The following is a 46,959-nucleotide window of genomic DNA, read 5'->3' on the forward strand; positions in this document are numbered from 1 at the left end:
GCCCGTGACTGACCTGCTGCGGCGCCGCCGGGGCCGCTGCGGCCCCCCTCATCGCCACCAGGCCCAGCACCACTCCCAGTCCCCTGCCCACACTGGCTCGCCGCATCGTCACGCATCCCGGAAAAGTCGCCCCACGATACGCCTTTTTATTTTCGTGCAGCCTCTTCACGTCGCGCCTGCCGCCACAGCTGCAGCGCAGCCACGAACAACCACAGCACCACCGCGGCAATCACCAGCTTCTGCCCGGCACCGCGCGGTGGGCCCCGCCACAGCACGTGCAGCCACAGCAGCGCGAAACACAGCCAGGCCCACCACCACGCGGCGCTGGCCCAGCGCGCCCACTGCGGGTCGGCACGCAGGTACCAGCTCTGCAGCAGCATCGCCACGCTCACGCACAGGAACGCGGTGTTGGCCGCCAGGCCATGGACCAACGGGGCCAGCAGCGGCGCCTGCCCGGGCAGCCAGCTGTCGCCGATGGCCACGCCCATCAGCCCCAGTCCCGCCACGCAGAACAGCAGCGGCGCCGCCGCGCTGCGCCGCGGCGAGCGGCTGGCGGCGTGCAGCGACCAGGCCAGCAGCATGATCGCTACGGCCAGTACGCAGTAGGCGGTCCGCAGCGCAAGGCCCCACGGGCCATGCAGGTACAGGCTCAGCGTGGCCTGCACCCAGTCAAGGTCGTGGCGTGCCCATTGGGTCCACAAGGCGGTCAGCACGAACCCGGCCAGCGCCAGCAGCGCCAGGCCGGCCACATGGGCGTGGGCAGGAAGTTTCATCGCAGGCAGTGCTCAGGGCGCGGCGTCGGGGTGGCGCAGCCGCCAGGCCGCGAGGGCGGCGCGATAGCGCTGCAGCTCATCGCTGTACAGGTCCAGCACGCACAGCGGACAGCCGCTGCCGCAGCACTCGTTGGGGCCGGGTTCTTCCGGCGGTTGCGGGCGCGGATCTGGATCGGGCGTGGCGGATGGGAGGGGAACGGGCATGGCGTGAGCGACGGATTTCAACCGGTGCAGTGTAATCGACCGCTGTCAGTACCCGAGTCGCCGCCGCAGGTTGGCCCGCGCCGGCGCATCCAGGCGCTGGTGGAAGAACTCGCTGAGGAAGATGCGCGGGCTGCGCAGCAGGTGCTTGAGGAACCGCCGCCGGTTGAGCCGGAACAGGAAGCCGGGCACATGCCCGGCGTATTCCTCCGCGATGCCACGGTCGTAGGCATCGAACACGTCGGGCGGCGCGCCCAGGATGGCCATGTCGCAATCCAGGAACAAGGCCGCTTCGGGGTCAACGTCGGCGGTGCCCAGGGTGCCATGGCGCGCGGTCAGCAGGATCAGCTGTTCGATCCGGGCCACATCCACGCCGGCGCCCGGCAGCCAGCGCTCCACCTGCGCACGTGCCAGCGCGGCCGAGCGGGCTTCGTTGTCGTTTCGCCCGGCCTCGTAGATCGCATCGTGGTACAGCGCGGCGAGCTGCACTTCGCGCGGGTGCACCCAGCCAGGGCCGTCGGCCACCGCCTGGCAGTGCAGCAGCACCGCGCGCACGTGGGGGTAGCCGTGATAGGCCCGCGGGGGCGTGGCGTAGGCGGCTTCCAGGTCGGCCTGCATGGCCGCCGGCATTGAAAGCGGGGAGAAGGTCATGACGGCATCATTGGCCGGTCCCGCGGCGGATGGCAAGGGCGCTGGCTGGTGAAACAGGCCGACAAGCGGTGCGCCGGCTGCCAGGCGTCGGCCTAGACTGCAGCAACGAAGGCTTCGTCATGCCCGCGAGGTGACCGCGATGAACGGCTGGAAATCCCTTGCCCTGTTGGCCCTGTTGGCCGCCGCACCGACGCCGGTGCTGGCCGCGCCTGCGGATACCGCTGCCGCGCAGGCCCCGGCCGTCGACCCCATTCCCTCTCCCCAGCAGATCCTGGCCATTCCGCCGGATCTTCGCGCGTTGCTGCAGGAACGGGTGATCGCCCCGGTCAGTTCGCGCGAACAACGGCTGGTGCGCTTGGTGCACCTGATCTTCGACGAAGACGCGATGCACCTGGAGTACGACCCGTATGCCACCCACACCCTGGCCGAAACGTGGAAGACGCACCGCGCCAACTGCCTGTCCTTCACCCTGATGTTCGTCACCCTGGCGCGCGCGGCGGGCATCGATGCCCGGGTACAGGAGGTGGCGCAGGTGGTCACCTGGCACCAGGACCAGGGCGTGATCTACAACGTGGGCCACGTCAACGTGGGGCTCAACCTCAACGGTCGCACCGCCGTGGTCGATCTGGACCGCAACGTGCTGTATGACCGCTACGGGCCGCGCCCGATCACCGAGCAGCGCGCCCTGGCGCACTTCTACAACAACCGCGGCGCCGAACACATGGCCGAGGGAGACACCGCGCAGGCGCGCGCGTACCTGGACGCCGCGCTGGCGATGGCACCGGCCTTCCCTGCCGGCTGGAACAACCTGGGCGTGCTTGATACCCGCGAAGGCCGCCTGGACCAGGCCCGGAAAGATTACGAGCAGGCCCTGCAGCTGCAACCGCGGCATGCGGCGGCGCTGACCAATGCCAGCGCGTTGTATCGCAGGCTGGGCGATGCGCGCCGCGCTGACGTGCTGGCCAAGCGGCTGGAACAGGTGCAGAAAAGCGATCCCTTCGCGCAGTTCCGGTTCGGCAACGAAGCCGAACAGCGTCACGACTATGCGCAGGCCATCCAGTACTACCAGCAGGCGGTGCGCCTGTACAGCAGTGCGCACCAGTTCCATTTCGGGCTGGCACGCGCCTACTTCCTGGCCGGCAACACCCGCCGCGCCTCGCTTGAAATGCTGCGCGCCCGCGACCTGGCCGGCGAAGATGCCGACGTGCTGCGGGCGACCTACCAGGCCAAGCTGGACAGCCTGCAGAAATGGCGGGAACGCACGGCCAGCAATTGAATGGCGGCATGCCGCCGCTGATGCGTAACGACCAACGGTCGTTACCTACGCCTTTTTCAAAAAACAGGTCTTCAGGACCAGGCCCTTGATCTTGTCCGAGTTGCCTTCGATGTGCTCGGCATCGTCTTCGACCAGGCGGATGTTGCGGATCACGGTGCCCTGCTTGAGCGGGATCGACGAGCCCTTGACCTTCAGGTCCTTGATCACGGTGACGGTGTCGCCGCTGGCCAGCGTGTTGCCGTTGCTGTCACGCACGACCAGGCCCTGGCCACCTTCATCGCCGGCCGCCCACTCATGGCCGCAGTCGGCGCAGATCCACAGCGCGCCATCGGCATAGGTGTTTTCCAGGGTGCATTGCGGGCAGGCGGGTGCGGCGGACATGATGAAGCCTTCAGGTTCGGAACAACCCCCATTGTAACCGCCCGGCCCGGGCAGGCCTTGCACCGGCGGCCCGCTTGCCGCACAGTGCGCGCCCCCTGACCTCCGGCCCGGCCCCGCATGAAAATCGGCATCGACTTTGGCACCAGCAACTCCGCCGCCGCCGCCGTGGTGGACGGCCGGGTCGTGCCGATCCGGTTTGGCGAGGCCGAACAGTTCCGCACCACGGTGTACTTCCCCGAGGTGATGCGCGATCCGAACGACTTCGAACTGACCCCGGCGCTGGAGCACGAACTGGCCCGGTTGATCGACGCGGCCGCGCGCGACGCCCGCGCCGCCGGGCAGGAACGCGCGCCGGATGCGCTGCGCCGCGAGGCCCTGCGCGTGGTGCGCCGGCAGTGGATGGAAGAGCAGATGCGCGCGCCGCTGAGCTCGACCAAGCTGCTGCAGAACGCGGTGTACGGGGACGAGGCGCTGGAAGCCTACTTCGAGGAGAACGAAGGCAACCTGGTGCAGAGCCCGAAATCGATGCTGGGCTACAACCTGCACCCGCGCGCGCGCCAGACCATCACCGGTATCGCCACGCACATCCTGGAGCACATCCGGCTGACCGCGTCGCGCCAGCTCGACGCGCCGGTGCGCACCGCCACGCTGGGCCGCCCGGTGCAGTTCCGCAGCTCGATCGGCGCGGCCGGCAACGACCAGGCGCTGGACATCCTGCACACCGCCGCGATCGCCGCGGGTTTCGACAGCGTCGATTTCCTTGAGGAGCCGGCTGCCGCAGCCATGCACTACCACGCCGAGAGCGCGCAGGAACATGACGCGGTGGTGGTCGACATCGGCGGCGGCACCACCGATGTGGCGCATGCGCGGGTGGGCGGCGTACAGGCCCCGAAGATCCATCGCGCATGGGGTATCGCGCGCGGTGGTACCGATATCGACCTGGCCTTGAGCCTCGGCGCCTACATGCCGCTGTTCGGCCGCGGCCACAGCCGCGTGCCGGCGCACCACTACGTAGAGGCCGCGATGGTGCAGGACATGACCCGCCAGCGCGATTTCCGCCAGCACAACTACCGCGAGGCCGAGGCGCCGTGGGGCGCGCGCCTGCAGGCGCTGCAGGACACCGGCAACACCGCACGCCTGTACCGCGAGGTGGAGCGCTGCAAGATCGCCCTGAGCAGCGCGCCAGAGCACACCAGTGCGCTGGACTTCATCGAACGCGGCCTGGGGGTGGACGTCGACCCGTCCCGGCTGGAAGCGGCGGCCGGCAGCTACCTGGGCGAACTGACCGGGTTGCTGGAACAGGTCCGCGCCGATATCGGGCACGACCCGGCGGCGATCTTCCTGACCGGCGGCATGTCACGCGCGGGCTATCTGCAGGCGGCGGTGGCCGCAGCCTTCCCCGGCTCGACGCTGGTGCGCGGCAACCCCTCGTTCGGCGTGGTGCACGGCCTGGCGTGGGCCGCCGCAGGCTGAGCCTGAGGGCGCGAAGCCCCGTGGGACAAGGGTTTCCGGCCGTGAAACCCTCGCATTAACAAAACGTTACGCCGAAAGCGCTATCATCTTTCGGCTTCGATGCGCAATGCGCATGTCGTACCCAGCCTCGAAGAGGCCACCATCCTCGCCGATACCGCCGCCGTCCGGATCCGTCCGCGGCGCTGGGATCGTCTATCGCTGTGATCCGGCTCGTTCCCAGCATGCAGCACCCCCTGAGCCGCCAAGAGAGATTCGATTGGGCGAAATCGCCAAGGCCGACCCCATCGACTGCCGCCGCTGCGACGCAGTCTGTTGCCGGCTGTCGGTCACCGTCATGCCTGACGACGCGGTACCCGGCTACCTGCTGGATACCGACGAAGCGGGCCGCACCGTGATGGCGCGCAACGACGAAGGTTGGTGCGCCGCGATCGACCCCTATCACCTGCGCTGCACCATTTATTCGCAGCGTCCCGCGATCTGCCGCCAATTTGCGATGGGCGGCGATGACTGCCGCCTCGTGCGGCAGGACTACCGTCGACAACAGCACGATGCGTCGACGATTTTTTCCACGCTACACCCATGACAGGAGCATCCATGGCCCGTTCGCCAAAGACCTCCCCCAAGGCAGGCAACACCGTTCGCGTTGACCGCAAGCAGGGTTCCAACACCGCACTGAGCAGCGCCAGCATCGCTGCCGATCTGGCTGCGTTCCGCAAGAGCGGCGGCAAGATCGAAGTACTGGGCAACACCCTGGCGCTGAAAAAGGCCGGCTGACGCCGCTGCCGTCCGCACCGGCCCCCGGCCGGTGCGGGGGCCGCACTCAGCGGCCGCCCAGCGAGACCCGCACGTTGCCCGAATGGGCATTGATCGAAATATCGCCGTCACCGCCGCCCAGGCGCGTGTCCAGGCTGCGACCCGGGCCATAACGCGGCCGTTCCACCTGGCCGGCATCGGACTGGATGTCGCCACTGAAGGTCTTCACGGCCAGCTGCGCCGAGACCTTGGCCGGCAGGCGCAGGGCGATCGACCCGCTCACCGTCTGCAACGTCACCTTGCCACCCGGCGCCAGGCCGGACGCTGCCACAGTGAGGTTGCCGGAGACCGCTTCGGCGGCCAGGCGCTGCACCTGCGCCGTGTCCAGGCGGATGCTGCCCGATACCGTTTCCGCCGAGACCTCACCGCCCATGCCGCCGCCGGCCTGGATCGAACCGCTGACCGCACGCAGGGCCATGCGCTGGCTCTGTACCTGCGCGCGGATATCGCCGCTGACGGTACTCAGGCTGGCTTCGGCCGTGCGCCCGGCGGCCGAGACATCGCCACTTACCGCATTGGCCTGCAGGCGGCGCAGGTCGACCTCGGCCACGTCGATGTCGGCACTTACCGTGCCCAGCTGCACTTCCACCGAGCGCGGCACCCGCAGCTCCAGCGTGGCGCCGCCATTGTTGCCGTTGCGCGGGTAGATCACTTCCCAGCGCACCCGGTTGGTGCTCTTGTCCTGCTGCAGGCGCAGGCCATCGGCCATGCTGCCGGTCAACGCCACTTCATTGCGATCCCAGCCCCGCACGGTGACCTTGCCGGCGATGTTGCTCACTTCCACGCGCCCGCCCGCGGCCAGCGGATGGCGCTCATCGACGCGGGTGGCGGCCTGCGCGGCCAGGGGCAGCAGCACGGCCAAGGCTGCGGTGAAACGCAGGGTGTTTCGCATGGGACTCTCCTTCAGGATGGCAGGCCAGCGGCGTTGACGGCCTGCTGGGTAAGTTCAAGGCGCAGCGCGTAGGTGCGCTGCAGCTGGGTAAGCAGGTAACCCGAGCGCGGGTTTTCGGCGATGGCCGCGCGGATGTACACGGCACTGGTATCCAGTTCGTGCAGCGCCGGCTGCCAGTCCGCGCCGATCGGGGCCGCTGGCAGCGTGGCCATCGCCTGCTGGTACTCGGCGGCGATCACGTCGGCCTGCCGTTGCAGGGGCGACGGGCGCGGCGTGGGCGGCGTGGAGGTGGGTGCCACCATCAGCACCGCCAGCGCGGCGGCCAGGCCCAGGCCGACGCGCAGCGACCAACGGCGCGCACGCGGTGCCGGCGCAGCGGCTGGCAGCGCAGCCACGCGCGGCGGAAGCTGCGCAGCGATGCGCTGCCAGGCATCCGCCGGCGGCAGTCGTTCGGCGGGCAGCGCGCGCAGGCGCGACTGCAGATCGGAATCGAGGTCGTGGTTGTCGTTCATGCCGGTTCTCCCAGACGCGCGCGCAACAGGCCGCGCGCGCGGTGCAACTGTGCCTTGGAACTGCCCACCGCCATCTGCAGCTGGTCGGCAATCTCCTGGTGTTTCCATCCTTCGATATCGTGCAGTACCAGCACCGCCCGGGCGCGCGGCGGCAGGGTCTCCAGCGCGCGCTCCAGGTCCAGGCTGGTCCCCGCGCAGCGATCCACTGCCGGCACTGCCGCCAGCAGGTCCCAGCCTTCTTCGCCGCTGTCGCCCGCGTCGCGGGCGGCATTGGCGCGAAGCTCCATCAGCGCCGCATTTACCCCCAGCCGGTGCAGCCAGGTACCCAGGCTGCTGTCGAAGCGGAACCCCGGCAGTGCGCGCCAGGCCTGCAGGAACGCCTCCTGGAGCGCATCCTCGGCACGCGCGGCATGACCGCCGCACAGCCGCCACAACACCGCATACAGGCGCGGCGCGTGCCGATGGTAGATGCGCTCGTAGGCGGCGGTGTCGCCGGCCACCGCCGCCCGCACCCACGCGCACTCGTCGGTGGAATCGGCGTCGTTGGCAGCGCGGAGGGCGGGCATGGTCGTATCGAGCATATCCCTTGGATGCGGGGTCGATCGAAAAGGTTTAAACCTTTCCGGCACCCGCGGCATCCAATCTCCTGTCACCACGCCGGGCGTGGTCCCAGGAGTTGCCCATGTCCCCCAGTTGCCTTGCCCTTCTGCTGTCGCTGGCCAGCGCGTGCACCCTGCCGGGAAGCCCGGTGACGCTGCGGGTGGCACTGCCGCCGCAACCGGACCTGTGCGTGCAGTACCAGGACCATGCACCGCTCTGCGTTTCAAGGCTGGTCGGTGTGCTCTCGCAGCCGCGCAGGGCCCGGCGCTACCGCGCGGGGTAAACTGACGCACCCACGTCGAACCCCGGTTTCCATGAAAGAACACCTGCCCACCTGGACCCATGAGTGGCTGCAGTACGGGGCGCCTGCCCTGAAGATCCTGCTGACCCTGCTGGTGGCGTGGCTGCTGCGGCTGATCGCGCGCCGGCTGCTGCGCCGCGTGGGCGAGCACTACACGCTGCCACCGGAGATGGTGATGGGCGCGCGCCGGGTGTTCACGTTCGTGGTGTATTTCACCGTGCTGCTGGTGGTGCTGCAGATCATCGGCGTGCAGGCCAGCGTGCTGTGGACCGCGTTCACCGGCTTTGCCGCAGTGGGCGCGGTGGCCTTCTTTGCCGCGTGGAGCGTGCTCTCCAACATCTTCTGCACCCTGCTGATCTTCACCACCCGCCCGTTCCGGCTGCACGACTACATCGAGGTGCTGGAGAACGGCGAGAAGCCCGGACTGAAGGGCCGCGTCATCGACGTCAACCTGATCTACACCACCCTGCAGGAAAACAGCGGCGGCCACGAAGGCACGGTGCTGCAGATTCCCAACAACATGTTCTTCCAGCGCACGGTGCGCCGCTGGCGTGATCCGTCGCAGGCGCCGGGCGGCATCCAGGGCGACGGTTGATCCGGCGTCAGCGCAGCTGGCTGTCCTTGCTGCCCCGCCGGTTGTACATGCCTGCATCCTGCTGCGCGGCATCCTCGGCCTCCTGGCAGCGCACGCACAGGCGCACGCCGGGCACGGCTCGGCGCCGCGCTTCGGGGATGGGCGCTTCGCATTCCTCGCAATGGGTCAGCCCGGGACCGTGGCGCAGCTGCGCGCGGGCGCGCTGGATCGCGTCATCCACGGTCGCGTCGATCTGGTCCTGGACGGCGCCGTCGCCTGCCCACCCTGTGGCCATGCCGCATCTCCCATACCGTTGCCGGAGCGCCAGCATAGATCCGGCCGGGCGACGTCGGTTTACGGCCGGCTGAACATGCCCCGCTTCCAGTGAATCGTTCAGCCCGGCATCACCAGATCAGGTCGTCGGGCACCTGGAACTGCGCGTAGTAGGCATCGTCCTCGGCATTGCCGGTGCTGGGCTCGGCGGACGCGGCGCGATCCTTGCCGTTGTCGAGCACGATCACGGCCGGATCGCGTTCGCGGATCTTGTCGGCGGCCGCACGCGGCACCAGCTCGAAGCCCTCACCCAGCCGCACGATCACCAGGCTGCCCGTGGCCAGCTGGCGGCGCAGCATCTCGTTGACCAGCAGCGTGCGGATCAGGGTGCCGTCGTTGAAGCGGTACTCGCTTTCGCCTTCGCGCTTGACCCGGTTGCTTTCGATGATCTGGCGCACCTGGGCCTGCAGCTCCTGCAGGCGGTTCTTTTCCTTGCGCTCGGCTTCCAGCGCGCGGTCGCGCTCGGCTTTTTCCGCCCGCAGGCGCTCGGCCTCGCGCTGGCTGTCGGTGGGCGCCACCGGGGCCTTGCCGTGGCGGGCCTTCACCTGCTCGCGTGCGGCCTGGGACACCTGGGATTTCTTGACCAGCCCGGCCTTGAGCAGCTGTTCCTGCAGGGGATTTGCCTTCGCCATTGCCTTTGCATCTGTTGGTGCGGGATTCCAGCCGTCATCATAGCGGCATGACCGCCCTGAAGTACCTTGCCGGCTACCCCGACGCCCTGCAGCAGCAGGTGCGCGAGCTGATCGCGGCCGATCGGCTGGGCCCCTGGCTGGAGCGCCGCTATGCCGAGCTGCACACGGTGCGCAACGACCGTCAGCTGTATGACTACACCCAGGCCCTGAAGGAGCGCTACCTGCGCCAGTCGGTGCCGTTGTCCAAGGTGATCTACGACAGCCGCCTGCAGGTGCTCAAGCATGCACTGGGCACCCATACCACCGTCTCGCGGGTGCAGGGCAGCCGGCTCAAGGCCAGCCGCGAGATCCGCATCGCCAGCGTGTTCCGCGAGGCACCTGCCCCGTTCCTGAAGATGATCGTGGTGCACGAACTGGCGCACCTGAAGGAATCGGACCACAACAAGGCGTTCTACCAGCTGTGCACCCACATGGAAGCGGACTACCACCAGTTGGAGTTCGACCTGCGCCTGTACCTGACCCACCTGGAGCGCGCCAGCGGCTGACGCTCAGCCGATACCGGCCCAGCGCAGCGCGGCGGCGGCCGCCGCACCCAGCACCACCACCGCCAGGAACGGCAGGCGCAGCAGCAACGCCACGGCCGCCACGGCCAGCGCGGCCAGGCGGGCATCCAGCGCCACCGACGCACCGGCAGCCACCGCATTCATGGCGGTCAGCGACGCCAGCAGGCCGATCGTGAGCGTGCCGGCCACCCGGGTCATGCGCGGTGACTCCAGCCAGCGCGCCGGCACCAGCCACCCGGCCAGCTTGATCGCATAGGCCGCCACGCAGCCCAGCAGCAACCATGCCCACAGGCTCATACGTGCTCCCCGGACGAACGCGGCTCAACGTCCGGCTCCAGCCCTTCATCGCGTGGACCGGGTACGAACGCGCCCCACGCTGCCGCCACTGTTGCCGCCAGCAGGATCGGAATGCCCGGTGGCACCCACGGCAACGCCAGCACCGTGACCAGCGCGGCCACGACGGCGATGGCCACCGCATCACGCTGGCGCAGCCGGGGCCACAGCAACGCCAGGAACGCCGCCACTGCGGCACCGTCCAGGCCCCACCGGCGCGGATCACCCAGCGCGTCGCCGGCGATGGCGCCGACGGCGGTGAACAGGTTCCAGAGCAGGAACACGCCGACGCCGGCGGTCCAGAACCCGCGCCGCTGCTCCAGCGCCACGGTCTGGCTGGACGCGGTGGCGGCCGATTCGTCGATGGTGATCTGCGCACCCACCCCGCGCCGCCAGCCGCGCAGCCCGAGCATCCGGTTCATCTGCATGCCGTATACAGCGTTGCGCACGCCGAGCAGCGTGGCGGCGGTGAACGCGGCGGAACCGGCACCGCCGCCCGCGATCACGCCGATGAACGCAAACTGCGAGCCGCCGGTGAACATCAACAGGCTCAGCGCCTGCGCCTGCCACGGGCTCAGCCCGGCCGCCACCGCCAGCGCACCAAAGGAAATGCCATACAGGCCGGTAGCCACGGCAATGGAAAGGCCGACTTTCACGGCAGGGGACGCGCGCCAGTTCATCATCGGATCATGCCAGCAGCGGCGCGGGGCCGCAGCCCTGTCACGCGCAGCCCCGGCCCCGAGCCAGTACACTCCCCGCCCGCGTCCCGCTTTGTGCTGCCTGCCTGATGACCGATCCGATCCGACTCGACAAACACCTGACCCGCCTGATCGGCTGCTCGCGGGGCGACGCCCAGCGCTTCATCGAGGGAGGCTGGGTGACCGTCAACGGTGTGGTGGTCGAACAACCGCAGGCGATGGTCACCGATGAAGTGGTGGTGCTGCGCGAGAACGCCGAGGCGACCCGCGCCGAGACGGTCAGCATGCTGCTGCACAAACCAGCCGGGATGCGCGCTGATGCACTGTGCGCACTGGTCACGCCGGAGACCCGCAGCGAACTGGACGCCACCGGCGTGGCCCTGCTGCAGCGGCACTTCCACGCGCTGCAGCTGGTGATGCCGCTGGCCGATGAGGACAGCGGCCTGGTGGTGGTCAGCCAGGACGGCCGCGTGGTGTCGCATCTGAAGGACCGCGGCGCGACGCTGGAGCAGGAATACCTGGTCGAGGTCAGCGGCGAGCTGGTGCCCTACGGCATGAAGCGGCTTGCGCACGGCCTGAGCTTCCGCAACTGGCCGTTGCCGCCGTGCAAGGTCAGCTGGCAGAACGAAACCCGTCTGCGCTTTGCGATCAAGCCGGTGGCCCCCGGCCAGCTGCGCGACATGTGCCGGCAGGTCGGGCTGGAGGTCATCAGCGTGCGTCGCCTGCGCATCGGCCGGGTGGCGATGGGCAAGCTGGCCCCGGGCCAGTGGCGCTACCTGGCGCCGGACGAACGCTTCTGAGCCGCGCACGCAACCCGCAGAAGCCACTGTGGCGCCGCGTGCTGCGCGGCGCGGGCATCCTGCTGGCGATCGTGACCCTGCTGGTGCTCAGCGGGCTGCTGCTGGGCGACCACCTCACGCCCAAGGCGATGGGACCGCGCAGCACCGTGCTGCCGCTGCAGCCGGCACAGAGCGCGATCGATCGCGAGGTGGTGCGCCTGCAGGCCGAGCACCCGGACCAGTCCGGCGTGGCGTTCCTGTCCGAAGGGCTGGATGCGTACGCCGCGCGCGCGGTGATCACCCGCCATGCCGCCCGCAGCCTGGACCTGCAGTACTACATCTGGAAGGACGACCTGATCGGCCACCTGATGGCGCAGGAGCTGTACCAGGCCGCCGAACGTGGCGTACGCGTGCGCCTGCTGCTGGATGACATGAACGCGCAGGACAAGGATGCATTGATGATGGCGCTCGATGAGCACCCCAACATCGAGATCCGCCTCTACAACCCGTTCCGCAACCGCGATGGACTGTGGCGGCTGGTGGAGATGGTGCAGCGCTTCTTCAGCGTCAACCACCGCATGCACAACAAACAGTGGATCGCCGATGGCCGGGTCGCCATCGTCGGCGGACGCAACATCGGCGAGGAATACTTCAGCGCGCGCAGCGATGTGAACTTCCGCGACCTGGACCTGATCGTGGCCGGCAAGGCGGTGCAGCAGGCCAACACGATCTTCGATGCGTACTGGAACAGCGACGCGGCGGTCCCCGTGGCCGCCCTCGCCTTCCACACCCCGGCCCAGCTGCGCCTGCTGATGCTTGAATCGGCACACGAGGCCAGGCTGGCGGCCGCCCGACCCTATCTTGAGCGCGTCGAGCGTTCGCCGGCAGCGCGTTCGTTCTACACCGATGCGGTAGACCTGCACTGGTCGCCGGGCGTGGAGATCGTGTCCGATCCGGCGATGAAGCACCGCCGCGACGACCCCGCCAACTGGCTGGTCACCCGGCTGGTGCGCGAACTTGAGGCCACCCGCCACAAGGCGCTGTTGATCTCGCCCTACTTCGTGCCGGGCGAGGAAGGCACGCGCGGGATGGCCGCGATGGTGCAGCGCGGCGCCTACGTGGGCGTGGTCACCAACTCACTGGCCGCCAATGACGTGGCGGCCGTGCACAGCGGCTACATGCATTACCGCGCACCGCTGCTGCGCGATGGCGTGCACCTGTACGAACTGCGATCGCGCGGCGCGGGTGGCGGCAGCGGCGGCCTGTTCGGCAGCAGCGGCGCCAGCCTGCATACCAAGGCCTTCATGATCGATGACCAGCGTGGCTTCGTCGGCTCGTTCAACCTGGACCCGCGTTCTGCCTACCTCAACACGGAGATGGGGGTGCTGTTTGATGATCGGGAACTGGCCGCGCAGTTGCGCGCGGAATACCTGCGCCTGGCCGATCCGAAGCAGAGCTATTGGGTGACGCTGGGTGCCGATGACCAGGTGCGTTGGCTGGATCGGGCTGAACAGCCCCCGCAATTGCTGGATCGAGAGCCCGACACCTCGTTCTGGCAGCGCGCCAGCGCCCGCGCCATCAGCTGGCTGCCCTTGGAATCCCAACTTTAGGAGCAGCCACGCGGGGCGTGGCGCTACGCGTCGGCCGACTCGTCCGCCTCCAGCGTTTCCACCGCGCGACCATGCAGGCGGCGCCAGATCCACTGCAATGCATGCGCCGGGGTGTCATGCAGCTGCTCCAGCAGCGCCAGCGCCTGGGCCTGGCTGATCCGGCCATGCCGGCACAGCAGGCTGGCCGATGCCCCGGCACGCGCGAAGTGCAGGCTGGCCGCCAGCCCACCGCCTGTCGCATCGGCGTCGCGCAGCAGCGCCTGGTGCACCGAGGGCGGCAGTTCCCAGGCCGCCGCGATGCGGCTGGCCACCGGCAGGGTCCAGGCATCCAGCAGGGTGCCGGCCAGCTGCGGTGACGGCAGCACAGCCTGTTCACGGGCAACGTCCAGCAGGTGTCGCATCACCAGGGCCGCGCCAAGGCCTTGGGTCAGCCCCATCCACTGCGCGGCGAAGCCGTCTTCATGGGTCACCAGGCGGGCGTGATCGGCTGCGGCCCGCGAAGCCAGCAGCGCGTGCTCCCAGACCACGGTTCCGAACTGCGGAAAGGCGTCGCTGTGCAGTTGCATCACCGGTTGCACCAGCACCGCGCTGATGATCTGGCGGATGCCCTCGGTACCGACCAGCGTGACCGCCCGCTGCAGGCTGTCCACCGGCTTGGCCTGCAGCCGGTAGACCGGGCTGTTGGCGATGCGCAGCAGGTTGCCGGTCAGCACCGCATCCTGGCTGATGATCGAGGCCATGCTGCGCGCCGAGGCATCGCTGTCGTTCACGGTCTGGATCAGCTGTGGCAGCAGCTGCGGCCGGCGCGGCAGGTGCCGGGCCGACCAGTCCTGCGCCTCCAGCGCTGCCGCCACCGCCGCCAGCAGGGCCGCGTCCTGCGCGGCGGTGGCCGGCGCGCTGCCGCTGCCCGGCCGCAACGCCAGTGCGTGCAGGCCGGCCTGCAGCACCTGGTCCGCATCGCCACTGCAGGGCTCAGTCGGCCTCTGCGGCTGTTGCTGCGCACGGGTCCGGCCGCCGGTACTACCCGGCGCCGGTCCCGCCTCCGCCGGGCGGCGATACCAGCCCCACCCCAGAAATGCCACGACCAGCACGCCGGCCCCCGCCAGGATCACCATCATCGGGCCGCGCCCCTGCCGGTGCGGCACCGCACCCGAATTGTCGCCACTGCACCCACGTGATCCGTCCTGGCTTGCCGGTACTGCGCACCGTTGCCACGGCATCGGCCCGGAACGGGGCAACTTTAGCGGGCGATGGTCACCCCGCCCTGACAACACCGTCCGGCGGAATGCACTAGAATGGCGCCGCGCGACCCGTCCTGCCCAACCGACGACGTCGCTTTTTTTGTTTTACACCCACCTTTTGCTGGTGCGTTCGCCGGCGTTTGCCGTCGTTCGCAGCATCGGAGTCACCATGTTATTTGAAACCCTCGAAACGTCCGGCCATGAACAGGTGGTGTTCTGCCACAGCCGCGATGCCGGTCTGAGGGCCATCATCGCCATCCACAACACCACGCTGGGTCCGGCGCTGGGCGGTGTGCGCATGCGCCCCTACGCCAGCACGGACGACGCGCTGGCCGACGCGCTGCGGCTCAGCCGTACGATGACCTACAAGAACGCGCTGGCGGGCTTGAATGTCGGGGGTGGCAAAGCGGTGATCATCGGCGACCCGCGCAAGGACAAGACCGAGGTGCTGTTCCGCGCGTTCGGCCGCTACGTGGATTCGCTCGGCGGGCGCTACATCACCGCCGAGGACGTCGGTACCGACGTCAATGACATGGAAAACATCTACCTGGAAAGCGAGTACGTCACCGGCGTGCACCAGGTACACGGGGGCTCGGGCGACCCGGCCCCGTTCACCGCCTACGGTGCGCTGCAGGCGCTGATGGCGGCCATGCAGCACAAGCTCGGCCACGAGGAAGTGGGCAAGGTCAGCATCGCGGTGCAGGGCCTGGGCCATATCGGCATGGAACTGGTGAAGCTGTTGCGGGATCGCGGCGCCAAGCTGTTCGTCACCGATCTGGACCCTGTGCTGGTGGAGCGCGCGGTGACCGAGTACGGCGCCGAGGCGGTCAAGGCCGATGACATCTATGACGTCAACGCCGATGTGTTCGCGCCCTGCGCGCTGGAAGGGGCGATCAATGCGCAGACCCTGCCGCGCCTGAAGTGCAAGATCGTCTGCGGCACCGCCAACAACCAGCTCTCCACGCCCGAGATCGGCGATGAGCTGCATGCCCGCGGCATCCTGTATGCCCCGGACTATGCGGTGAATGCGGGCGGGGTGATGAATGTGTCGCTGGAAATCGACGGTTACAACCGCGAACGCGCGATGCGTCTGATCCGCAGCATCTACCACAACCTGGGCCGCATCTTCGCGCTGTCCCAGCAGGAAGGCATTGCGCCGCAGCGCGCCGCCGACCGCATCGCCGAAACCCGCATCCAGTCGATCGGCAAGCTGAAGATGCCGCTGGGTCGTGCGCGCCCGCGACTGGGCACGCTGCGCGGCGGGTGATCCCAACGGGCAGATGAAAAAAAAGGGCGCGATCAACTCGCGCCCTTTTTTGTTGCCTGTCGCGCCTGGATCAGAACGCGGCGGAGTACCGCAGCGCGACCTGGCTGAGGTCGCCTCGCGGGCCGAAGCGCTGGTCGTAGCCGAACGAGAGCTGCGAGTTGCGCGTCAGCCAGGACTGCACCGACAGGCCGAACAGGCCGCCGGAGCGGGCCGGCTGCAGCCCGGCCACCGGCGCCCAGGCATCCACGCCCACGAAGCTGGCATCGAAGGCCAGGCCATCGCTGGACAGCGTCTGCTGCCACTCGGCATAGCCGCGCAGCGACCAGCCACGCAGACGCGTTTCCGCTCGCAGGCCGGCCAGCGCCTGGCTGCGGCTCGACGCGCGGCTGTCCGCACGCAGGCCGAAGCCGAAGCCGCCGTCTTCGCTGAAGCTGTCGCTGTCCAGGCGCGCGTAGTCCGCACCGAGGTACGGCGTCAACGATGCCCCGGCACCGCCGAAGCGGTAGCCCGATTCCACGCTGGCGGTGCTGAAGTTGCCGCCGTAACGGGCATTGACCCCGTACTGCCCCGCGCCCAGCAACAGCTGGCGGTCGATCTCGCGGGTGAACTGGCCGGCGCCCAGCTGCGCCAGGGTGTAGGCCGCACCACTGTTCCAACCCGCGTACAGCTGGGCCTGCGACTGGCGGTCACGACCGCTGTCGCCGCCCCACTCGCGGCTGCTGTTGCTGCGCGTTTCGCCAAAGGCAAAGCCCATCACGCCGTTGCTGCCCAGCGCCATGTCCTGGCCCATCATCCAGCCCTGGGTCTGGAAGCCGCTGCCGGCGAAGCTGCCCTGCCCGGCCTCGCCCAACGCACTCTGCCAGGCGCCGCGCAGGCGCGGTGCGGCGGACACCGCATCGAAGCGCGTCGACAAGGCGCGGCGATTCATGTCGAGGTTGTCGAAGGTCATGCCGTTGGCCAGGCTGTGCGCCTTGCCCGACAGGCTTTCCAGGCTGGCCTCCAGGCCGGCCGCGCCCTGCACCCGCTGCAGCTCGCCGGCCGCATCGGCAAAGCCCGGCGTGCCAGGACCGGTGCCGGTATCGAGCAGGTCGAACGCCTGTTCCACGCGCAGGGCCGAGGCGGCCGAAATGGCACCCAATCCGGCCGACGCCGCAGCGCCGGAAACGCTAACGCGGTTGATGTTCAACCCGGCCGAGTAGTGGTCATAGGTGAACGTCGCATCCAGCAGCACGACGTTGCCGAGCGCGGTGTAGCGATCGAACGTGCCGGTCAGGCCCTGGGCGGCGGTAATCAGCTCCTGCCGGACACCCGTCCGCGGCACATAGCCTTCCACCGCGCGGTCGATCAGTACCGTACCGCCGTTGAGCTGGGCGGTGCCGGTCACCTTCAACGCCTGCGCACCCAGCGCGGTCGAGAACACGCCGGTGGCCTCGTGGGTGTAGTTGCCCTGGATCACGGCGGTAACGCCGGCCTCGAACAGGTACAGCGTGCCGCGGTTGACCACGTTGCCGGTAACCCCGGTGGTACCGGCGCGGAACTGCAGGCCGCCGGCCTGCAGGACCTGGACGTCGGAACCCAGCGACGCGCCGTCGGCCAGCGAGAGCGCGCCCGAGCGGACGATGGTGCCGCCGGTGTAGGTGTTCTTGCCGCCGAGGATCAGCGTTCCCGCGCCGGACTTGTCCAGTCCGCCGGCACCGCCGATGTTGTTGCTCCAGGTGCTGAAGTTGGACGAACCCGGCAGGTCGACCACCATGGTGCCCCAGTCGAACCGGCCGGGGCCGTTGATCGCCTTGCCCACGTTGAGCAGGCCGTAGCCGAACACGCTGTCCACGCCGGCCGCGCCCAGGTCGGTGGCGGTGCCGAGCAGGGTCTGCCGCACCTGGTCGTTGCTGAAGTACGGGTACTTCTGCCAGACCAACGCCGCCGTACCCGAGACCAGCGGGGCCGCGTAGGAGGTACCGCCGCCCCAGAGGTAGCTGGGGGTACTGCCCGTGGTGCTTGCGGGGTCGACAAACACCGCTTCGCCGGGCGCGGCCAGGCAGTAATTGGCCGCCACGCCACAGGCGTTGGCGTAGGACGCCAGGGTGTCGGGCTGGTTGGAATTGACCGCGGTGACTGCCAGCCAGCCGCGCTCCAGGTCCGCGGCCGGGCGGGTATTGTTCGGGCCGGCCTGGCTCGGCAGTGCGGCCATGTTGGACGGGTCCGCCTTGCTTTCGTTGCCGGTGGCAAACACCACCAGGCCGTTGTTGGTGGTGATGAAGGGCCGGTACTCGGCCGCGATGGCAGCGGTCGCAGCCGGGTTGGTCCAGTACAGCCCGCCCCAGGAGTTGTTCATGATCTTCACGCCGTCGGCGATCAGATCCTGGTGCACGGTGGCCAGCCCCAGCGCGCCATCCACCTGGTTGCCGTTGCCGGTGCCGTCATCGACCGGCGCCTTGTCGGCGATGATGCGCGCCGACACGATCTGCGCCCCCGGGGCGACCCCGCCCGGCCAGTCGCCGTATGCGGCGCCAGCGGCCAGCGACGCCACGGTCGTGCCATGACCGACCACATCGTCCACCGCCAGGTTGTTGGCGCGCGGATCCACGTAGTTGTGGCTGGCAACGACCCGGCCGGCAAGCGTGGGATGGGCACGGTTCACGCCGGAATCGACCACGCCGATCCGGATCCCGGCACCGGTCAGGTCCTGCCGGTCCTTGCCGTTGATGATGGCAAGGTGCGCGTCGATGGCCGGCTGGGTCGGCTTGACCGGCGGCGGCGTCACCGGCGGCACCACCACGACTGGTGGCGTGACCGGCGGCACGACCGGCGCTACCGGCAGGTCCCCCTTGCTGTTGCCGCTGCCGCCACCGCACGCGCTCAAGGCCACGGCCAGCGCGGCGGCCAGCACGTTCCTGCTGAAAACTACCTGATTCATCCCTGCTCCCCAAAACGTAATTGAAACCACGCGTGGCGTCCCGCCTGTCCGGCCGACACCGGTGGTAAATGCTGACCCTCTATACTGGGCCACCCCCACGCAGTCTGCCGGGAAACGCGCCGCCATACCATGCCCTGCGTTCCCTTTTCGTAAATCGCTCACGCAATAACGAGATTGCCATGCCCAACATTGTCATCGCCGCTGCCAAGCGGACCGCCATCGGTTCCTTCCTCGGCCAGTTCAACGGCGTGCCCACCCCCACCCTGGGCGCCACTGCCATCGCCGCCGCCCTGGAACAGTCCGGCGTGCCGGCGGCGGATGTCTCCGAAGTGATCATGGGCTGCGTGCTGCCGGCCAACCTGGGCCAAGCCCCGGCCCGCCAGGCCGCCGTGGCCGCAGGCATCCCCTACGCCACCGGCGCAACCACCCTGAACAAGGTCTGCGGGTCGGGCATGAAGGCCATCATGCTGGGCCACGACCTGATCAAGGCCGGCTCGGCCAGCATCGTGGTCGCCGGCGGCATGGAATCGATGTCCAACGCGCCGCACCTGCTGCCCAATTCGCGCACCGGCAACCGCTTCGGCAACTTCCAGGCGGTCGACCACATGGCCCACGACGGCCTGGTCAATGCGTACGACGGCAAGGCCATGGGCGAATTCGCCGAATGCGCGGTGGACAAGTTCCAGTTCAGCCGCGAGGAACAGGACGCCTATGCGATCGAATCGGTGCGCCGCGCGCAGGCCGCGCAGGCTGCCGGCGCGTTCGATGATGAAATCGTGGCCGTGAAGGTCGCGGGTCGCAAGGGCGAGGTGGAGTACAGCCAGGACGAACAGCCCGGCCGTTCGGATATCGCCAAGATCCCGACCCTGCGCCCGGCGTTCAAGAAAGACGGCACGGTGACCGCCGCAAGCTCGTCGAGCATTTCCGACGGCGCTGCTGCCGTCGTACTGCTGTCCGAAGACGATGCGGCCGCCCGCGGCGTGCGGCCGCTGGCCCGGATCGTGGCCCACGCCACCCACTCGCAGGAACCGGAGTGGTTCACCACCGCGCCGATCGGCGCCATCCACAAAGTGCTTGAAAAGGCCGGCTGGAGCCTGGACCAGGTGGACCTGTTCGAGATCAACGAGGCGTTCGCCGTGGTGGCCATGGCGCCCATCCGCGAACTGGGCATAGACCCGGCGAAGGTCAACGTCAACGGCGGCGCCTGCGCACTGGGCCACCCGATTGGTGCCTCGGGCGCCCGGCTGGTGGTGACGTTGGTCAATGCCTTGCGCAAGCGTGATGCAAAGCGCGGAATTGCTACACTGTGCATTGGTGGCGGGGAAGCAACCGCCATCGCCATCGAATTGATTTGATTGGTTTTAACACCCGTTTCGCAAAACTGAATGCGGGATCGCTTGACAGCCCAACGTGGCTTGTCATCATGTTGCCGGGCGCGCAATAGCGCGTTGCCTAATCTAACGACGAGGATTCACACAAATGAGCATCAACAAGCTGCTGATCGCAATGGCCCTGGGCCTGGCTCTGACCGCCTGCTCGAAGCAGGAGCAGGCTGCTGACGCCGCCGCTTCGGCCAACGAAGCTGCTGCCGACGCCCAGGTCGCTGCCGACCAGGCCGCTGCTGCTGGCGCCCAGACCGCCGACGCTGCCCAGGCTGCCGCCGACACCGCCACCACCGCTGCTGACGCTTCGGCTGATGCCGCTGCCCAGGCTGGCGCTGCTGCCACCGACGCTGCTGCCGACGCTGCTGCCGACGCTGCCAAGGCCGGTGAAGCCACCGCCGAGCAGGCCAAGGACGCTGCTGAAGAAGCCAAGAAGTAATAACTTCTTTCTTCAAGCAAGTCTGAAGAAGCCGCTGGTTCGCCAGCGGCTTTTTCTTTGGCTTCACGGCAGGGTGAATAGGATCAGCGTCCCTGAAACCTGACGGAGAACGCCATGAAGATTCGTTCGATCACCACCCCGCTGATGGCCGCCTCCCTGCTGCTGGCCCTGGTGGCCTGCAAGGGGCCGGAAGCCGAACAGGCGCGTGCCGATGCCGCGCAGGCGGCCGACAGCACCGGCGAAGCGGCACGTGTCGCCGTGGACAAGGCTGCGGCATCCACCCGCAATGCCGCCGATGAAGCGGCTGCCGCCTCCGAACGCGCCGCGGCCGATGTACAGCCGGCCTTGGACCGTGCCGCCGACGCCAGTGCAGCGGCTGCTGCCGATGCCAAGGTTGCCGCGCGCGATGCAGCGGCGCATGCCAGCGAGGCGACCGCCGATGCCGCCGAGAAGGTGGCCGACAAGGCCCGTGACGTGGCCGAAGACGCCAAGCAGAACGCAGACGCCGCCAAACGCTGATGCGACATGTCACGCCGGCCACCGGCCGGCGTGACCTCCAGCGGTAGTGCCAGGTCCGGCCTGGCAATCGATCAAGGCAACGCCCGCGCCATCACCGCGCCGACGTCCACCTCATCAGGCAGCGTCCCGAATGCCGCTCCATGCGCCCCGCCCAACCGCGAGCGCACGAACGCAGGGGCCATCGGGCTGCCCGCACGCAGCAGTACGGCGGCCTGCAGCAGCAGCGCCAGCCGTTCGGTCACCACCCGTGCCTGCGCTTCCGATGGCGTAGCGGCCAACAGCTCCCGCAACGACGCCAACGCGCGGTCATAGTCCGCATCCCGCCCGGCCACCGCGTCCAGCTCCGCATCCAGCACCGGCAGCACCTGCGGCTCGCGCGCCAACGCACGCAGCACGTCCAGGCACTGGATGTTGCCGCTGCCTTCCCAGATGGAATTCAGCGGTGCCTGCCGGTACAGCCGCGGCAGGATCGATTCCTCCACGTAGCCCGCGCCGCCCAGGCATTCCTGCGCTTCGTTGACGAACACCGCCGCGCGCTTGCAGACCCAGTACTTGCCCACCGCCGTTGCAACGCGTGCGAACGCGGCCTCCTGCGCATCCTGCGGCGCCTGGTCCACCGCGCGTGCCACGCGCATGGCGAAGGTGGTTGCCGCTTCGGATTCGATGGCCAGGTCGGCCAGCACGTTGGCCATCAGCGGGTGGTCGCACAGGCGGCGTCCGAAGCTGCTGCGGTGACGGGTGTGGTGCAGCGCCTGCGCCAGGGCCATGCGCATTTCCGCCGCCGCGCCCAGCATGCAGTCCAGCCGGGTCATCATCACCATGCCGATGATGGTTGCCACGCCCCGCCCTTCGGCACCGACCCGGCGGGCCCAGGCGCCGCACAGCTCGATCTCGCTGGAGGCATTGGACCAGTCGCCCAGCTTGTCCTTCAGCCGCATCAGGCGGAACGCGTTGCGGTTGCCATCAGCCAGCCGGCGTGGCATCAGGAAGCAGGTCAGTCCTCCCGCCGCCTGCGCCAGCACCAGGAATGCATCGGACATCGGTGCGGAGAAGAACCACTTGTGCCCCACCAGCGCGTAGCTGCCATCGTCGCGAAGTTCGGCGCGGGTGGTGTTGCTGCGCACGTCAGAGCCGCCCTGCTTCTCGGTCATGCCCATGCCCAGCGTGATGCCGGCCTTGTCGGCCATCGGCACGTCGCGCGGATCGTAGACCGGTGCGGCGGCTTTTTCGGCCCACTCGGCCAGCAACGGGTCCTGGCGCAGCACCGCCACCGCGGCGTGGGTCATGGTCAGCGGGCAACTGGTACCGGCATCGGCCTGGTGGTGCAGGAAACTCAGTGCGGCGCGGGCCACGTGCGCGCCGGGGCCGCCCTCGTGCCACGACAGTCCCGCCACTCCGTGGCGCTTGGCCAGCTCCATCAGCTGGTGGTAGGCCGGATGGAACTCCACGGTGTCGATGCGGTGCCCCTGCGGGTCGTGCGTGCGCAGCCGCGGGCGGTCGCGGTTGGCGTCGAAACCGAGCCGGTAGAGGGTGTCGCCCGCAATGGCGCCATAGGTCTGCAGCGTATCGATGAACGCGGCACCACCCTCGCGCTGCACCGCCTCGCTCAATGCCACGTCGTCGGCCCACAGGTTGCGGCCGCCGAACGGGGGCGGCTGGTTGGCCACTTCATGGGTCTCGAATACAGGCAATACGGACGTCATCGTGCGGGCCTCCTGGCGGACCCGATGATTCTGCCGCATCCACATGCCGGCTGCTGTTCAGGCGGATTCTCACCTCGTGCACGAACCCGTCGGCACAGTGCAGGCATGACGACGCACGCGGCAAACAGCGACCTGGTAGTACTGCGCCCCGAGGGCCTGTACTGCCCAGCAGGCGATTTCCATATCGACCCGTGGCGACCGGTGCCGCGCGCGGTCATCACCCACGGCCACGGCGACCATGCGCGCAGCGGCATGGGCCGCTACTACTGCAGTACCGGCAGCGTGCCGATACTGCGCTGGCGGCTGGGCGATGTGACCCTGGAAGCACATGACTACGGTGAACGCTTCACGTTGGGCGGCGTGCAGGTGTCGCTGCATTCGGCCGGGCATGTACTGGGGTCGGCGCAGGTGCGCATCGATGACGGCCAGCAGGTGTGGGTGGCGTCGGGCGACTACAAGCGCCAACCGGACCCGACCTGCGCACCGTTCGAGGTGGTGCCCTGCGATGTGTTCATCACCGAGGCGACGTTCGCATTGCCGATCTACCGCTGGCAGGACACGCGCGAGGTCGCCGCCGAGATCGTGGCCTGGCGGCGCGAATGCGAACAGCGCGGCGAAGCGGCGATCCTGCTGTGTTACGCGCTGGGCAAGGCGCAGCGGGTGCTGGCCGAACTGCTGCCGCTGGATGATCAACCGGCCTGGCTGCACGGCGCCATCGCCAATGGGGTGGCGGTGTATCGCGAGGCTGGCATCGCCATGTTGGAAACCCACACGGTGGCCGAGCAGGGCCGCGAACCCGACGCGGCCGGCAAGTTGATCCTGGCGCCGCCTTCTGCCGCGGGCACCACCTGGCTGCGCCGCTTCGGCAAGCACCAACTGGGCTTCGCCTCCGGTTGGATGCGGCTGCGCGGCAACCGGCGCCGACGCAATTACGACCGTGGCTTCGTGGTGTCCGACCATGCCGACTGGCCGGCGTTGCTGCAGACCATTGAACAGACCGGCGCGCGCCGGGTGATCGCCACCCACGGCAACACCGATGCGCTGATTCCGTTCCTGCGCGAACGTGGTGTTGCCGCCGAAGCCTTCCGCACCGATTTCGGGAGCGAGGAATGAAGGCGTTTGCCGCGCTGTACCAGCGCCTGGACCGCAGCACCGCCACGTCGGACAAACGCGCCGCGCTCGTGGCCTACTTCCGCGACGCACGCCCGCATGACGCAGCGTGGGCGCTGTACCTGCTCAGCGGCGGCAAGGTCGGTGGCGCACGCCGCAAGATCGCGGCCAGCGGCGAGCTGCGCGCGTGGATCGCCGAGGCATCGGGTCTGCCCGCGTGGCTGGTGGCCGACAGCTACGACCAGGTCGGCGACCTGGCCGAAACCCTGACCCTGCTGTTGGATGATCCTGCGGAAGGCGCGCAGGACCGCCCCCTTGCCGACTGGATCGAAGGCCACCTGCTGGCCGTGGCGAACCAGCCGGAACCGGTACGTCGTGCTGCGGTGGAGGCAGGCTGGAGGCAGCTGCCTGCCGCCGAACGGCTGGTATTCAACAAGCTGCTGACCGGGGCGTTGCGCGTAGGCGTCTCCCAGCGGCTGGTCCAGCAGGCGCTGGCGGAACTGTCGGGGATCGACATCGCCCGCATCGCGCAGCGCATGCTGGGCGAGTGGGTGCCCTCGCCGGGGCTGCTCGCCAACCTGCTCAGCGCCGAAGAACGGCCTGAAGACCGCCAGCAGCCGTATCCGTTCTTCCTGGCCTCGCCATTGGAAGCCGAGGCCGACAGCCTGGGCCCGATCGACGAGTGGACGCTGGAATGGAAGTGGGATGGCATCCGCCTGCAGGTGCTGCGTCGCAAAGGCGAAGTCGCCCTGTGGTCGCGCGGCGAAGAGCGGCTGGATGGGCGCTTTCCGGAAATCGAAGCAGCCGCGATGGCGTTGCCGGATGGCACCGTGATCGATGGCGAGCTTCTCGCCTGGCGCGATGACGAGGCACAGCCGCTGCCTTTCACCGCACTGCAGACCCGGATCCAACGGCGCAGACCCGGCCCGAAGACATTGCGCGATACGCCGGTGCGCGTGCTTGCCTACGACCTGCTCGAACTGGACGGTAACGATCTGCGCCAGCAGCCGCTGGGCGAACGGCGCACCCTGCTCGCCGGATTGCTTGCCACGCTCGGCGATACGCGCATGGTGCTGTCGCCCACGCTCGATGCCACGGACTGGCAGGACGCCGCCGCTCAGCGGGCATTGGCGCGCGAACGCGGCGTGGAAGGGCTGATGCTCAAGCGCAGCACGTCGGTCTACCAGGGCGGGCGCCGCCGTGGCGACTGGTGGAAGTGGAAGATAGAACCGCTGACCATCGATGCGGTGATGATCTACGCGCAGGCCGGGCATGGCCGGCGCAGCACGCTGTACACCGACTACACCTTCGGGGTGTGGGACGGCGAGCGGCTGGTGCCGGTGGCCAAGGCGTATTCGGGGCTGGACGACAAGGAAATCCTGGCCCTGGACCGCTGGATCCGGGCCAACACGATCGAACGCTTCGGGCCGGTGCGCAGCGTCCGCGGCGAGCAGGTGTTCGAACTCGGCTTTGAAGCGGTCAACCGCAGCAGCCGGCACAAGTCGGGCATCGCAGTGCGCTTCCCGCGCATCCTGCGCTGGCGCCATGACAAGCCGGCCGGCGAAGCCGACACGCTGGCCCAGCTGCAGGCGCTGGCGCGGTGACCCGACGCGACGCGATGGCGCGGCTGGCCGCGTGGTTCGCCAGCCGTGGCTGGTCGCCGCTGGCGTTCCAGAAGACGATGTGGCGGCACTACCTGGCCGGCGAATCCGGGCTGCTGCACACCCCTACCGGCAGCGGCAAGACGCTGGCGATGTTCGGCGGGCCGCTGCTGCAGGCGCTGGTCGATCCGCTTCCGCGCGCACCCGGTGTGCGCGCCGGCAAGACCGTGCCGGCGCTGCAGGTGCTGTGGATCACCCCGTTGCGCGCGCTGGCCAGCGATACCGCACGCGCACTGCGTGAACCGCTGGCGGCGCTTGGGCTGGACTGGCAGGTGGGGCTGCGCACCGGCGATGCCAGCGCGCGCGACAAACGCCTGGCCCGCGAAGGCCGGGTGGATGTACTGGTGACCACGCCCGAATCGCTGGCGCTGCTGCTGAGCTACCCCGATACGCTGGAGCGCATGCGCCGGCTGCGCTGCGTGGTGGTGGATGAGTGGCATGAGCTGCTGGGCAACAAGCGCGGCGTGCTGCTGCAGTTGAATCTGCGCCGCCTGCGCGATGCGCTGCCGGCGCTGCAGGTGTGGGGCCTGTCGGCCACGCTCGGCAACCTGGACGAAGCGCGCGAGGTGTTGCTGCCGGATGTTCCCGACGCGCCGCTGGTGTCGGGGGCGCGGCCACGCCCGGTAAAGGTGGAAACGCTGTTGCCCGCGCACGGCGAGCGCTTTCCATGGGCGGGCCACCTCGGCCTGTCGCAGCTGCAGCGGGTGCAGCAGAAGCTGTTCGCGGTCGGCACCAGCCTGCTGTTCACCAATACCCGCGCGCAAGCCGAACTGTGGCACCAGGCGCTGTCGGCGGTGTGGCCCGAAGACCCGGCCACGCTGGGCCTGCACCACGGCTCGCTGGACCCGGTGCAGCGCCGCATCGTCGAGCAGGGCCTGCGCGACGGGGCACTGCGCTGCGTGGTGGCCACCTCCAGCCTCGACCTGGGGGTGGATTTCCCGGCCGTCGACCAGGTCCTGCAGATCGGCAGCCCGAAAGGCATCGCGCGGCTGGTGCAGCGCGCCGGGCGCGCGCGGCATCGCCCGGGGGAATCGGGCCACATCGTCTGCGTGCCGTCGCACGCGCTGGAGCTGGTGGAATACGCAGCCGCGCGGCGTGCACTGGCCGCTGGCGTGATCGAAGCGCGGCGCCCGCTGCGGTTGTCGCTGGATGTGCTGGCCCAGCACTGCGTGAGCTGCGCGCTGGGGGGCGGCTTCCGCGCCGACGAGCTGCTGGCCCAGGTCCGGCGCACGCACGCGTTCGCATCGCTGGAGCTGGCGCAGTGGCAGGGCGTCCTGGACTTCATCGTGCAGGGCGGCCAGGCGCTTGCGCAGTACCCGGACTTCCACAAGGTGGTGCGCGACGACGACGGCATCTACCGCGTGAACGACCGCCGCGTGGCGCTGCGCCACCGGCTGTCGATCGGCACCATCACCAGCGATGGCAGCGTCATGGTGCAGTTCCTGCGCGGCGGCCGGCTCGGCAGCGTGGAAGAACAGTTCGTCGGTCGCCTGCGCCCCGGCGACCGCTTCCAGTTCGCCGGCCGGCTGCTGGAGCTGGTACGGCTGGAGAACCTCACCGCTTACGTCAGGATGGCGCGTGGCGGCGATGGCGTGGTGCCGCGCTGGCAGGGGGGCCGCCTGCCGCTGTCGGAGGCGCTGGGCCACGAAATGGAAAGCGTGCTCGCGGCCGCGCCGGACAGCCCCGAAATGCACTGGCTTGCACCGCTGCTGCGCCTGCAGGCACGCGTATCCGCGCTGCCCGGCCCGTCACTGCTGCTGGTGGAAAGCGTGCGCCGCCGTGAAGGACAGTTCGTGTTCGTGTATCCCTTCGCCGGGCGCCAGGTCAACGAGGGGCTGGCGGCGCTGATGGCGATGCGCTGGACGCGCCTGCAGGCCAATACCTTCGGCTACGCCGCCAACAACTACGGCTTCGTGCTGGCACCGGCGCGCGCGGTGGAGGTGGATGCGGCGCAGGTAGCGGCGCTGCTGCAGCCGGAGGGTCTGTTCGAGGACCTGCGCGACAGCCTCAACCTGGGCGAGCTGGCACGCCGCCAGTTCCGCGATATCGCGCGTGTGTCCGGGCTGTTGATCCCCGCGTTGCCAGGCCGCACGCCACGCAGCCTGCGCCAGCTGCAGGCGTCGGCCGGCCTGCTGTATGACGTGCTGCGCCAGCATGATCCCGGGCACATCCTGCTCGGCCTGGCCGAACGTGAGGTACTGCATGAGCAGCTCGACCTGACCTGCCTGGCCGAAACGCTGCGCCGCTGCCAGGGCCGCACGTTATGCGTGCAGCACCCGGCAACGCTGGGGCCCTTGTCTTTCCCGCTGTGGGCCGAGCGCCTGCGCGGGCAGCTCAGCAATGAAGACTGGAAGACGCGCGTGCTGCGCGCCGTGGGCCAACTGGAGAAACGCCATGCCGACTGACGTCGTGACCGAGATCGCGGGCGAGCAGGTCCGCCTGCTTGGCGCGCGCGCGCTGTACTGGCCGGCGCGCGAAGCGCTGCTGATTGCCGACCTCCACCTTGGCAAGGCCGATCTGTTCCGGCGCGCGGGCATCGGGTTGCCCAGCGGCGGCACCGGTGACGATCTGGCGCGGCTGTCGGCGCTGGTGGCCGACCACCCCGTCCGCACGATATGGATCCTGGGCGACGTGCTGCATGGCCCCGCGCATCGGGCCGCGTGGTATCGGCAATGGCAGGCATGGCGGGAGCAGCATCCGCGACTGGAGATCGGCGCAGTGGCCGGCAACCATGACCGCGTGCTGCCCAAGGCCGACCTGGGCATCACCCTGCTCGGCGAACGCGTCCAGGAGGGGCCATTCCTGCTGCGCCATGATCCACAACCGCATCCCAGCCTGCATGTGCTGTGTGGCCACCTGCATCCACTGGCCCGCCTGCCGGGCATGCAACGACGCTGGCCGGCCTTCTGGCTGCGCGAACGCTTGACCGTGCTGCCGGCTTACTCGCGCTTCACCGCCGGCATCGCACCGGTCGTGGGCGCCGGCGAGCGACTGGTCGCGTGCGTCGACGACGACGCGATCGCGCTGCCGGCACGTTGATGCCGGCACGCGCGGGTACAGCGGCCTACGCTGCCGAAGGCAGCGCTTCCATCAGCAGGATCTGCGGGGCATCGGGATTGCGCCGCACGGGACAGCGCTGCACCTCGACCAGCATGGAACGCGCTGCGGCGCGGATGCGGGCGTGGTGTTCGGGGGCGGCATGGGTGATCAGACTGGTGACATGGAAGTCGAACACATCTTCCATCACATCCGGCTGATCCTCGTGGAGCATCTGCAGCAACCCGCGCAGTTTGCGGATTTCAGAATCGAGAACGTCGGCCGGAAACAGCATGTCTTTCTCCTTGGGGGCAACAACACAGCATTCTTCTTGTGCCACAAGGCAAGTGACCCTGCCGTCAACGGCCGCCATTCATGTGCTCATCGCCTCGATGAAACCCGGCGACAATCCCAGCGTGCCCCACCAGCCGCGCTGGGTGCCGCTGAGCACGCGCAGCATGTGGCCGCGACCACCCGGCAGCCGACCCATCGGCTGGAACAGCACATCGCGTGCGTGCGCGAGCAGGTCGCGCTCGGACTGGAACACCGGGGTCAGCCACCGGCTCCAGAACTGGTAGATGCCCACGTGTGCACTGCGCTGCGCCTGGTAGGCCTGCAGCGCGGCATCGGCAGCGTCGTGCGCGCGCAGCGCATCGCGCAGCGCCAGCGCGTCCATCAGCGCCATGTTCACGCCCTGCCCCAGCTGCGGGCTCATGGCATGCGCCGAATCCCCGGCCAGCACCAGCCGGCCGCGGTGCCAGCGCGTCATGACGGCATCGCGGTAGCCGGCACGCGCCAGCTGCACGCCGTCACGCAGGTCCTTCAGCCGCAGGTGGGCCTGCGGCCACAGCGCGGCGATCTCCTCCAGCCAGCGCTGCATGCCATCCCGTTCCCACTGCTCGAACTGCGCGCGCGGCAGGCTCCAGAAGAAGCTCAGGCGCGGCTGCGCATCATCGGGGCGGGTGCCGACCGGCAAAAGCCCGATCATCTTGCGCGCCGCCACGTAGCGCTGCCGCAGCTCGTCGTGGTGCGGCCAGTCGCCGCGCGGCAACAGGCACCACAGCGCACCCCACGGGTATTCGCGGTCAAGCCGCGTGCCCTGCACCAGCGTGCGCAGCGACGAGGCCGACCCATCGGCGGCGATCACCAGGTCATACGGGCCGTGCCAGTGCCCGCGCGCGTCGCGCACGCGGCCATTTTCGGTATCCACATCGACGATGGCGGTGTCGGCCTGCAGGTTGCCCGGGTGCTCCCAGGCCTGGGCCAGCAGCGAGAACAGCGCGCCGCGCTGCATGCCGATGCCGTGCAGGTGCGCATGCAGCGCCGCATAGCGCATGTCCATCACCGCGCGCCCGCACGGCGTTTCACCGTACAGCCGGCGCACCGGCGCGCCGTGCCGCAGCACCTCTGGCAGCAGGTCCATCTGCCACAGCACGTCCAGACCGCTCGGCTGCAGCAGGAACCCCGCGCCTACCGGACCGGGCTTGGGCGCGCGCTCGAACACGTGCACATCGTGATGGTCGCGTGAAAGGAGAATCGAGAGCGCCTGGCCCGCCGTTCCGTAGCCAACGATGGCAATCGTACGTTTTTTCATCTGACGTCCTGTCCGGCATCAAAAAAAACCCCGCCGAAGCGGGGTTTTCCTTGCGCTGCGGTGGAGTTACTCCGCCGGCGCGATGTTCGAAGCCTGGGCGCCCTTCGGACCCTGGCTCACTTCATAAGTGACCTTCTGGCCTTCCTGCAGGCTGCGGAAGCCCTTGGAGTTGATCGCGGAGAAGTGCGCGAAGACATCAGCGCTGCCGTCATCCGGCGAGATAAAGCCAAATCCCTTGGCGTCGTTGAACCACTTGACGGTACCGTTCGGCATGGTAATGCGAGACCTTCTTCAATGAATGGGTGGTGTACGCTCAACCAGCGCACTGGCGGAGTATGCAAAGCTTGTCATGCAATGACAATCATCCGCGTGCCAATTCGCCAATCAGTTCCGGCAATCCGGCCGAAGCCGCGTCAACATTGGCCAGTACTTCGGCCATCGTGATCTCGTCGCCATCGCCACAGCCGGCCGCCCAGTTGGCCACGATCGCCAGGCAGGCGTAGTCCAGGCCCAGCTCGCGGGCCAGGCCGGCTTCGGGCATCCCGGTCATGCCGACCAGGTCGCAGCCATCACGGCGCATGCGCGCGATTTCCGCATTGGTTTCCAGCCGCGGCCCCTGCGTGGCGCCGTAGCAGCCGCCGTCCTGCAGGCGCACCCCGGTGACCTTGGCCGCCGCCAGCACCTTGCTGCGCAGCATCGGCGTGTACGGGTGGCCGAAGTCCACATGCAGCACCTCGGTGCCCGGCTCCTCGCTGAGCGTGGAGATGCGGCCCCACGTGTAATCGATCAGCTGGTCCGGACAGGCCAGCACGCGCGGACCGAACTGCTCGGTGATGCCGCCGACGGTGTTGAGCGCGAGCACGCGGGTGGCACCGATCTGCTGCAATGCAGCAAGATTTGCGCGGTAATTGATCTTGTGCGGCGGCAGTGAATGGCCTTCGCCATGCCGGGCCAGGAACGCCACGCGCTGGCCGAGCAGCGTGCCGACCCGGATCGGGCCGGACGGCGTGCCGTAACGGGTTTCGACCACGTGGCTGTTCACGTCATCGAGCTGGGCCAGCTTGTACACACCGGTGCCGCCGATGACGGCCAGGGCAATAGGGTCCATGGGCGCTGATTATTCCTTCATCGCGTAGATGGCCGGCACGCCGCGCAGCGCTTCGTTGACGTCCATGCCGAAGCCGAACACGTAACGGTCCGGCAGTTCGACACCGGCGTAGTCCGCCTTGACGTCGGGCAGCGCGCGGTCGTGCTTCTTCACCGTCATCGCGGCGATGCGCACATCGGTGGCGCCCTGCTCCAGGCACCAGGTGCGCACGCCCTGCAGGGTGAAGCCTTCGTCCAGGATATCGTCGACCAGCAGCACGCGGCGGCCGAACAGCGAGGTGGCCGGCTTGTGCTTCCAGACCAGCTCGCCGCCGGTGGTTTCACCGCGGTAGCGGGTGGCGTGCAGGTAATCGAACTGCAGGTCCTGGCCGCGCGCGCCCAGCTCCAGCGCCAGCTGGCCGGCGAACGGCAGCGCGCCGTGCATGATCGACAGGAACAGCGGGACCTCGCCCTTGTAATCCGCCGCGATGGCATCGGCGATGGCCGCGATGGCCGCATCGATGGTGGGGCGGTCGACCAGCAGGTCGGCCTGGGCCAGGGCCTGGGAAATGGTGAGGTTGGGCATCAGACGATTCTTCCAAGGGTGTCGAGCAAACGGGATTGGGAGGTGCCATGGCGGGCATCGGCCAGCAGGCCGTCCCAGCCAAGCGCGCCCCGGCCGATCAGGCCGAGCAGCGCAGCAGTATTGAGGGGGCGGCCGTCGACCGCGCGCAGCGCCTCGTCGACCAGTTCCGGGTGGCAGACCAGCACCACGTCGCAGCCGGCATCCAGGTGCGCATGCACGCGCGCCTGCACGCCCCCGGCGGAGAACGAGGCGGCCATGCCGATGTCGTCGGAGAACACCACGCCACGGAAGCCCATTTCCCCGCGCAGGATCTGCTGGATCCAGCGCGACGAGTAACCGGCCGGTTCCGGTGCGACCTGCGGGTAGACCACGTGGGCCATCATCACCGCGTCGGCACCGGCATCGATGCCGGCGACGAACGGCACCAGGTCCAGCGCCCGCAGCGCGTCGAGATCACGCGGATCGCTGGCGACCGCCACGTGGGTGTCTTCCAGCACGCTGCCGTGGCCGGGGAAATGCTTGAGGGTGGCGGCCATGCCGACGCTGTGCATGCCACGCACGTAGGCGCGGGTGAAAGCGGCAACGACCTCCGGGTCGGCACTGAAGGCACGGTCGCCGATGGCGCGGTTGACACGGCCCAGGTCGACCACGGGGGCGAAGCTGAGGTCCACGCCGCTGGCGCGCACTTCGCTGGCCATCAGCCAGGCGTGCTGTTCGGCAAGGGCCAGGGCTGCCTCGGGATCCTGTGCGTACAGGGAGTCGAAGCCCTGCAGCGGCGGCAGCGCGCTGAACCCGTCGCGGAAGCGCTGCACACGGCCGCCTTCCTGGTCCACGCAGATCAGCAGAGGCCGCGGCGCGGCGGCGCGGATCGCGGCCGACAGCTCGGCGATCTGCTGGCGCGAGGCGAAATTGCGCTTGAACAGGATGACGCCGGACACGGCGTCGTGCTGCAGCCAATCGCGTTCCTGGGCGGTAAGTTCGGTCCCGGCAACGCCGATCACGAGCATGGGTCGATCTCCAAAGCGGGGCGCCATGATGGCGCACTGCCGCATTGTCGCAGAAGGCGTGTCCCCGAGGCCACGGGCGCGGCGGGCGTATTCAGGGCCAGCGGCTGTAAGGGTTCGAGGCCAGGGCGAGGTTGTAATACCGGACCTGGTCGGTCACTTCCTCCCCGACCCAGGACGGCAGGTCGATGGCCTGGTCGGCCTGCTCCAGTTCGACCTCGGCCACCACCAGCCCGGCGTTGTCGCCCAGGAACTCGTCCACTTCCCACAGCAGCCCGCCGTGGTGGACCAGGTGCCGGCGCTTGTCGATCAGGCCGCCCACGCACAGCGCCAGCAGCGCGCGGGCGTCCTCCACCGGGATCGGGTAATCGAATTCCTGGCGGGTGTGCCCGATCTCGCGCGACTTCATGTTGAGAAATGCCTCATCGCCCTGGATGCGCACCCGCACCGAGGCCTTCTGGGCGCCGCTGTCGATCGAGGCGGTGTCGTTGAGGTAGCCCTGTGCCATCGGAATGACCGCGTGCGCGGCGGCGCGCCAGTCATCGCCGGTGACCAGGAACTTGCGCTCGATCTCGATGCCCATCTCAACGCTTCTCGAAGACGGCGATGCTTTCCACGTGCGCGGTGTGCGGGAACATGTCCATCGCACCGGCCGACACCAGGGTGAAGCCCTGATCGTTGACCAGATAGCCGGCGTCGCGCGCCAGCGAGCCGGGGTGGCAGCTGACGTAGACGATGCGCTTGAACTGCTTGAGCGGCAACTGCTGCAGGACTTCGATCGCGCCCGAGCGCGGCGGGTCCAGCAGCAGCTTGTCGAAGCCTTGGCGCATCCACGGGGTCTGGCGCTGGTCCTGGGTCAGGTCGGCGGCGAAGAACTGCGCGTTGTCCAGGCCGTTGCGCGCGGCGTTTTCCCTGGCCCGCGCCACCAGCCCGGCTTCGCCTTCCACGCCCACCACTTCGCGGACGGTGCGCGCCAGCGGCAGGGTGAAGTTGCCCAGGCCACAGAACAGATCGAGCACGCGCTCGTCCGGGCCGGCGTCGAGCAGCTCGAGCGCCAGCGCGATCATCTTTTCATTGAGCTTGGCGTTGACCTGGATGAAATCCAGCGGGCGGAACGCCAGCTCCACGTTCCACGGCGCCAGCCGGAACGACAGCGGCACCTCGCCAGGCAGCAGCGGGTGCACCGATTCAACACCGCCGGGCTGCAGGAAGATCGCAAACCCGTGCTCAGCCCCGAACGCGGCCCAGGCCGCCTTGTCCGCATCGCTGAGCGGCAGCATGTGGCGGATGGTCAGCACGATCGCATCGTCGCCGGCAATGAACTCCACCTGGGGGATGTCGCGCTTGCCATCCAGGGATTCGATGAACGCCGACAGTGCCGCCACCTTCAGGCCGATTTCCGGGATCACGGTCAGGCACTGGCTCAGGTCCGCCACGAAGCGCGGGTCCTGTTCACGGAAGCCGACCAGGGTCTTGTCCTTCTTTTCCACCCGGCGCACGGAGAAGCGCCCCTTGCGGCGGTAGCCCCAGCTTTCGCCGACCAGCGGTGGCAGCACGGTGCCCGGGCTGACATGGCCGATCCGGGTCAGGTTGTCGAGCAGCACGCGCTGCTTGGCCACGATCTGCTGACCTTCTTCCAGGTGCTGCAGCACGCAGCCGGCACAGACGCCGAAGTGCGGGCAGCGCGGGGTGACCCGCTGCGGCGAGGGCTGCAGGACCTCCACGGTCCGCGCCTCGTCGAAATGGCGATTGCGGGCAGTGGGCTCGGCGCGCACCACTTCGCCCGGCAGGGCGCCGGAGATGAAGGTGACCTTGCCGCCCTCGCCTTCACGGCGGGCAACGCCCCGGCCATCATGGCTGAGGTCGAGGATGTCGGTCTGGAACGGCGTCTTGTCGAGGCGGGAACGGGATCGGGCCACGTGGCAACAGGCTGCGGGCAAAAAGGGTGCGTATTGTCGCAGATACGCACCGCGAGCTGCCGGATGACCCCATCGGGAGGCTTGCAGGACACCATATCGTGTTTAATATGGGCATAGCTGACATGGAGGCAGCCCCAATGCAGATGACCCCGAGGGCTCCCATGCCCCGACTCCTGCTCGTCGAGGACGACACCATCAGTCGCGGCTTTTTCCGGGCCGCGCTGGAAACCCTGCCCGCGCAGGTGGAAACCGCCGATTCGCTGGTCACTGCCCTGGAACGGGGCCGCAACAGCGAGCACGATCTGTGGCTGATCGATGTGAACCTGCCCGACGGCAATGGCAGCCAGCTGCTGAGCGCCTTGCGGCTGACGCGTCCGGACACGCCCGCCCTGGCCCACACGGCCGATGGCGACACCAGCATCCATGCCCGTCTGCGGGATGACGGATTCAGCGAAACCCTGGTCAAACCGTTGAGCCGTGAGCAGCTGCTGCAGGCCGTGCGCCGTGCGCTGGTCAACAGCCCCGGCAGCGCCGCCCGGGCCGTCGCCGCTGGCGGCAGCGAGGTCGAACGCGAGGACTGGGACGAAATCACCGCGCTGGCGGCCCTGAATGGGCAGCGCCATCACCTGATCGCCCTGCGCGAGCTGTTCCTGGCCGAGCTGCCCGGGGTCCGCGACGCGGTGGCCCAGGCGGTACAGCAACACGATGTAGGCACCTTGAAGGGCCAGCTGCACCGGCTGCAGGCCAGCTGCGGCTTCGTCGGCGCCGCGCGCCTCGCGCGCGCGGTACGCCAGCTGCACCAGGCCCCGGAATCCAACGGCGCCCACACCCAGTTCAAGGCGGCCGTAGAGTCCCTGTTGCATTAGGCACCCCGCAGACACGCATGGCGTGTCCCTACGGATGCCCCCAACGTTCGACCCCAAACCCAAGCGACCAAGGGTCGTAGTGACACGCCATGCGTGTCAAAGCCATGCCCCTGCGCACGTAAACCGCCCTCCGCACCAGCCAAGCCCCCCCCCGAGCACGCACCTCACCGCCTGCGCGCCAGATCCTCAAGCATTTCCCACGATTTCAGACCACGCCCACCCAGGTGGTGCAGCAGCACCGCGCGCATGCCCCGGCGCAGGCTGGCCAGGTCATCCGGCCCGGGCAGGACGTCATTCGCCAACGCCAGCAACGCACTCCCGGTCGCCGTCCCCCGCCTCGGATCCACCCCGCGCTCGCTGAGCAACCGTCGCGGCCCTTCCAGCGGGTCCAGCTCATAACGCGCGGCCGGGTCGACCGGCTCGCCATCGCTGCCATGGGTCAGGTCGAAGCCAAACCCCAGTGCCTCCAGCAGGTCGCGCTCGAACCGCCGCAGCGTCCAGGCCAACGGCTCGGCGGCTGCCAGCCGCTGGCGCACCTGCCCGTAGTGGTCGTAGAGCTCGGGCAGCGGGTCCTGGCGGGGCGCCAGCCGCATCACCAGTTCATTGACATAGAAGCCGGCCAGCATGGCATCGCCGCTCAGCCGCGGCGCGGCGTCCAGGGCATCGGCCCCACGCAACTGGGCCAGCTCGCCGCGCTGCACGGCGGCCAGGCGGATCCATTGCAGGGGCTGGAGGGCGGCGCGCAGCGCCTGGCTGCGCGGGCTGCTCACGCCGCGCGCCAGCAGTCCGATCCGGCCATGCTGCTCGGTCAGGACCTCGACCAGCAGGCTGGTCTCCCGCCAAGGGCGGGCATGCAGCACGAAGGCCGGTTCGTCGTCGATGCGCATGGCCGGGGGCGGTGAGCGGCAACCCTGCCGGGTTTACTCGTAGCCGAAGGCCTTCAGTGCAGCTTCGTCGTCCGACCAGCCTTCGCGCACGCGCACCCAGGTTTCCAGGAAGACCTTGGCGTCGAACAGGCGCTCCATCTGCATGCGCGACTTGGCGCCGATGTCCTTCAGGCGGCTGCCACCCTTGCCGATCACGATGGCCTTCTGGCCTTCGCGTTCGACCCAGATCACCGCTCCGATACGCAGCAGGTTGCCATCTTCGACGAAGCGCTCGATTTCCACCGTGGTGGCGTACGGCAGCTCTTCACCGAGCTGGCGCATCAGCTGCTCACGAACCAGTTCGCCGGCCAGGAAGCGCTGGCTGCGGTCGGTGATTTCATCTTCGCCGAACATCGGCGGGGCTTCGGGCAGCAGCTTCAGGAGGTCGCGCACCAGCGCTTCCAGGCCGTTGCGCTTCTGCGCGGAGATGGGGTGCACGGAGGCGAACGTACGGCCTTCGGTGACCTGCTGCAGGAACGGCAGCAGGGCCGCCTTGTCCTTCAGTCGATCGACCTTGTTCACCACCAGCACCACCGGAATGCCGGCGTCGCTGAGCACGTTGAACGCCAGGGTGTCTTCTTCGTCCCAGCGGCCAGCCTCGATCACCAGCATGCCGGCATCCACGCCCTCGAGCGAGCCGCGCGCGGCGCGGTTCATCACCCGGTTCATGGCCCGCTTCTGCACGCGGTGCAGGCCGGGGGTGTCGACCAGGACCAGCTGGCCTTCCGGATAGCTGGCAATGCCCAGCAGCCGGTGGCGGGTGGTCTGCGGCCGGTTGGAGACGATGCTGACCTTGGCGCCCACCAGGGCGTTGGTCAGGGTCGACTTGCCGACGTTGGGGCGGCCGATGACGGCCACGCTGCCGCAATGATGGGGGGTTGCTTCGCTCACTTGGAATCCAGTTGCTCGAGGGCGGCAGCTGCCGCCTGTTGTTCGGCCAGCCGTCGCGAGGCACCTTCGCCTTCGGTGCTGACAGCAGGATCGGCTACGCCGCAGCGTACCCGGAAGGTCTTGGCGTGATCGTCGCCTGATTCTGACACCAATTCGTACAGCGGCAATGCCTTCTGTCGGCCCTGCAGCCATTCCTGGAGCCGGGTCTTGGGGTCTTTTTCAGGCTTGCCGGTGGCCGGCAGCGCCTCCATGGAGGGGCCAAACCAGGGCAGGACCACTGCCTGGCACGCGGCGAAGCCGGCGTCCAGGTAGATGGCGGCCACCACGGCCTCCAGCGCGTCGGCCAGGATCGAGTCCCGCCGGTGGCCGCCGGATTTCATCTCGCCCGGCCCGAGCGTGAGCCGCTCGCCCAGATGCAGGGTGCGGGCAATGACCGCCAGCGCGCCTTCGCGCACCAGCTCGGCCCGCGCCCGGGTCAAGGCGCCCTCGTCTGCCTTCGGCCAGCGCTGGTAGAGCGCCTGGGCCACCATCATGTTGACGATGCTGTCACCGAGGAATTCCAGTCGCTCGTTGTTCGGCGTGCCGGCACTGCGATGCGTCAGGGCCTGCTGGAGCAGGCCCGGATCCTGGAAGGCGTGACCGATCTGGTCACCACGTTGATAGGTTTTAGTCGGCACCGCTGAGGGTCAATTCCTGGTGTGCATCAAATTTTCCAACCACGTCGAGGTTGCCCACCAGCGGGCGACGCACTTCGTAGTTGACCTTCATGTTCCAACCGCCACTGACGCGTTCGAACTTGACGTTGGCCGGCTTGACGCTCTCCGAATAGCTGATGTCCAGCCGGCGGAAGAACATTTCCTGCACCTTGCCCGGTTCCATGTTGGCCACGCCCGGTTCCTTGGCCACGCCCTTGAGCGCGGTCTTCACTGCGTAGAACTCGGAGTACATCGGGAACAGCTTCATGCCGATGTACAGGCCGAACCCCACGATGCACAGCACGACCAGGAACGAGGTCAGGGTCATGCCACGCTGCGTCTTCATCGTCTTCATTGCGTTCTCCCCAGATACGCGGTTGGAATCAGTTGATGCCGGTGCCGATGCGGGACGGTTCAAAACCATCCTTGCAGAACCAGCCCGAGCAGTTCAGCCAGATCAGGAACGCCTTGCCGCGAAGGTTCTCTTCCGGCAGCAGGCCCCAGAAACGGCCGTCATCGCTGTTGTCGCGGTTGTCGCCCATGACCAGGTACTTGCCCGGCGGCACGGTCCACTGGCCTTCGCCACGCGGATAATCGGTCTCCAGCACGGTATGGGTGCGGCCCGGCAGGTGCTCCACCAGCAACGAGGCGCCCTCCCCCTGGCCACGGTGCCCAGCATACAACCCCTTGCTGTCGTACTTGAGCGGGGTGCCGTTGAGGATGACCCCATCGCCCTGGAAGGCGATTTCGTCGCCCGGGACGCCGATTACGCGCTTGATGAAGTTCTCGCCCTTGTTCGGGTCGTTGTCCGAATGGCCCGGGAAGTGGAACACCACCACGTCACCGCGCGCCGGCTCGCCGATCGGGACGACCTTGGCGTTGTTCAGCGGCAGGCGCAGGCCATAGGCGAACTTGTTGACCAGGATGAAATCGCCGATCAGCAGGTTCGGCATCATTGAACTGGACGGGATTTTGTAAGGCTCTGCAATGAAGCTGCGCACCACCAGCACGATGGCCAGCACCGGGAAGAACGCCCGGGAGTAATCCACCAGTACCGGCTCGCTGTCCAGCAGACCGGCCCGCGCCGCGCGGCGCTTGGCGAAGTACAGCTTGTCGGCCAGCAGGATCAGGCCCGAGGCCAGCGTCAGTACGACCAGCAGGATTTCAAACAGTTTCATGCAGTGTCCTTGGGAACGGGAGCCTTACTTGTCCATCTGCAGCACGGCGAGGAAGGCTTCCTGCGGAATCTCCACGCGGCCGACCTGCTTCATGCGCTTCTTGCCTTCCTTCTGCTTCTCCAGCAGCTTCTTCTTGCGCGAAACGTCGCCACCATAGCACTTGGCCAGCACGTTCTTGCGCATGGCCTTGACCGTGGTGCGGGAGATGATCTGCGAGCCGACGGCGGCCTGGATCGCCACGTCGAACATCTGCCGCGGGATCAGCTCCTTCATCTTTTCGCACAGCTCGCGGCCGCGCCGGTCGGCATGGCTGCGGTGCACGATCAGCGACAGCGCATCGACCTTGTCGCCGTTGATCAGCACGTCCACGCGGACGAACGGACCGGCGTCGAACCGCACGAACTGGTAATCCAGCGAGGCGTAGCCGCGGCTGACCGACTTGAGCTTGTCGAAGAAGTCCAGCACCACCTCGGCCATCGGCAGCTCGTAGCTGATCTGCACCTGGCTGCCCAGGTAGTTGATGCCGATCTGGCTGCCGCGCTTTTCCTCGCACAGCTTGATGATGTTGCCGATGTACTCCTCGGGGGTAAGCACGTTGGCACGGATGATCGGCTCGCGGATCTCGCTCACCATGTTCACCGGCGGCAGCTTGGCCGGGTTGTCCATGTTGATGATCGTGCCGTCGGTCTTCAGGACTTCATAGATGACGGTCGGCGCGGTGCTGATCAGGTCGAGGTTGTACTCGCGCTCCAGCCGCTCCTGCACGATTTCCATGTGCAGCATGCCCAGGAAGCCGCAGCGGAAGCCGAAGCCCATCGCTTCGGAGCTTTCCGGCTCGAAGCGCAGCGCCGCATCGTTCAGGCGCAGCTTGTCCAGCGCTTCGCGCAGGTCCGGGTAGTCTTCGGCATCGACCGGGAACAGGCCGGCGAACACGCGCGGCTGCATTTCCTGGAAGCCGGGCAATGCCGACGGCGCCGGGTCGGCGGCCAGGGTCAGGGTGTCGCCCACCGGGGCACCATGCACGTCCTTGATGCTGGCCGTGACCCAGCCCACCTCGCCCGCGCGCAGGGCCGGCAGCACCTTGCGCTTGGGGGTGAACACGCCGACGTTGTCGACCTGGTGGTTGCGGCCGGTGGACATCACCTGCAGCTTGTCACCGGCCTTGATCTGGCCCTGCATCACGCGCACCAGCGAGACAACGCCCAGGTAGTTGTCGAACCAGGAGTCGATGATCAGCGCCTGCAGCTTGTCGGTATCGCGCGGCTGCGGGGCCGGGATGCGATGCACGATGGCTTCCAGCACGTCCACCACGTTCAGGCCGGTCTTGGCACTGACCGGCACCGCGTCGCTGGCATCGATGCCGATCACGGCTTCGATTTCGGCCTTGGCGCGCTCGATGTCGGCGGTGGGCAGGTCGATCTTGTTGATCACCGGCACCACTTCCAGGCCCTGCTCCACGGCGGTGTAGCAGTTGGCGACCGACTGCGCTTCCACGCCCTGGGCCGCATCCACCACCAGCAGCGCGCCTTCGCAGGCGGCCAGCGAGCGGCTGACTTCATAGGAGAAGTCGACGTGCCCGGGGGTGTCGATGAAATTCAGGTGGTAGGTCTGGCCATCTTTGGCCACGTACGGCAGCGACACCGACTGGGCCTTGATGGTGATGCCGCGCTCGCGCTCGATCGGATTGGAGTCGAGCACCTGCGCCTCCATCTCGCGGGCCTGGAGGCCGCCGCAAAGCTGGATGATGCGGTCGGCCAGCGTGGACTTGCCGTGGTCGACGTGGGCGATGATGGAGAAGTTGCGGATGTTCCGCATCGAATCAGAGGACATAGGTGGCGGCGGCGCGGCGCGTCGTCAGGATAACGGCACATTATCGCATGGCCGACCCCTCCCCGCGTGCCGGGGCGCCAAATACGACCGGGCCCGCCGAAGCGGGCCCGGAAACGCAGCAGGGACGGGGTTTACTGCCCGGTTTTGACCGCCACGAAGGCGCTGTTGCTGCCCGCGCGCACCAGCAGCATCACCACATCGCCCTTCTTGTAGCCGCCCAGCGCCTTGTTCAGCGCCGCCACGCTGCCGACCGGGGTGCGCCCGACCTGCAGGATCACCATGCCCGGCGACAACCGGGCATCACGGGCAGCCTGGCCCTTGACGTTGGTGATGCGCACGCCTTCGCCCGCGTCCAGCCCCAGCTGCTGGCGCTGCGGGGCGGTCAGGTCGGCCACGTCCAGGCCCAGCAGGGCGTTGGCACCCACCTGCGGCGACGCGTCGGCGGCAGCCGGACCGGCGGTGCCGCGGGCGGCATCCTCGGCCAGCTCGGTCAGGGTCGCGGTGATCTCACGCTCCTTCCCTTCGCGCAGCACGCCCAGGCGGACCTTGCTGCCCGGCGCCTGGGCGCCGATCAGCGGCGGCAGATCGCTGAAGGTGTTGATCGGGGTGCCGTTGACCGAGCGGATCACATCGCCGACTTCCAGCCCGGACTTGGCCGCGGCACTGCCCGGTACCAGTTCGTTGACCAGCGCGCCACGGCTGTCGGGCAGGTTGAAGCCCTGCGCCACGTCGCCGGTGATGGCGCCCACGATCGCGCCCAGCTGGCCACGGCTCACGCGCCCGTTCTTCTTGATCTGCTCGACCGCACCCATGGCCAGGTCGATCGGGATCGCGAAGCTGATGCCCATGTAGCCGCCCGAAGCGGAGAAGATCTGCGAGTTGATGCCGACCACTTCACCGCGGGTATTGAGCAGCGGGCCGCCCGAGTTGCCCTGGTTGATCGCCACGTCGGTCTGGATGAACGGCACGTAGCGCTGGTCCTGGCCGCCGGTGCTGCGCCCGACCGCACTGACCACGCCGGCGGTGACCGAGTGGTCCAGGCCGAACGGCGAGCCGATCGCGACCACCCACTGGCCGGGCTTGAGCGTGTTGGAATCGCCCACGCGCACGGTCGGCAGGTTCTTCGCATCGATCTTGAGCAGGGCCACGTCGTACTGCTGGTCGCTGCCGATCACCTTGGCGGTGAACTCGCGGCGGTCGCCCAGCTTGACCTTCACTTCGCCGGCGTCGGCCACCACATGGTGGTTGGTCAGCACGTAGCCGTCGGGCGAGATGATGAAGCCCGAGCCCATGCCGCGGCCGCGGATGCTGGGACCTTCATCGTCGCCACCGGGCTGGCCCGGCATCTGGAAGTCCGGGCCGAAGAAGCGGCGGAAGAACTCCGGCATCTCGTCATCGCCCGGACCGGGGCCGGCGCCGCGCGCCTGGCGGTTGCTGCGCACGATGGTGGTTTCAATGTTGACCACGCCCGGACCGACCTGCTCCACCAGGTTGGTGAAGTCCGGCAGGCCACTGACCAGCGGCGCGGCCGGCGCACGCGGGGCGGCGGCCACCTGCGCCGCAGGCGCGGTTGGGCTGGGCGACTGGGCACAGGCCACCAGCGGAAGGGTGATGGCCAGCAGGGCCATGGCGTGCGTGCGGATACGGGCGGTCATCAGACTCGAGCCTCCGGGTCAGGGATGTTCAGGGGAAGGGGTGGCGCTGCACGTAGCGTGCAGCGCCTGGATGTCGGGAATGGAGGCAAAGGTCAGTCGCGCTGGCGACGCACCTGCGGCGCGCCGGACGCGTCATCCTGCAGGCGCGGCTCGAACGGATAGAACGCCGCCTGGGGCTCCTGCGTGGAGAAGCTGGCATTGAGCGCCCCGCTGCTGCCCACCGTCGAACGCGGCCACGGCCGGGCCTGCAGGTTGCCGACCTCACCAAACGGCAGGGTCCGGGCATCGGTGGCTGGCATCGACGGGGCCGGCGCAGGCTGGCTGGCCACCGCACGCACCGGTTCGGCGCTGCGGCCGGCCACGCTGCGCGCGGCGGCCTGCTGGGTGCGGGTGGCACTGCTACGCCGGGCATTGACGGCTGCGGCCGGCACGGCGGCCACGGCCAGGGCGGCATCGGCCACCACGGCGGCATTGAGCGGCGCGCGCGGCGGTGCCGGCGGCAGCTGCGCCTGGCTGGCGATGATCGTGGTCGGCTGTTCCAGCGGGGCCTGCCCGGGCAACTGCTCGCGGCTCATGAACAGCGCGATGGCGGCCACCGAGGCGGCCAGCGCGGCACCGCCACCCCAGCGCAGCAGACCGCCGCGGCGCTGGCGCGGCGCCGGCGTTGCGGCGACCACCGTGACCGGCTCGGCCGCGACAGCGGCCTGGATCCGGTCGGCAAAGCCCTGCGGCGCCGGCGCACAGGCCTGCCCGCGCAGCACATCGCCCAGCAGCTGCCAGCGTTCCTGGCAGCGCGACAGGTCTTCATCGTGTTCCAGGCGGCGCAGCAGGAACCGCGCCTCTTCCAGCGGCAGCTCTCCATCGACCAGTGCAGAAAGCTGCTGGCGGTGGTGGGCATCGAATTTGTCAGGCATCTGGTGGCTCATACGCGGCTCTTCTCGCGGGTGGCGCTGCCGACATCCAGCAGCGGCCGAAGTTCAGTGTCGATCGCCTCGCGGGCACGGAAAATCCGCGACCGCACGGTGCCGATCGGGCACCCCATCTTCTGCGCGATTTCTTCGTAACTCAGGCCCTCAACCTCGCGCAGGGTGATGGCCGATCTCAACTCTTCCGGCAACGCCGACACCGCCTTCATCACCGTCTTCTCCAGCTCCTGGCGCATCAACTCGCGTTCGGGCGTGTCGGTATCGCGCAGGCGGGTGCCGCTGTCGAACTGTTCGGCGTCCCCGATCTCGATGTCATCGGTGGGCGGGCGGCGGTTGTGGGCGGCTAGATGGTTTTTGGCAGTATTCACGGCGATCCGGTGCAACCAGGTATAGAACTGGGCATCGCCGCGGAAACTGCCGATCGCGCGGTAAGCGCGGACGAACGTATCCTGGGCAACGTCCTGACATTCACTCCAGTCGGCGATGTAGCGCCCGATCAAGGCGACGATCCGATGCTGGTACTTGCGCACCAGCACATCGAACGCCGCACTTTCGCCGCGCTGCACGCGCCGGACCAGCTCCAGGTCCAGCTCCTGTGGTGTTTCAACCTCGGCCATGGGGGGCCGCACTCCTGTCAGCCCAACCGACGTCGGGCAATGAGACTGCCAATCCCGGGAAAAGTTCAGCGCCGATCACCGCGCGCCGTACCAGCTTTTAACCACCGTTCCGTTAAGGTTCCAGATCACCGCCATGAACCGGGTGTTCCTCCCCCCCAGCTATAGGGATTTGACGGGGAGGAAACAACCTCTGGATCATAGCCCCCTTCTCCATACACAACCGGATGGAACGCCTCCATGCTCTCAGGCTTCGATGGGCTCCGCTTCTCACATTGGCACCCCGAGATCCGTGACGATGGTGTCGTGGTGCTCAGCCTCGACCGCCACGACAGCAGCGTCAATGCGATGTCGCAGGACGTGTTGCTGGAACTGGGCGACCTGGTCGAACGCCTGGCGCTGGACCCGCCCAAGGCAGTGGTGGTGCAGTCGATCAAGCCGGCCGGCTTCATCGCCGGTGCGGACCTGAAGGAATTCCAGGAGTTCGATCGCCGCGGCACCGTCAACGACGCCATCCGCCGTGGCCAGACCACCTACCAGAAGCTGTCCGAGCTGCCCTGCCCGACCGTGGCCGCCATCCATGGCCACTGCCTGGGCGGCGGCACCGAGCTGGCGCTGGCCTGCCGCTACCGCGTGGCCTCCAACGATCCCTCCACCCGGATCGGCCTGCCCGAAACCCAGCTCGGCATCTTCCCCGGTTGGGGTGGCAGCGCCCGCCTGCCGCAGCTGGTCGGCGCCCCCGCCGCCATGGACATGATGCTGACCGGCCGCAACCTGTCGGCATCGGCCGCCCGCAACATCGGCCTGGTCGACAAGGTCGTCGCCCCGGCGGTGCTGCTCGACACCGCCGTCGCACTGGGCCTGTCCGGCACCACCCGCCCGTTCAAACAGCGCCTGACCGCCTGGGCCTCCAACACCTGGCTGGCGCGCAGGCTGCTCGCCCCGCAGATGGCCAAGCAGGTCGCGCGCAAGGCCAGGAAAGACCACTACCCTGCCCCGTATGCCCTGATCAACACCTGGGCACGCACCGGCGGCAGCGGCATCCAGGCTCGCCTGGACGCCGAACGCCGCGCCGTGGTCAAGCTGGCCGGCACCCCGACCGCGCGCAACCTGATCCGCATCTTCTTCCTGACCGAGCGCCTCAAGGCACTGGGCGGAAAGGACCACGGCATCCGCCACGTGCACGTGGTCGGCGCCGGCGTGATGGGCGGCGACATCGCCGCGTGGTCTGCCTACAAGGGCTTCGAGGTCACCCTGCAGGACCGCGAACAGCGCTTCATCGACCCGGCCATCGAACGCGCCCAGGCCCTGTTCGCCAAGAAAGTGCGTGACGAGAGCAAGCGCCCCGCCGTCGCCGCCCGCCTCAAGGCCGACCTCGCCGGTGACGGCGTTGCCGTGGCCGACCTGGTGATCGAAGCCATCATCGAAGATGCCGAAGCCAAGCGTGGCCTGTACCAGACGCTCGAGCCGAAGATGAAGGCCGACGCCCTGCTGACCACCAACACCTCCTCCATCCCGCTGGTGGAACTGCGCGACCACATCCAGCGCCCGGCCCAGTTCGCCGGCCTGCACTACTTCAATCCCGTCGCCCAGATGCCGCTGGTGGAAATCATCCACCACGACGGCATGGCCGCGGAAACCGAACGCCGCCTGGCCTCGTTCTGCAAGGCCCTGGGCAAGTTCCCCGTGCCCGTCGCCGGCACCCCCGGCTTCCTGGTCAACCGCGTTCTGTTCCCCTACATGCTCGAAGCGGCCACCGCCTACGCCGAAGGCGTGCCCGGCCCGGTCATCGACAAGGCCGCCGTCAAGTTCGGCATGCCCATGGGCCCGATCGAACTGCTCGACACCGTCGGTTTGGACGTCGCCGCCGGCGTCGGCAAGGAACTGGCCCCGTTCCTGGGCCTGCAGATCCCCGCTGCCCTGCAGACCGTCGAACCGGGCAAGCGCGGCAAGAAGGATGGCCAGGGCATCTACAAGTGGGACAACGGCCGCGCCCAGAAGCCGGACGTACCGGCCAATTACCAGGCGCCGGAGGACCTGGAGGACCGCCTGATCCTGCCGCTGCTCAACGAAGCGGTCGCCTGCCTGCACGACGGCGTGGTGGCTGACGCCGACCTGCTCGATGCCGGTGTCATCTTCGGTACCGGCTTCGCCCCGTTCCGCGGCGGCCCGATCCAGTACATCCGCGCCACCGGCGCCGATGCGCTGGTGGAGCGCCTGAAGGTATTGCAGCAGCGCCATGGCGATCGTTTCGCCCCGCGACCGGGTTGGGACGCGGCCGTGTTGCGTGAGCCGGTAATTTAGAGAATCGATTGATCGAAGCAGAAACGCCACCGAAAGGTGGCGTTTTTTTGTGCAGCTGCAGTACCGACCAACGGTCGGTACCTACCGCTTTTTCGTTGGCCGCCGACCAAGTATCGAAGGGTCGGCGGGGGGGGGGGGGGGGGGGGGGGGGGGGCCGCGGGGGGGGGGCCCCCCCCCCCCCCAGCAGGGGTATAGGGGGCGCCCCCCCCCCCCCC

Annotated in this window: 50 protein-coding genes; 19 read left to right on the forward strand and 31 right to left on the reverse strand. The window is 68.5% G+C overall.

Features of this window, described 5'->3' with window-relative positions; translation table 11 throughout:
* Positions 1 to 146: 146 nt before the first annotated feature.
* Genes ACQG3P_RS07405 through ACQG3P_RS07415 form a run of 3 tightly spaced genes read right to left on the reverse strand, consistent with a single transcriptional unit; the run spans position 147 to position 1,625 of the window.
* The gene (locus ACQG3P_RS07405) at positions 147 to 773 is read right to left on the reverse strand and encodes a DUF998 domain-containing protein (protein ID WP_217537735.1); all 627 of its coding nucleotides are present in this window, start codon (positions 771 to 773) and stop codon (positions 147 to 149) included.
* A 12-nt stretch (positions 774 to 785) separates the two neighbouring features.
* The gene (locus tag ACQG3P_RS07410) at positions 786 to 977 is read right to left on the reverse strand and encodes an oxidoreductase-like domain-containing protein (RefSeq protein ID WP_068853587.1); all 192 of its coding nucleotides are present in this window, start codon (positions 975 to 977) and stop codon (positions 786 to 788) included.
* A 45-nt stretch (positions 978 to 1,022) separates the two neighbouring features.
* On the reverse strand, positions 1,023 to 1,625 hold the full coding sequence (locus ACQG3P_RS07415; RefSeq protein WP_210130808.1) for an HD domain-containing protein: 603 nt from the start codon (positions 1,623 to 1,625) through the stop codon (positions 1,023 to 1,025).
* Positions 1,626 to 1,764: 139 nt separating this feature from the next.
* Between ACQG3P_RS07415 and ACQG3P_RS07420 the strand changes: the two genes are divergently transcribed.
* Entirely contained in the window at positions 1,765 to 2,901 is a 1,137-nt protein-coding gene (locus ACQG3P_RS07420; protein WP_210130809.1) for a tetratricopeptide repeat protein, read from the forward strand.
* A 45-nt stretch (positions 2,902 to 2,946) separates the two neighbouring features.
* On the opposite strand, the gene ACQG3P_RS07425 is transcribed toward ACQG3P_RS07420, so the two are convergent.
* Complete coding sequence (locus ACQG3P_RS07425; RefSeq protein ID WP_068853590.1) at positions 2,947 to 3,282, reverse strand: zinc ribbon domain-containing protein YjdM; 336 nt, start codon at positions 3,280 to 3,282, stop codon at positions 2,947 to 2,949.
* 117 nt (positions 3,283 to 3,399) lie between these two features.
* On the opposite strand from ACQG3P_RS07425, the gene ACQG3P_RS07430 reads away from it, so the two are divergent.
* From ACQG3P_RS07430 to ACQG3P_RS07440, 3 genes are all read left to right on the forward strand, one after another.
* Entirely contained in the window at positions 3,400 to 4,755 is a 1,356-nt protein-coding gene (locus ACQG3P_RS07430) for an Hsp70 family protein (protein ID WP_426804669.1), read from the forward strand.
* Positions 4,756 to 5,038: 283 nt separating this feature from the next.
* Positions 5,039 to 5,338, forward strand: coding sequence for a YkgJ family cysteine cluster protein (locus ACQG3P_RS07435; RefSeq protein WP_083214278.1), 300 nt, complete (start codon positions 5,039 to 5,041; stop codon positions 5,336 to 5,338).
* Positions 5,339 to 5,349: 11 nt separating this feature from the next.
* Complete coding sequence (locus ACQG3P_RS07440) at positions 5,350 to 5,529, forward strand: hypothetical protein (RefSeq protein WP_068853593.1); 180 nt, start codon at positions 5,350 to 5,352, stop codon at positions 5,527 to 5,529.
* Between the two features lie 46 nt (positions 5,530 to 5,575).
* Here ACQG3P_RS07440 and ACQG3P_RS07445 read toward each other — a convergent pair whose 3' ends face one another.
* The 3 genes from ACQG3P_RS07445 to ACQG3P_RS07455 are packed head-to-tail and all read right to left on the reverse strand — an operon-like array spanning position 5,576 to position 7,553.
* Positions 5,576 to 6,460 (reverse strand): DUF4097 family beta strand repeat-containing protein, encoded by an 885-nt coding sequence (locus ACQG3P_RS07445; protein WP_210130810.1) that lies wholly within the window; start codon positions 6,458 to 6,460, stop codon positions 5,576 to 5,578.
* Positions 6,461 to 6,471: 11 nt separating this feature from the next.
* The gene (locus ACQG3P_RS07450; protein WP_210130811.1) at positions 6,472 to 6,972 is read right to left on the reverse strand and encodes a hypothetical protein; all 501 of its coding nucleotides are present in this window, start codon (positions 6,970 to 6,972) and stop codon (positions 6,472 to 6,474) included.
* Positions 6,969 to 7,553: an RNA polymerase sigma factor gene (locus ACQG3P_RS07455; protein WP_093533465.1), complete on the reverse strand. Its 585-nt coding sequence runs from the start codon at positions 7,551 to 7,553 to the stop codon at positions 6,969 to 6,971. Before ACQG3P_RS07455 ends, ACQG3P_RS07450 begins: the two co-directional genes overlap by 4 nt.
* A gap of 101 nt (positions 7,554 to 7,654) precedes the next feature.
* Between ACQG3P_RS07455 and ACQG3P_RS07460 the strand changes: the two genes are divergently transcribed.
* Complete coding sequence (locus ACQG3P_RS07460; protein ID WP_217537739.1) at positions 7,655 to 7,855, forward strand: hypothetical protein; 201 nt, start codon at positions 7,655 to 7,657, stop codon at positions 7,853 to 7,855.
* A gap of 31 nt (positions 7,856 to 7,886) precedes the next feature.
* On the forward strand, positions 7,887 to 8,468 hold the full coding sequence (locus ACQG3P_RS07465; RefSeq protein ID WP_093533467.1) for a mechanosensitive ion channel family protein: 582 nt from the start codon (positions 7,887 to 7,889) through the stop codon (positions 8,466 to 8,468).
* 7 nt (positions 8,469 to 8,475) lie between these two features.
* Here the strand turns inward: ACQG3P_RS07465 and ACQG3P_RS07470 are convergent, their stop codons facing one another.
* Positions 8,476 to 8,742, reverse strand: coding sequence for a DksA/TraR family C4-type zinc finger protein (locus ACQG3P_RS07470; RefSeq protein ID WP_068853598.1), 267 nt, complete (start codon positions 8,740 to 8,742; stop codon positions 8,476 to 8,478).
* Positions 8,743 to 8,851: 109 nt separating this feature from the next.
* Complete coding sequence (locus ACQG3P_RS07475) at positions 8,852 to 9,412, reverse strand: DUF2058 domain-containing protein (RefSeq protein ID WP_426804670.1); 561 nt, start codon at positions 9,410 to 9,412, stop codon at positions 8,852 to 8,854.
* Positions 9,413 to 9,459: 47 nt separating this feature from the next.
* Here ACQG3P_RS07475 and ACQG3P_RS07480 point away from each other — a divergent pair, with 47 nt between their 5' ends.
* Positions 9,460 to 9,957, forward strand: coding sequence for a M48 family metallopeptidase (locus ACQG3P_RS07480; protein WP_093533469.1), 498 nt, complete (start codon positions 9,460 to 9,462; stop codon positions 9,955 to 9,957).
* A 3-nt stretch (positions 9,958 to 9,960) separates the two neighbouring features.
* On the opposite strand, the gene ACQG3P_RS07485 is transcribed toward ACQG3P_RS07480, so the two are convergent.
* Together ACQG3P_RS07485 and ACQG3P_RS07490 are read right to left on the reverse strand one after the other, a co-directional pair.
* Positions 9,961 to 10,272 carry an AzlD domain-containing protein gene (locus ACQG3P_RS07485; protein WP_068853601.1) on the reverse strand — a complete coding sequence of 104 codons (312 nt, stop codon included), beginning with the start codon at positions 10,270 to 10,272 and terminating at the stop codon, positions 9,961 to 9,963.
* Positions 10,269 to 10,988: an AzlC family ABC transporter permease gene (locus tag ACQG3P_RS07490; RefSeq protein WP_426804671.1), complete on the reverse strand. Its 720-nt coding sequence runs from the start codon at positions 10,986 to 10,988 to the stop codon at positions 10,269 to 10,271. Before ACQG3P_RS07490 ends, ACQG3P_RS07485 begins: the two co-directional genes overlap by 4 nt.
* Positions 10,989 to 11,095: 107 nt before the next feature.
* Between ACQG3P_RS07490 and ACQG3P_RS07495 the strand changes: the two genes are divergently transcribed.
* Both ACQG3P_RS07495 and ACQG3P_RS07500 read left to right on the forward strand, forming a co-directional pair.
* Positions 11,096 to 11,806, forward strand: a complete 711-nt coding sequence (locus ACQG3P_RS07495) for an rRNA pseudouridine synthase (protein ID WP_217537743.1) — start codon at positions 11,096 to 11,098, stop codon at positions 11,804 to 11,806.
* A 38-nt stretch (positions 11,807 to 11,844) separates the two neighbouring features.
* The gene (locus ACQG3P_RS07500) at positions 11,845 to 13,395 is read left to right on the forward strand and encodes a phospholipase D family protein (protein ID WP_426804672.1); all 1,551 of its coding nucleotides are present in this window, start codon (positions 11,845 to 11,847) and stop codon (positions 13,393 to 13,395) included.
* Between the two features lie 23 nt (positions 13,396 to 13,418).
* Here the strand turns inward: ACQG3P_RS07500 and ACQG3P_RS07505 are convergent, their stop codons facing one another.
* Entirely contained in the window at positions 13,419 to 14,513 is a 1,095-nt protein-coding gene (locus ACQG3P_RS07505; protein WP_426804673.1) for an HDOD domain-containing protein, read from the reverse strand.
* A 292-nt stretch (positions 14,514 to 14,805) separates the two neighbouring features.
* On the opposite strand from ACQG3P_RS07505, the gene ACQG3P_RS07510 reads away from it, so the two are divergent.
* Positions 14,806 to 15,903 carry a Glu/Leu/Phe/Val dehydrogenase dimerization domain-containing protein gene (locus tag ACQG3P_RS07510; protein WP_426804674.1) on the forward strand — a complete coding sequence of 366 codons (1,098 nt, stop codon included), beginning with the start codon at positions 14,806 to 14,808 and terminating at the stop codon, positions 15,901 to 15,903.
* 70 nt (positions 15,904 to 15,973) lie between these two features.
* Here the strand turns inward: ACQG3P_RS07510 and ACQG3P_RS07515 are convergent, their stop codons facing one another.
* Positions 15,974 to 18,820 (reverse strand): S8 family serine peptidase, encoded by a 2,847-nt coding sequence (locus ACQG3P_RS07515; RefSeq protein WP_320457468.1) that lies wholly within the window; start codon positions 18,818 to 18,820, stop codon positions 15,974 to 15,976.
* Between the two features lie 179 nt (positions 18,821 to 18,999).
* On the opposite strand from ACQG3P_RS07515, the gene ACQG3P_RS07520 reads away from it, so the two are divergent.
* From ACQG3P_RS07520 to ACQG3P_RS07530, 3 genes are all read left to right on the forward strand, one after another.
* Entirely contained in the window at positions 19,000 to 20,175 is a 1,176-nt protein-coding gene (locus tag ACQG3P_RS07520; RefSeq protein WP_320457469.1) for an acetyl-CoA C-acyltransferase, read from the forward strand.
* A 124-nt stretch (positions 20,176 to 20,299) separates the two neighbouring features.
* On the forward strand, positions 20,300 to 20,641 hold the full coding sequence (locus ACQG3P_RS07525) for a hypothetical protein (RefSeq protein WP_068853606.1): 342 nt from the start codon (positions 20,300 to 20,302) through the stop codon (positions 20,639 to 20,641).
* Positions 20,642 to 20,755: 114 nt separating this feature from the next.
* The gene (locus ACQG3P_RS07530) at positions 20,756 to 21,160 is read left to right on the forward strand and encodes a hypothetical protein (RefSeq protein WP_068853607.1); all 405 of its coding nucleotides are present in this window, start codon (positions 20,756 to 20,758) and stop codon (positions 21,158 to 21,160) included.
* A gap of 71 nt (positions 21,161 to 21,231) precedes the next feature.
* Here the strand turns inward: ACQG3P_RS07530 and ACQG3P_RS07535 are convergent, their stop codons facing one another.
* The gene (locus ACQG3P_RS07535; protein ID WP_426804675.1) at positions 21,232 to 22,863 is read right to left on the reverse strand and encodes an acyl-CoA dehydrogenase family protein; all 1,632 of its coding nucleotides are present in this window, start codon (positions 22,861 to 22,863) and stop codon (positions 21,232 to 21,234) included.
* A 105-nt stretch (positions 22,864 to 22,968) separates the two neighbouring features.
* On the opposite strand from ACQG3P_RS07535, the gene ACQG3P_RS07540 reads away from it, so the two are divergent.
* From ACQG3P_RS07540 to pdeM, 4 genes are read left to right on the forward strand one after another with little or no spacing between them, the layout of a single operon-like run.
* Entirely contained in the window at positions 22,969 to 23,976 is a 1,008-nt protein-coding gene (locus ACQG3P_RS07540) for a ligase-associated DNA damage response exonuclease (RefSeq protein ID WP_426804676.1), read from the forward strand.
* Entirely contained in the window at positions 23,973 to 25,577 is a 1,605-nt protein-coding gene (locus tag ACQG3P_RS07545; RefSeq protein ID WP_426804677.1) for an ATP-dependent DNA ligase, read from the forward strand. Before ACQG3P_RS07540 ends, ACQG3P_RS07545 begins: the two co-directional genes overlap by 4 nt.
* Positions 25,578 to 25,591: 14 nt before the next feature.
* Positions 25,592 to 28,039 (forward strand): ligase-associated DNA damage response DEXH box helicase, encoded by a 2,448-nt coding sequence (locus tag ACQG3P_RS07550; RefSeq protein ID WP_426804731.1) that lies wholly within the window; start codon positions 25,592 to 25,594, stop codon positions 28,037 to 28,039.
* Complete coding sequence (gene pdeM, locus ACQG3P_RS07555; protein ID WP_426804678.1) at positions 28,029 to 28,673, forward strand: ligase-associated DNA damage response endonuclease PdeM; 645 nt, start codon at positions 28,029 to 28,031, stop codon at positions 28,671 to 28,673. The genes ACQG3P_RS07550 and pdeM overlap by 11 nt, the downstream gene beginning before the upstream one ends.
* A 25-nt stretch (positions 28,674 to 28,698) precedes the next feature.
* On the opposite strand, the gene ACQG3P_RS07560 is transcribed toward pdeM, so the two are convergent.
* The 8 genes from ACQG3P_RS07560 to rlmD form a co-directional block, all read right to left on the reverse strand.
* Positions 28,699 to 28,965, reverse strand: a complete 267-nt coding sequence (locus tag ACQG3P_RS07560; RefSeq protein WP_414715855.1) for a hypothetical protein — start codon at positions 28,963 to 28,965, stop codon at positions 28,699 to 28,701.
* 78 nt (positions 28,966 to 29,043) lie between these two features.
* The gene (locus ACQG3P_RS07565; RefSeq protein WP_426804679.1) at positions 29,044 to 30,264 is read right to left on the reverse strand and encodes an FAD-dependent oxidoreductase; all 1,221 of its coding nucleotides are present in this window, start codon (positions 30,262 to 30,264) and stop codon (positions 29,044 to 29,046) included.
* Between the two features lie 66 nt (positions 30,265 to 30,330).
* Positions 30,331 to 30,537: a cold-shock protein gene (locus ACQG3P_RS07570; RefSeq protein ID WP_068853615.1), complete on the reverse strand. Its 207-nt coding sequence runs from the start codon at positions 30,535 to 30,537 to the stop codon at positions 30,331 to 30,333.
* Between the two features lie 88 nt (positions 30,538 to 30,625).
* The gene (locus ACQG3P_RS07575) at positions 30,626 to 31,372 is read right to left on the reverse strand and encodes an S-methyl-5'-thioinosine phosphorylase (protein ID WP_068853616.1); all 747 of its coding nucleotides are present in this window, start codon (positions 31,370 to 31,372) and stop codon (positions 30,626 to 30,628) included.
* A gap of 9 nt (positions 31,373 to 31,381) precedes the next feature.
* On the reverse strand, positions 31,382 to 31,936 hold the full coding sequence (locus tag ACQG3P_RS07580; protein ID WP_068853617.1) for a hypoxanthine-guanine phosphoribosyltransferase: 555 nt from the start codon (positions 31,934 to 31,936) through the stop codon (positions 31,382 to 31,384).
* Complete coding sequence (nagZ, locus tag ACQG3P_RS07585; RefSeq protein WP_426804680.1) at positions 31,936 to 32,943, reverse strand: beta-N-acetylhexosaminidase; 1,008 nt, start codon at positions 32,941 to 32,943, stop codon at positions 31,936 to 31,938. Before nagZ ends, ACQG3P_RS07580 begins: the two co-directional genes overlap by 1 nt.
* A 91-nt stretch (positions 32,944 to 33,034) precedes the next feature.
* The gene (locus tag ACQG3P_RS07590) at positions 33,035 to 33,523 is read right to left on the reverse strand and encodes a CYTH domain-containing protein (RefSeq protein ID WP_426804681.1); all 489 of its coding nucleotides are present in this window, start codon (positions 33,521 to 33,523) and stop codon (positions 33,035 to 33,037) included.
* Between the two features lies 1 nt (position 33,524).
* A complete protein-coding gene (gene rlmD / locus ACQG3P_RS07595; protein ID WP_426804682.1) occupies positions 33,525 to 34,859 on the reverse strand; it encodes a 23S rRNA (uracil(1939)-C(5))-methyltransferase RlmD in 1,335 nt (444 codons plus the stop codon).
* A gap of 137 nt (positions 34,860 to 34,996) precedes the next feature.
* Between rlmD and ACQG3P_RS07600 the strand changes: the two genes are divergently transcribed.
* Complete coding sequence (locus tag ACQG3P_RS07600) at positions 34,997 to 35,725, forward strand: Hpt domain-containing response regulator (RefSeq protein ID WP_320457478.1); 729 nt, start codon at positions 34,997 to 34,999, stop codon at positions 35,723 to 35,725.
* A 164-nt stretch (positions 35,726 to 35,889) separates the two neighbouring features.
* Here the strand turns inward: ACQG3P_RS07600 and recO are convergent, their stop codons facing one another.
* From recO to rpoE, 9 genes are all read right to left on the reverse strand, one after another.
* Positions 35,890 to 36,612, reverse strand: coding sequence for a DNA repair protein RecO (gene recO, locus ACQG3P_RS07605; protein WP_426804683.1), 723 nt, complete (start codon positions 36,610 to 36,612; stop codon positions 35,890 to 35,892).
* A gap of 33 nt (positions 36,613 to 36,645) precedes the next feature.
* Entirely contained in the window at positions 36,646 to 37,542 is an 897-nt protein-coding gene (gene era / locus ACQG3P_RS07610; protein ID WP_068853623.1) for a GTPase Era, read from the reverse strand.
* Entirely contained in the window at positions 37,539 to 38,219 is a 681-nt protein-coding gene (rnc, locus tag ACQG3P_RS07615; protein WP_068853624.1) for a ribonuclease III, read from the reverse strand. The genes era and rnc overlap by 4 nt, the downstream gene beginning before the upstream one ends.
* Positions 38,209 to 38,592 (reverse strand): DUF4845 domain-containing protein, encoded by a 384-nt coding sequence (locus ACQG3P_RS07620; protein ID WP_068853625.1) that lies wholly within the window; start codon positions 38,590 to 38,592, stop codon positions 38,209 to 38,211. Before ACQG3P_RS07620 ends, rnc begins: the two co-directional genes overlap by 11 nt.
* Before the next feature lie 28 nt (positions 38,593 to 38,620).
* Positions 38,621 to 39,415 carry a signal peptidase I gene (lepB, locus tag ACQG3P_RS07625; protein ID WP_095363548.1) on the reverse strand — a complete coding sequence of 265 codons (795 nt, stop codon included), beginning with the start codon at positions 39,413 to 39,415 and terminating at the stop codon, positions 38,621 to 38,623.
* Positions 39,416 to 39,439: 24 nt separating this feature from the next.
* The gene (gene lepA, locus ACQG3P_RS07630) at positions 39,440 to 41,230 is read right to left on the reverse strand and encodes a translation elongation factor 4 (protein WP_068853627.1); all 1,791 of its coding nucleotides are present in this window, start codon (positions 41,228 to 41,230) and stop codon (positions 39,440 to 39,442) included.
* A 146-nt stretch (positions 41,231 to 41,376) separates the two neighbouring features.
* A complete protein-coding gene (locus tag ACQG3P_RS07635; protein WP_426804684.1) occupies positions 41,377 to 42,900 on the reverse strand; it encodes a DegQ family serine endoprotease in 1,524 nt (507 codons plus the stop codon).
* 92 nt (positions 42,901 to 42,992) lie between these two features.
* Positions 42,993 to 43,814 (reverse strand): sigma-E factor negative regulatory protein, encoded by an 822-nt coding sequence (locus ACQG3P_RS07640; RefSeq protein WP_426804685.1) that lies wholly within the window; start codon positions 43,812 to 43,814, stop codon positions 42,993 to 42,995.
* Between the two features lie 8 nt (positions 43,815 to 43,822).
* Positions 43,823 to 44,443 carry an RNA polymerase sigma factor RpoE gene (gene rpoE / locus ACQG3P_RS07645; RefSeq protein ID WP_426804686.1) on the reverse strand — a complete coding sequence of 207 codons (621 nt, stop codon included), beginning with the start codon at positions 44,441 to 44,443 and terminating at the stop codon, positions 43,823 to 43,825.
* 237 nt (positions 44,444 to 44,680) lie between these two features.
* Between rpoE and ACQG3P_RS07650 the strand changes: the two genes are divergently transcribed.
* Positions 44,681 to 46,744 carry a 3-hydroxyacyl-CoA dehydrogenase NAD-binding domain-containing protein gene (locus ACQG3P_RS07650; protein ID WP_426804687.1) on the forward strand — a complete coding sequence of 688 codons (2,064 nt, stop codon included), beginning with the start codon at positions 44,681 to 44,683 and terminating at the stop codon, positions 46,742 to 46,744.
* Positions 46,745 to 46,959: the final 215 nt, after the last annotated feature.

The organism is Stenotrophomonas sp. SrG, from assembly GCF_050031795.1.
In the GTDB taxonomy this organism is placed as follows: domain Bacteria; phylum Pseudomonadota; class Gammaproteobacteria; order Xanthomonadales; family Xanthomonadaceae; genus Stenotrophomonas; species Stenotrophomonas rhizophila_A.

What these genes read in the sequence shown, in the direction of transcription:
- ACQG3P_RS07495 (WP_217537743.1), top strand. Translation starts at nt 11,096, where the DNA reads ATGACCGATCCGATCCGACTCGACAAACACCTGACCCGCCTGATCGGC.
- ACQG3P_RS07550 (WP_426804731.1), top strand. Translation starts at nt 25,592, where the DNA reads ATGGCGCGGCTGGCCGCGTGGTTCGCCAGCCGTGGCTGGTCGCCGCTG.
- ACQG3P_RS07490 (WP_426804671.1), bottom strand. Translation starts at nt 10,988, where the DNA reads ATGAACTGGCGCGCGTCCCCTGCCGTGAAAGTCGGCCTTTCCATTGCC.
- ACQG3P_RS07450 (WP_210130811.1), bottom strand. Translation starts at nt 6,972, where the DNA reads ATGAACGACAACCACGACCTCGATTCCGATCTGCAGTCGCGCCTGCGC.
- ACQG3P_RS07480 (WP_093533469.1), top strand. Translation starts at nt 9,460, where the DNA reads ATGACCGCCCTGAAGTACCTTGCCGGCTACCCCGACGCCCTGCAGCAG.
- ACQG3P_RS07635 (WP_426804684.1), bottom strand. Translation starts at nt 42,900, where the DNA reads ATGACCGCCCGTATCCGCACGCACGCCATGGCCCTGCTGGCCATCACC.
- ACQG3P_RS07520 (WP_320457469.1), top strand. Translation starts at nt 19,000, where the DNA reads ATGCCCAACATTGTCATCGCCGCTGCCAAGCGGACCGCCATCGGTTCC.
- ACQG3P_RS07575 (WP_068853616.1), bottom strand. Translation starts at nt 31,372, where the DNA reads ATGGACCCTATTGCCCTGGCCGTCATCGGCGGCACCGGTGTGTACAAG.
- nagZ (WP_426804680.1), bottom strand. Translation starts at nt 32,943, where the DNA reads ATGCTCGTGATCGGCGTTGCCGGGACCGAACTTACCGCCCAGGAACGC.
- ACQG3P_RS07405 (WP_217537735.1), bottom strand. Translation starts at nt 773, where the DNA reads ATGAAACTTCCTGCCCACGCCCATGTGGCCGGCCTGGCGCTGCTGGCG.
- lepB (WP_095363548.1), bottom strand. Translation starts at nt 39,415, where the DNA reads ATGAAACTGTTTGAAATCCTGCTGGTCGTACTGACGCTGGCCTCGGGC.
- ACQG3P_RS07650 (WP_426804687.1), top strand. Translation starts at nt 44,681, where the DNA reads ATGCTCTCAGGCTTCGATGGGCTCCGCTTCTCACATTGGCACCCCGAG.
- ACQG3P_RS07640 (WP_426804685.1), bottom strand. Translation starts at nt 43,814, where the DNA reads ATGCCTGACAAATTCGATGCCCACCACCGCCAGCAGCTTTCTGCACTG.
- ACQG3P_RS07415 (WP_210130808.1), bottom strand. Translation starts at nt 1,625, where the DNA reads ATGACCTTCTCCCCGCTTTCAATGCCGGCGGCCATGCAGGCCGACCTG.
- ACQG3P_RS07565 (WP_426804679.1), bottom strand. Translation starts at nt 30,264, where the DNA reads ATGAAAAAACGTACGATTGCCATCGTTGGCTACGGAACGGCGGGCCAG.
- ACQG3P_RS07545 (WP_426804677.1), top strand. Translation starts at nt 23,973, where the DNA reads ATGAAGGCGTTTGCCGCGCTGTACCAGCGCCTGGACCGCAGCACCGCC.
- ACQG3P_RS07475 (WP_426804670.1), bottom strand. Translation starts at nt 9,412, where the DNA reads ATGGCGAAGGCAAATCCCCTGCAGGAACAGCTGCTCAAGGCCGGGCTG.
- ACQG3P_RS07465 (WP_093533467.1), top strand. Translation starts at nt 7,887, where the DNA reads ATGAAAGAACACCTGCCCACCTGGACCCATGAGTGGCTGCAGTACGGG.
- recO (WP_426804683.1), bottom strand. Translation starts at nt 36,612, where the DNA reads ATGCGCATCGACGACGAACCGGCCTTCGTGCTGCATGCCCGCCCTTGG.
- ACQG3P_RS07410 (WP_068853587.1), bottom strand. Translation starts at nt 977, where the DNA reads ATGCCCGTTCCCCTCCCATCCGCCACGCCCGATCCAGATCCGCGCCCG.
- ACQG3P_RS07620 (WP_068853625.1), bottom strand. Translation starts at nt 38,592, where the DNA reads ATGAAGACGATGAAGACGCAGCGTGGCATGACCCTGACCTCGTTCCTG.
- ACQG3P_RS07470 (WP_068853598.1), bottom strand. Translation starts at nt 8,742, where the DNA reads ATGGCCACAGGGTGGGCAGGCGACGGCGCCGTCCAGGACCAGATCGAC.
- ACQG3P_RS07570 (WP_068853615.1), bottom strand. Translation starts at nt 30,537, where the DNA reads ATGCCGAACGGTACCGTCAAGTGGTTCAACGACGCCAAGGGATTTGGC.
- ACQG3P_RS07530 (WP_068853607.1), top strand. Translation starts at nt 20,756, where the DNA reads ATGAAGATTCGTTCGATCACCACCCCGCTGATGGCCGCCTCCCTGCTG.
- rpoE (WP_426804686.1), bottom strand. Translation starts at nt 44,443, where the DNA reads ATGGCCGAGGTTGAAACACCACAGGAGCTGGACCTGGAGCTGGTCCGG.
- ACQG3P_RS07535 (WP_426804675.1), bottom strand. Translation starts at nt 22,863, where the DNA reads ATGACGTCCGTATTGCCTGTATTCGAGACCCATGAAGTGGCCAACCAG.
- ACQG3P_RS07425 (WP_068853590.1), bottom strand. Translation starts at nt 3,282, where the DNA reads ATGTCCGCCGCACCCGCCTGCCCGCAATGCACCCTGGAAAACACCTAT.
- ACQG3P_RS07600 (WP_320457478.1), top strand. Translation starts at nt 34,997, where the DNA reads ATGCAGATGACCCCGAGGGCTCCCATGCCCCGACTCCTGCTCGTCGAG.
- ACQG3P_RS07420 (WP_210130809.1), top strand. Translation starts at nt 1,765, where the DNA reads ATGAACGGCTGGAAATCCCTTGCCCTGTTGGCCCTGTTGGCCGCCGCA.
- ACQG3P_RS07560 (WP_414715855.1), bottom strand. Translation starts at nt 28,965, where the DNA reads ATGCTGTTTCCGGCCGACGTTCTCGATTCTGAAATCCGCAAACTGCGC.
- lepA (WP_068853627.1), bottom strand. Translation starts at nt 41,230, where the DNA reads ATGCGGAACATCCGCAACTTCTCCATCATCGCCCACGTCGACCACGGC.
- ACQG3P_RS07505 (WP_426804673.1), bottom strand. Translation starts at nt 14,513, where the DNA reads ATGATGGTGATCCTGGCGGGGGCCGGCGTGCTGGTCGTGGCATTTCTG.
- ACQG3P_RS07515 (WP_320457468.1), bottom strand. Translation starts at nt 18,820, where the DNA reads ATGAATCAGGTAGTTTTCAGCAGGAACGTGCTGGCCGCCGCGCTGGCC.
- pdeM (WP_426804678.1), top strand. Translation starts at nt 28,029, where the DNA reads ATGCCGACTGACGTCGTGACCGAGATCGCGGGCGAGCAGGTCCGCCTG.
- ACQG3P_RS07540 (WP_426804676.1), top strand. Translation starts at nt 22,969, where the DNA reads ATGACGACGCACGCGGCAAACAGCGACCTGGTAGTACTGCGCCCCGAG.
- ACQG3P_RS07430 (WP_426804669.1), top strand. Translation starts at nt 3,400, where the DNA reads ATGAAAATCGGCATCGACTTTGGCACCAGCAACTCCGCCGCCGCCGCC.
- ACQG3P_RS07525 (WP_068853606.1), top strand. Translation starts at nt 20,300, where the DNA reads ATGAGCATCAACAAGCTGCTGATCGCAATGGCCCTGGGCCTGGCTCTG.
- ACQG3P_RS07485 (WP_068853601.1), bottom strand. Translation starts at nt 10,272, where the DNA reads ATGAGCCTGTGGGCATGGTTGCTGCTGGGCTGCGTGGCGGCCTATGCG.
- ACQG3P_RS07590 (WP_426804681.1), bottom strand. Translation starts at nt 33,523, where the DNA reads ATGGGCATCGAGATCGAGCGCAAGTTCCTGGTCACCGGCGATGACTGG.
- ACQG3P_RS07445 (WP_210130810.1), bottom strand. Translation starts at nt 6,460, where the DNA reads ATGCGAAACACCCTGCGTTTCACCGCAGCCTTGGCCGTGCTGCTGCCC.
- ACQG3P_RS07455 (WP_093533465.1), bottom strand. Translation starts at nt 7,553, where the DNA reads ATGCTCGATACGACCATGCCCGCCCTCCGCGCTGCCAACGACGCCGAT.
- ACQG3P_RS07510 (WP_426804674.1), top strand. Translation starts at nt 14,806, where the DNA reads ATGTTATTTGAAACCCTCGAAACGTCCGGCCATGAACAGGTGGTGTTC.
- ACQG3P_RS07460 (WP_217537739.1), top strand. Translation starts at nt 7,655, where the DNA reads ATGTCCCCCAGTTGCCTTGCCCTTCTGCTGTCGCTGGCCAGCGCGTGC.
- ACQG3P_RS07440 (WP_068853593.1), top strand. Translation starts at nt 5,350, where the DNA reads ATGGCCCGTTCGCCAAAGACCTCCCCCAAGGCAGGCAACACCGTTCGC.
- ACQG3P_RS07580 (WP_068853617.1), bottom strand. Translation starts at nt 31,936, where the DNA reads ATGCCCAACCTCACCATTTCCCAGGCCCTGGCCCAGGCCGACCTGCTG.